This is a genomic window from Streptomyces sp. NPDC048484, from assembly GCF_040651415.1.
Taxonomy (GTDB): domain Bacteria; phylum Actinomycetota; class Actinomycetes; order Streptomycetales; family Streptomycetaceae; genus Streptomyces.
Window position 1 is genome coordinate 56305 of record NZ_JBEZJY010000005.1, and the last position, 57671, is coordinate 113975.

Here is a 57671-nt window from a genome sequence, read left to right on the forward strand (position 1 = left end):
GTCCGATGCGCATGGGACAAAGTTGAGGGCGAATCCTACACCCTGTCAACTCTTTGTCCGGACAATCGAACCTCACAACTTCCCGTCATCATGCGCCGGAGCTACGCTCGGGCGCGTGCCCAAACCAGATGTGGACCCGACCGCGCCGCTCCAGCTCAGCGTCGACCGGACCAGCCCGGTGCCGCTGTACTTCCAGCTGGCTCAGCAGCTCGAAGCGGCGATCGAGCGGGGTGCTCTGACGCCGGGCAGCCTGCTGGGCAACGAGATCGAGCTCGCCGGACGCCTCGGTCTGTCCCGGCCCACGGTCCGCCAGGCCATCCAGTCCCTGGTGGACAAGGGTCTCCTCGTGCGCCGTCGGGGTGTCGGCACCCAGGTCGTGCACAGCCAGGTCAAACGCCCGCTGGAGCTGAGCAGCCTCTACGACGATCTGGAGGCGGCCGGTCAGCGTCCCGCGACCCGCGTCCTCGTCAACACCGTCGTTCCGGCGTCGGCCGAGGTGGCGGCCTCCCTGGCGGTGGCGGAGGGCAGCGAAGTACACCGGGTGGAGCGGCTGCGGCTGGCCCACGGCGAGCCGATGGCGTACCTCTGCAATCACCTTCCCCCCGGCCTGCTCGACCTCGACAGCTCACAGCTGGAAGCCACCGGTCTGTACCGGCTGATGCGTGTCGCGGGCATCACACTGCACAGCGCCCGCCAGTCCGTCGGCGCCTGCGCCGCCACGGCCGTGGAGGCCGAGCGCCTCGACGAGTCCGCGGGTGCCCCCCTCCTCACCATGCAGCGCACCACCTTCGACGACACGGGCCGCACCGTCGAGTTCGGCTCCCACACCTACCGCGCGTCGCGCTACTCCTTCGAGTTCCAACTGCTCGTGCGCCCCTGAGCTGGTACGACTCCGCAGGCCCCAGTGCCGCTTTCGGGTACCCCCGCACGTGATCACGCGGCGGCGCCGACGGCCCCGCTGTACGGAATCCTTCGCTCCGTATTCGATACTTGGTCGTTCCATGTATCAGATACCAAGAAGGGCACAGCCTCGTGGCACGGTTTCGGACCTGGGTGAGCATCGCGGTGGCGGGGGCGCTGAGCGCGTCCCTGGCCGGGTGCAGCAGCACCGGCGGCAAGCGCGCCGAGGACGCCCGCAAAGCGGCGTCGGCCCAGGGCGGGGCCGCGGTGGACACGCCCCGCTGGACCGTCGCCATGATCACCCATTCGGGTGACGGCGACACCTTCTGGGACATCGTCCAGAGTGGCGCCGAGCAGGCCGCGGCCAAGGACAACATCAAGTTCCTGTACTCGCACGACGACGAGGGCCAGCAGCAGGCGCAGCTCGTGGACGCCGCCGTGGACAAGGGCGTCGACGGCATCGTCGTCACACTGGCCAAGCCCGCAGCCATGCGGAGCGCGGTCGCACGCGCCGCGAAGGCCGGCATCCCCGTGATCACCGTGAACTCCGGCTCCGAGGAGTCCAAGGCATTCGGCGCGCTCACCCATGTCGGCCAGGACGAGACGATCGCCGGTGAGGCCGTCGGGGACGAGCTGAACAGGCGTGGCCGGAAAAAGACCCTCTGCGTCCTCCACGAACAGGGCAACGTCGGCCACGAGCAGCGCTGCGCGGGTGTGAAGAAGACCTTCGACGGCACCGTGCGGAACCTGTACGTCGAGGGCACCGACATGTCGGCCGTCCAGTCCTCCGTCGGTGCCAAGCTCCAGGCCGACCCGTCCGTCGACGCCGTCGTGACGCTCGGCGCGCCCTACGCGGACACCGCGGTGAAGGCCCGGGAGGACGCGGGCAGCGAGGCCGAGGTCGTCACCTTCGACCTGAACGCCAAGGTGGCTGCCTCACTGGCGGACGGCACCCTCGGATTCGCCGTCGACCAGCAGCCGTACCTCCAGGGGTACGAGGCCGTGGACCTGCTCTGGCTGCACAAGTACAACGCCGACACGCTCGGCGGTGGCCGGCCCGTCCTCACCGGACCGCAGATCATCACCAAGGACCAGGCCGCCGAGCTGAAGCAGTACACGGAGCGGGGGACCCGGTGATGGCGACGGCACCCACGGCGGACGAACGGCTGCTGAGGACCTCGCCGCTGCGCAGGCTGCTCGGGCGCCCCGAGCTGGGCTCGGTGGTCGGCGCGCTCGCCGTCTTCCTCTTCTTCGCACTGGTCGCGGACAGCTTCGTACGAGCCGCCGGTCTGAGCACCGTGCTGTACGCGGCCTCCACGATCGGCATCATGGCGGTGCCCGTCGCGCTGCTGATGATCGGCGGCGAGTTCGACCTGTCCGCGGGCGTCATGGTGACCTCGTCCGCGCTGATCTCGTCGATGTTCAGCTACCAGATGACCGCGAACATCTGGGTGGGCGTCGGGGTGTCGCTCCTGGTCACCCTCGCGATCGGGTTCTTCAACGGTTTCATGCTGACGCGCACCGAGCTGCCCAGCTTCATCATCACCCTCGGCACCTTCCTCATGCTGACCGGCCTGAACCTCGGCTTCACCAAGCTGATCAGCGGCACCGTCTCCACGAAGACGATCGCCGACATGGAGGGCTTCTCGTCCGCCAAGGCCGTCTTCGCGTCCGTCCTCACCGTCGGCGGCGTCGACTTCAAGGTCACCATCCTGTGGTGGCTCGGCCTGGTGGCCATCGCCTCCTGGATCCTGCTGCGCACCCGCGTCGGTAACTGGATCTTCGCGGTCGGTGGCGGAAAAGAGGCGGCCCGCGCGGTCGGCGTCCCGGTCGTGAGGACCAAAATCGGCCTCTACATGGGAGTGTCCCTCGCCGCCTGGATCGCCGGACAGCACCTGCTCTTCTCCTTCGACGCCGTGCAGTCCGGCGAGGGCGTCGGCAAGGAGCTGACGTACATCATCGCGGCCGTCATCGGCGGCTGTCTGATCACCGGCGGCTACGGCTCCGCCATCGGCTCGGCGGTCGGCGCGCTGATCTTCGGCATGACCGACAAGGGCATCGTGTTCGCCGAGTGGAATCCCGACTGGTTCAAGTTCTTCCTGGGAGCGATGCTGCTCCTCGCGACCCTGCTGAACGCCTGGGTCCGCAAGCGCGCGGAGGCCACGACATGACGCAGCCCCCCGAGATCACGGCGACCCCCGGGATCAAAGTGACCACGGCGGCCCCGGCGGCCACGGGGTCCGCTGAGCGCACGCCCCTGGTCGAGCTCGACGACGTCAGTAAGTACTACGGCAACATCCGCGCCCTGGAGGGCGTCTCGCTGGAGGTCCACGCGGGTGAGATCACCTGTGTCCTCGGCGACAACGGCGCCGGCAAGTCGACCCTGATCAAGATCATCGCCGGGCTGCACCAGCACGACACGGGAACCTTCCGCATCGAGGGCGAGGACACCCGGCCGGCGTCCCCCAGGGAGGCCCTGGACCGCGGTATCGCCACGGTCTACCAGGACCTCGCCGTCGTCCCCCTGATGCCGGTCTGGCGGAACTTCTTCCTCGGCTCCGAACCACGGAAGGGCTCCGGCCCCTTCAAGCGCCTGGACGTCGACCTCATGCGCCGCACCACCCACACGGAACTCCTGCGCATGGGAATCGACCTGCGCGACGTAGACCAGCCCATCGGCACCCTCTCGGGCGGTGAGCGCCAGTGCGTGGCGATCGCCCGCGCCGTCCACTTCGGCGCCAAGGTCCTCGTCCTGGACGAGCCCACCGCGGCTCTGGGCGTGAAGCAGTCCGGAGTGGTCCTCAAATATGTGGCCGCGGCACGGGACGCTGGCCTGGGTGTTGTTCTGATCACCCACAACCCCCACCACGCGTACCTCGTGGGCAACCGCTTCGTCCTCCTCAAACGCGGCGCGATGGTCGGCAACCACACCCGCGACGAGATCACCCTGGACGAACTGACCCGCCAAATGGCGGGCGGCAACGAGCTGGACGACCTGCGCCATGAGCTGGAGGGCAGAGGGGCCTAGGGGTGCCCCGTCAGGGGCGCGCGGCTGTGCCAAGGTGCGGCTCCGCCGCGTGGGCGCGACCAGCCACGACGCTCCCGCAGGCAGCGAACGACCGGTACCACTTCAGGGCGGCCCGAGCGCAGCGGAGGGCGCCGCCGTGCAGCCAAGCGGCAGCGTGCGGCAGAATCGGCGCGATGAGCACCTACCGCGATTTCGCACTGCCCAGGGCGCTCGGCTCCGCCAGAGCCGCGGGCGCCCCCATCGGCTCCCGCCGCGCCACCGCCCTGCGCACCGTGGGCACGCGGGAGCGCCGTTCCCATCTGACGGCGCCGCGCGTACCCACCGTCGGCATCGACATCGGCGGTACGAAGGTGATGGCGGGTGTCGTCGACGCGGACGGCAACATTCTGGAGAAGGTCCGCACCGAGACCCCCGACAAGTCCAAGAGCCCCAGGGTCGTCGAGGACACCATCGTCGAACTGGTCCTGGACCTCTCCGACCGGCACGACGTCCACGCGGTCGGCATCGGCGCGGCGGGCTGGGTCGACGCGGACCGCAACCGCGTCCTGTTCGCGCCCCACCTGTCGTGGCGCAACGAGCCCCTCCGCGACCGTATCGCCGGACGCCTCGCCGTCCCCGTCCTGGTCGACAACGACGCCAACACGGCCGCCTGGGCGGAATGGCGCTTCGGAGCGGGTCGTGGCGAGGACCACCTCGTCATGATCACGCTCGGTACCGGCATCGGCGGCGCCATCCTGGAGGACGGGCAGGTCAAGCGCGGCAAGTTCGGTGTCGCGGGCGAGTTCGGCCATATGCAGGTGGTGCCCGGCGGCCACCGCTGCCCGTGCGGCAACCGCGGCTGCTGGGAGCAGTACAGCTCCGGCAACGCCCTGGTCCGCGAGGCCCGCGAGCTAGCCGCCGCCGACTCCCCGGTGGCGTACGGGATCATCGAGCACGTCAAGGGCAACATCGACGAGATCACCGGCCCGATGATCACCGAGCTGGCCCGTGAGGGCGACGCGATGTGCATCGAGTTGCTCCAGGACATCGGCCAGTGGCTCGGCGTCGGCATCGCGAACCTCGCGGCGGCCCTCGACCCCTCCTGCTTCGTCATCGGCGGCGGCGTCAGTGCGGCCGACGACCTGCTGATCGGCCCTGCGCGGGACGCCTTCCGCCGTCAGCTGACCGGCCGCGGCTACCGTCCCGAGGCCCGGATCGCCCGCGCCCAGCTCGGCCCCGAGGCCGGCATGGTCGGCGCCGCGGACCTCGCCCGGCTGGTGGCCCGCCGCTTCCGGCGCGCCAACCGGCGCCGGGTCGAGCGGTACGAACGCTACGAGCGGTACGCCGAGTCGCGCCGCGAGGCGCAGGAGACGCTGTGACGGCCTCGCTGCCGCGCCAGGCGCCCCCTCCGGACGAGCCGCCGCGGCCGCCCGAGGAGCGGGGCCACATGATCCGCCGTCGCGCCCTGACCCTGCTGATCATCGTGCTGCTCATCGGCGTCCCGGCCGGCTACCTGATGATCTCCGCCAACCAGAGCCGCGACAGCGGCAAGGACAAGGAGGCGAAGTACTCGGCGACCGGACTCACCCCGGGCTGGCCCTCCCGCGTCCAGCGCCGCCTGTACCAGGTGCCCATCCCGGGCTACTCGGCCGAGGTCGCGTACTACGAGACGAACAACTGGAGGACCAGCCGGCTCTACGTCCAGTTCCTCACCAGCGACGAGGGCCTGGAGAAGTTCCTCAGGACCATCGGCACCAGCCTCGACGCCCTGAAGAAGGACGACATCGCCATCGGCACCCGCGACCGGCGCGTCGTCGGCTGGGAGTTCACCGGACCCGGCCCCTGGTCGGGCCTCAACCGCGAGCGGGAGAACCCGACGCCCACGCATCACATCGTCGTGGACTGGTCGAAGCCCGGCCACCCCATGGTCTACGTGGTCTCCAGAACGACGCCCTGACCCGCCCCGCCCTGCTCCGCCCCGCCCTGCCGTCGAACCGCGTTGTCAGACCCGGCCCGTAGAGTCGAAGACGAGTGATGCGGCGAGTGATCCGTTCGGGGCGAGGGAGGTGGCCGGGAGTATGAGTGCGGGGGAGACGCGTGCCGATTCCGGTACCGGCCCCGAGGTGTCCGCCCGGCTGGCCGCCGTGTTCCTGCCCGCCGCGCTGCCCCGCGGCGGCCGGATCGCCTTCTGGGACCCGGAGGGCGGGACACCGGTCCCCGCGCCGGACACCGAGCTGACGGTCGTACGGCGGCACGGGACGGGGACCCGACGACTGTCGGTCCCCGCGCTGACGCTGCCGGTCACCGCCGCTCTGCCGCTGCTGGTGCGGGCCAGGCGGGACCCCGCAGCGCATCCCGCCACGGCCTGCTGGGGCGCCGCCGCACTGCACGCGCTGCGGCTCGTCGCGCGCGGCCGGCTCCTGCCCGGCCTGACGCCCGACGGATTCGACGCGTGGCGCGCCGGCCCCCTGGACCCGGACGACATCGCCCACCTGAGGGCGATCGCCGCGGCCCTCCCGTACGAGGGACACGCCGTACCCCTGCCGGGCCGCGGCCCGCTCCGGCTGCCCGAGCCCGAAGCGCTGACACGTGCCTTCCTGGACGCGGTCGCCGACGCCCTGCCCCGCACCCCGGCCGCGCCGTACGCCGCCGGGAAACCCTTCGCGGCGAGCGCGCCCCAGCGACTGCCGGGCGCCCAGGACTGGGCCGCGGAGGTCGCCGCGGGCATGGACGCGGGGGTCCGGATCTCCCTGCGTCTGGACCTGTCCGCGTACGAGCTCTTCGACGACAGCGAGGACGCGCGACGGGCGGGCGCGGCCGTCGTCCAGGTGCACAGCCTGGCCGACCCCACCCTCGTCGTCGACGCGGCGGCCCTGTGGGCGGGCACCGCGGACGCCACCTTCGGCCCGCGCGCCCGGGTCGACGCAGCCCTGGCCGTGCGCCGCGCCGCCCGCGTCTGGCCGCCCCTGGACCGGCTGTCCGCACAGGACGTGCCGGACGTACTGGCACTCTCCGAGGACGAGCTGTCGGACCTGCTCGGTGTCGCGGCGACCCGCCTCGGCGCGGCCGGCGTCGCCGTGCACTGGCCCCGGGATCTCGCCCAGGACCTGAGCGCGTCCGCCGTCGTGCGCCCCGCTCCGGGCTCGGCCACGGACGGCACGGGCTTCTTCGAGAGCGAGGAACTGCTCCAGTTCCGCTGGCAGCTGGCACTCGGCGGCGATCCGCTCAGCGAGGCGGAGATGGACGCCCTCGCCGAGGCACACCGTCCCGTCGTCCGGCTGCGGGACCAGTGGGTGCTCGTCGACCCGGCCCTCGTCCGCAAGGCCCGCAAGCGCGAGCTGGGTCTGCTCGACCCGGTCGACGCCCTCTCCGCGGCGCTCACCGGCAGCGTGGACGTCGACGGAGAGACCGTCGAGGCGGTGCCGGTCGGAGCGCTCGCCGCGCTGCGCGACCGCCTGACGGCCGGACTGCGGCCCGCCGAACCGCCCCCCGGCCTGGTGGCGACCCTCCGCGACTACCAACTGCGCGGACTGGCCTGGCTCGACCTCATGACCTCGCTAGGCCTCGGCGGCTGCCTCGCCGACGACATGGGGCTCGGCAAGACCGTCACCCTCATCGCCCTCCATCTGAAGCGGGCGCGCACCGAGCCGACCCTGGTGATCTGCCCCGCCTCGCTGCTCGGCAACTGGCAGCGGGAGATCGAGCGGTTCGCCCCCGGCGTGCCCGTGCGCCGCTTCCACGGCGCGGACCGCTCCCTGGCCGACCTGGACGGCGGCTTCGTCCTGACCACCTACGGGACGATGCGGTCGACCGCGGTGCGTCTGGCCCAGCAGACCTGGGGCATGGTCGTCGCGGACGAGGCACAGCACGTCAAGAACCCGTACTCGGCGACGGCCAAGGCGCTGCGGACGATCTCCGCACCGGCCAGGGTCGCCCTGAGCGGTACGCCGGTGGAGAACAACCTCTCCGAACTGTGGGCGCTGCTCGACTGGACGACTCCGGGACTCCTCGGCCCCCTGAAGTCCTTCCGCGCCCGGCACGCGCGCGCCGTGGAGAACGGCGAGGACGAGGAGGCCGTGGCCCGCCTCGCCCGCCTGATCCGCCCCTTCCTCCTCCGGCGCAAGAAGTCCGACCCGGGCATCGTCCCCGAACTGCCTCCCAAGACGGAGACGGACCACCCCGTCCCCCTCAGCCGCGAACAGGCCTCCCTGTACGAGGCCGTGGTCCGCGAGTCGATGCTCGCCATCGAGATCACGAACGGCATCGCCAGGCGGGGCCTCGTGCTCAAGCTCCTCACCGCGCTCAAGCAGATCTGCGACCATCCGGCGCTGTACCTGAAGGAGGAACCGGACGGGCGCCCCGGCGGCTCGGGGACGGCTCGCGAGGCCGCCCGTTCCGGCAAGCTGGCCCTGCTCGACGAGTTGCTGGACACGCTGCTCGCCGAGGACGGCTCGGCGCTCGTCTTCACCCAGTACGTGGGGATGGCCCGGTTGATCACGAACCACCTCACGGCACGCGCGGTCCCCGTCGAACTGCTCCACGGCGGCACCCCGGTGCCGGAGCGCGAACGCATGGTGGACCGGTTCCAGAGCGGAGCGACGCCCATCCTGATCCTCTCGCTGAAGGCGGCCGGCACGGGCCTCAACCTCACGCGCGCAGGCCATGTCATCCACTTCGACCGCTGGTGGAACCCCGCCGTCGAGGAGCAGGCCACCGACCGCGCCTACCGCATCGGCCAGACCCAGCCCGTCCAGGTGCACCGCCTCATCACCGAGGGCACCGTCGAGGACCGCATCGCCGACATGCTCGCCTCCAAGCGCGCCCTGGCGGACGCCGTCCTCGGGTCCGGCGAGGCGTCCCTGACGGAGCTGACCGACCGCGACCTGTCCGACCTGGTGTCACTGCGGAGGCCCACGTGATGTCTCCGACGGATCAGCCGGGTACGGGCGACGGGGCGGACGAGCAGGCCGACGAGGTGCCCTCGGCGAACCGACCTCGCCCGGCCGGCGGGATGCGGCCCGCCGACGCCGCCCGCCGGGCCCTGCGGGAGGCCCGGCGCGGTGATGCGGGCGCCGCAGGTTCCGGTGCCCCGGGCGCGGGCGCAAGCTCGGTGGAGCCCGACTCCACCGCGCCGGGCACGCGCCCGGCCCCGGAAGAGCATCCGGCCCCGGAAGCGCGCCCGGCGGCTGCTGAGCAGAGGCGTGGAGCCACTGAGGGCGCCGCGGCGCACGGGGCCCGGCCGGGCGACGTCGCGCGCGAGGCACTGCGGCGTGCTGCGGTCCGTACCGGCGGCGGGGCCGCCGAGGAGACTGAGGAGATCGAGGACGAGCTGGGCGCACCGGGCTCCGGGGGCACGGAGGAGCCCGATGCGGAGAGCCGGGGCCCAGCCCCCGACCGGCCGGCGGCAAGCCGTCCCGACGTGGACTCCGAGTCGCCCGTGGGCGGCCCGCCCGACGTCTCTTCGGGAAGCTCGCGCCCCGGCGACGTGGCCCGCGAGGCCCTGCGTGCCGCGCGCACCCAGGCGGAGCGGGAGCGAACCGCCGCCCAGACCAAGGGAGTCGGGTCCCGCAGACGGCACGGCGGCGTTGAACCCACCCCCCTCGGACCTCGCCCGAGCACGTCGCACCGCGAGGCGGCGGCCCAGGTCCGGGAGATGGCCGAGAGGCTGGGCAACACCTTCGAGCTGTCGTCCCGGATGGAGAGGGAAGCCCGGACGGATGAGCCCGACGCCGAGCCGGGCCCCACACATCCGGCGGTGACCCCCGACGCCGACGCCCATGTCCATGCCGATGCCGACGACCCGGGTCCCGCGCGGCGCGCTGTCACCGTGCCAGGTCGGTCCATGGCCGCCCCGGCCCGCGACGGCGAGCTGCGGCGTACCTTCCCCGCGCTACGGGTACGGCCGCAGGGCGCCGGCGCGTTCGCCGAGACGTGGTGGGGCAACGCGTGGGTCGCCGCGTTGGAGGAGATGGCGCTCGACGCGGCGCGACTCGGGCGCGGGAAGGCGTACGCGGGGGAGGGGCACGTCGATGCCATCACCGTCACACCGGGGCTGGTGCTCGCCTACGTGCACGGGAGCCGCCCGCGGCCGTACCGGGTACAGATCCGGATGCGTACGCTCTCGGACGACGACTGGGAGCGCTTCCTCGCCGCCGCCGCCGAACGCCCGAGCCACATCGCGGCGTTGCTCGACAAGGACCTGCCCCAGGTGCTCGCCGACAGCGGGGTGGAGCTGCTCCCCGGACCCGGCGACCTCGCACCGCACTGCAGCTGCCCCGACTCCGGCCACCCCTGCAAACACGCGGCCGCCCTCTGTTACCAGACCGCGCGCCTGCTGGACGAAGACCCGTTCGTGCTCCTCCTGTTGCGCGGCAGGGGCGAGCGCGAGCTGCTGGACGAGCTGTCCCGGCGCAACGCCACCCTGGCCGCCCGTTCGGCCCGGTCCGCCGAGGAACCGGAACTTCCGGGCGTACCGGCCGCCGAGGCCGTCGAGTCCCGCGTGCGGCCGCCGCTGCCACCCCCGTTGCCGCCGCCCGCGCATCCGGAGCAGCCCCCGGCCTACCCGGCGTCACCGGGCGGCCCCGACCCGTTCGCGCTGGACCAGCTGGCCACCGACGCTGCCGCCCGCGCGCACGCCCTGCTCACCGCGGGCCGTGATCCCCTCGCCGAGCTGACGCTCTGGCAGGACGCCGTCCGGCTCGCCGCCAACCGCCCGGGCTCCGGCCTCACGGCAACCACCCGCACCCTCTACGCGTCCCTGGCCACCGCCGCGCGCCGCACCCCGGGGGACCTGGCCCGCGCGGTCGCCGCGTGGCGCCAGGGCGGGCTCGAAGGTCTCGCCGTACTCGAAGAAGTCTGGGACCCTCCGGCGGGTCGTTTCGACCGCGCCCGCCCACTCCTTCTCGCGGCCGACTTCCCCGCCTTCCGGCCCTGGCACAACCACCTCACACACCCCCACGGCCACATACAGCTCCGCCTGGGACACGACGGCCTCTGGTACGCCTACGAGTCGGAACCGGGCCACGACGACTGGTGGCCCCGCGGCACCCCCGACCTGGACCCGGTCGGCGCCCTCACCGGCCTGGGCTCGCCGACCGACTTCTGAGCGCGAGCCCCGAGCGGCCTGACCACACCGATGCCCACGCGACGGGGGAACGCCAGGGGGCCGTGCCGAGGCCGTCGCGCGTGCGGACGTCAGCGTTTCGTCATGTGTCGAAGGCTCTTCTCCGCAGGTGCAGCGGCCTACGGTCGTCGCATGTCACGGTTGCCCGCCCCATCCTCCTCTCCCACATCTCCCGGTTTCTGGCGCAGTCCCGTGCGCGGTCCGTGGTTCACCTCGGTGCTCGGTGTCGTGCTGCTCGGCGGGATCACCGTGCTGTTCGTGACGGGGCTGCTGTCGTACGCCGCGTACAACCCGGACCTGTCGCCGGTGAACGACAAGACCCCTGGCAAGGGCCTTCTCGGCTTCTATCTCTTTGCCTGGCCGACGCATCCGTACTGGCTGTACCGGCTCACCCAGGGCGTTCATGTCACGCTCGGCATCACGCTCGTCCCCGTCCTGCTGGCCAAGCTGTGGTCGGTGGTGCCGAAGCTGTTCGCGCTGCCGCCGGCCCGGTCGCTCGCGCACGCCCTGGAGCGGGTCTCCCTGCTGCTTCTGGTCGGCGGCGCGCTGTTCGAGTTCGTGACGGGTGTGCTCAATGTCCAGCTGGACTACCTCTTCCCCGGCTCCTTCTATCCGCTGCACTTCTACGGCGCCTGGGTGTTCTTCGCCGCGTTCCTGGTGCACGCGGTGCTCCGGGCCCCCGCCGCCGTACGCAATGTGCGTCGCATGCGGGCGGGGAAGGGCCCTCAGGAGGAGGCGGGTGGGGAGGCGGACTTCCCGCTGGTCTCCCCGCGGCCGGCCGAGCCCACCGTGTCCCGGCGTGGCGCGCTGTGGTTGGTCGGTGGCGGTTCGCTGCTTCTGTTCGGCACCACGGCCGGACAGAGCTTCGACGGTCCGCTGCGGCGCACCGCCCTCCTGGCGCCGCACGGTGGCGCCGATCCGGGCAGCGGCCCCGGCGGCTTCCAGATCAACAAGACCGCCGCGTCCCGGGGGATCAGCGCCGCCGAGACGCGCGAGGACGTCTGGCAGCTGGTCCTCACCGGGCCCTCCGGGACCGTCCGGTTGAGCCGCGCCCAACTGCTCGAACTGCCGCTGCACAGTTCGGCGTTGCCCATCGCCTGTGTGGAGGGCTGGTCGACCGGCGACCAGTGGTGGCGGGGCGTACGGCTGCGGGAACTCGCCGCCCTCGTCGGGTACGACGCGGACGCGGCACCCGAGGTCATGGTGGAGTCCCTCCAGCGACACGGCGCTTTCCGCAAGGCCGCCCTGCGGTCCAACCAGGTGCGTGACCCGCGTTCCCTGCTCGCTCTGGACGTCAACGGCGAGCCGCTCACCCCCGACCACGGTTACCCCGCCCGGATCATCGTGCCCGCGGCGCCCGGAGTGCTCAACACCAAGTGGGTGGCCCGGATGACGTTCGGAGACGTGTGATGCGCAGAATGTTCCCTTCGCTGGGAAGTCCCCTGCAGTTTCTGCTCCTGGCCTGCTCGTTCGCGCTCGCCGGATATGCGGGTGTGCGTCTGCTGTCCGGGGACCTGCTCGGGGTGACGCTGTGGTTCGTGGGCGCGGCGGTGCTGCACGACCTGGTGTTTCTGCCGCTGTACGCGACCGTGGACCGGGCCGTCACCGGCGTGCTCGGTGCCGTCGGCCGCCGGGAGTGGACTCTGTACGTCCGGGTGCCGGCGGCCTTTTCCGGGCTTCTGCTGCTGGTGTGGTTCCCGTTGATCAGCGGCCGGGTCGCGGACGGCTACGAGTCGGCCACCGGCCAGTCCGCGGACGGCTTCCTCGCCCGCTGGCTGCTGATCACCGCCGTGCTGTTCGGCGGTTCCGCCCTGCTGCTGGTGCTGCGGCTGCGCAGGGAGACGAAGCAGCGGCCACCGGCCGACCACTGATCCACGGTGCGCCGGCCCAGCGGGCGGGCGTACCGCAGCAGCGCCCGGGGTCCAGTGGCAGCAGCCAGCCGTCGCCGCGGCGCAGGAAGAGCGGTCCGTGGCCGGCCCGGAGGGCGTCGGCGTAGGGATCGGCGGACCAGCTCTGCTCGGCGGGATCCCGCGCCATCACTTCAAGCGCTGTGCTCATCGGCGGCCGGCCGTCCGCAGCCGGGCCAGTTCCGCGGCGAAGCAGCCGTGCGGCGCCAAGGCGGCGACCGCTTCGGCGTCGGCGGACGTGTCCACGTCCCGCAGCCGCGGCAGATCGCGCACCCGCAGGCCCGCGGCGACGAGCCGGGCGCGCTGGACGGCGCCGGTGATGGGCGTCGACATCGGAACCCCGCGCAGCAGCTCGGGGTCCGGCTCCGCCAGCCCGAGCGCCCAGAAGCCGCCGTCCTCGGCCGCGCCGAAGCAGGCGTCGTACCCGTCGAAGTCCACAGCGAGCAGGCCAGGGGTGATCTGCGGTGTGTCCATCCCGATCAGCAGGGCCGGGCCGTCGCAGCCGGCGAAGGCCGCCGCCAGCCGCTCGTCGAGGCCGCCCGCGCACTGCGGTACGACATCGAAGCCGGGCGGCAGCCAGGGCCCGGCGGTCCCGTCCAGGACCAGGACCCGACGCCGAGCGGGTGCCGCGGCCACCGCGCGCAGGGTGTCCGTGAGGGCCGCCTCGGCGAGCGCCGCCGCCTCCTCGGGCGTGAACGACGGCGTGAGCCGGGTCTTCACCCGTCCCGGCCGCGGTTCCTTGGCGATGACGAGCAGGGTGGTCACCGGCGGGGTCCTCCTTGTGCCTGCGCTGTTTGTGCCTGCGCTGTGGCCGCCGCGGGTACGGCGGGTCGCTCGGCCAGGACGCGGCTCATGTCCCGTACCGCCTGCCAGGTGCCGCGCCAGGTCCCGGTCACCTTCGAGGCACCGGAGCGCGGCAGGTACGGGACGTCGTGCTCGGTGACGTGCCAGCCCGCGTCGGCGGCGCGCACGACCATCTGCAAGGGGTAGCCGCTGCGCCGGTCGGTCAGGTCCAGGCCGAGCAGTGCCTCGCGGCGGGCGGCGCGCAGGGGACCAAGGTCGTGCAGGCGCAGACCGGTGCGGCGGCGCAGCATCAGGGAGAGCGCGAGATTGCCTGCCCGGGCATGCGCGGGCCAGGCACCCCGGCCCTGCGGCCGACGCCGCCCGAGCACCAAATCGGCCTCCCCGTCCAGCACTTCGCGTACGAACGGCACGAGCAGGGCCGGATCCAGCGAGGCGTCGCAGTCGCAGAAACACACGAATTCGGCTGTCGCGGCGGTCAGCCCCGCATGGCAGGCGGCGCCGAAGCCGCGCCGGGCTTCGTGGACGACGGTCGCGCCGTGCTCGCGGGCGAGGTCGGCCGAGCCGTCGGTGGAGCCGTTGTCCACGACGAGGGCACGCCAGCCGGGCGGAATGCGGGAGAGCACCCAGGGCAGTGCCTCGGCCTCGTTGAGACAGGGGAGGACGACATCGACGAGACAGGGGAGGACGACATCGACGTCCTCGGATGCGGAAGGGGTCATCACGGCTCTCACCCTACGAACGCGAACGGTGCATACCGGACTTCGACTCCTTACGAAACACGGACGTCAGGGACTGCGGGCGGCTGACGGGCGACGTGGTAGGGCGCGCGGTGCGAGGCTGGCCGTATGGATCAGCAACCGTACGCATCGCCGACGGGCTCCTCCGTCGGCCGGGGGGCCGGGGGCGCCCGCGTCCTCGTGGTCGACGACGACCCCACCGTCGCGGAGGTCGTCTCGGGCTACCTCGATCGCGCCGGGTACCTGGTGGACCGGGCCGGGGACGGGCCCAGCGCCCTGGCCGGCGCCGCCGCCCACTGGCCCGACCTGGTCGTCCTTGATCTGATGCTGCCCGGCATGGACGGCCTGGAGGTGTGTCGGCGGCTGCGCGGACGCGGCCCCGTCCCGGTCATCATGCTCACCGCCCGCGGCGACGAGGAGGACCGCGTCCTAGGGCTGGAGGTGGGTGCGGACGACTACGTCACCAAGCCGTTCAGCCCTCGCGAACTGGTGCTGCGAGTGGAGTCCGTACTGCGCCGCACGACGCCCCGCGCGGGCACGCGGTCTTTCGGCGCGGCAGGCCTCGTCGTCGACCCGGCCGCGCGCCGCGCCACCAAGAATGGCGCCGAACTCGCCCTCACACTCAGGGAGTTCGACCTCCTGGCGTTCTTCCTCCGTCATCCGGGACGGGCATACAGCCGCGAGGACCTGATGCGGGAGGTGTGGGGCTGGGACTTCGGCGACCTGTCGACCGTCACCGTCCACGTCCGACGGCTGCGCAACAAGGTCGAGGACGACCCCGCCCGGCCCTGTCTGATCCAGACGGTGTGGGGCGTCGGCTACCGATTCGATCCCGCAAATCCTTCCGGCTCTTCCAGCTCTTCCGGCCAGGGCGAGGAGTGATCATGCGCGACACCCTCCTCATCGCCCTGTACGCCCTGCTCGGCGCCGGCGCCGCCGGGCTGCTCGGCGCGGGAACCCTGTGGCTGCTGCGCCGCCGGTCGCTGACCAGCTCGCTCACCGTGGTGGTGGCCGTCGCCGTGACCGCGATGCTCGCGGGCACCCTGGCCGTGGCGCAGGCGATGTTCCTGTCCGCGCACGACCTGTCCGTGGTGACGACGGTGGTCGCGATGGCGGCCGTCGTCTCCCTGGCCACCGCGGTGGTGCTTGGCCGCTGGGTGGTCGCCCGCAGCCGCGAACTCACGCTCGCCGCCCGCTCCTTCGGCGACGGCGGCGACTTCACCGCGCCCCACGGTGCGGCCACCGCCGAACTCGCCGCGCTCAGCCGCGAACTACAGGCCACCAGCGCGAAGCTGGCCGAGTCCCGGGAGCGCGAACGCGCCCTGGAGGCCTCCCGCCGGGAACTCGTCGCCTGGATCTCGCACGACCTGCGCACCCCGCTCGCGGGGCTGCGCGCGATGTCCGAGGCACTGGAGGACGGCGTCGCCACCGACCCCGGCCGGTACCTGCGCCAGATCCGCACCGAGGTCGAACGCCTCAACGACATGGTCGGCGACCTCTTCGAACTCTCCCGTATCCACGCCGGCGCGCTGGCTCTGTCGCCCTCCCGGATGTCCGTCTACGACCTGGTCGGAGATGCCCTCGCCGGGGTGTATTCACTGGCCCACGAACACGGAGTGCATCTCGTCGGAGGCCGCGTCGAGCCCCTGCCGGTGGAGGTGGACGGCAAGGAGATGAGCCGCGTCCTGGGAAACCTCCTGGTCAACGCGATCCGGCGGACCCCTGCCGACGGCACGGTCATGGTGGCCGCCGAACGCTCGCCGGACGGCGTGGTGCTGTCCGTCTCGGACAGCTGCGGCGGCATCCCCGAGGAGGACCTGCCCCGCGTGTTCGACACGGGCTGGCGCGGCACCCACGCCCGCACGCCTCCGGCGGGCGCCGGGCTCGGTCTCGCCATCGTCCGCGGCATCGTGGAGGCCCACCAGGGCCGCGCCACCGTACGCAACATCCCCGGCGGCTGCCGCTTCGAGGTGGTGCTGCCCGCTGCCGCTTCCTGAAACGGGCAGCACCACCGGTCCAAGGGGAGCTACGCGCCACGCATCCCGGCCGGCACCAGCCGCCGTACGCCCCTCTCGGCCATGGCGGTGAGCAGTACGGCGATGCCGAGGTCATTGCGGGAGACGTACTCCGCCGCGCCGCCGGCCGCACGGCCGCTCCTGGCAGGGGTGCCCGGGTCACCGGGAGGCCGGCTGCGACATCTGCGGCCACCCGGGCGGCAGACTCGCCGCACAGCACGGCTGCCCCACCGATCTCTCGGTCGGGCAGCCGTCGGGTTGTCGGCGTCGTTCCGTGCAGGCGCTCTCGTCCACCTGCGCGGGATCACATCGCGGCGATGCCTTCCATACCGGACTCGGCGAACGCGGGCAGGCCCTCGGCGGTCGTCACCTTGGTGAGGGAGCCGTTCTTCTCGACGCGGAAGCCGTCGACCGTGCCGGAGACGGCGTTCTGGACGTAGACGAACTTCTCGTCCCCGGTCACGGCCAGGTCGATCACACCCTGTGATTTCGCGGAGGGCGGCGTGGCGACGCCGACGTCGTTGGTGAGGGCGAGCCTTCCCTGCTTGTCCATGCGGTAGCCGGTGACAGTGGAGTTGCCGGTGTTGCCGCCGTAGAAGTAGTTGCCCGCGCGCACCAGCCAGCACAGGACCTCCTGGCCGTTGGCGAGCGGCCTTTGAAGGACCTTCAGCTTGCCGTTGTGCTTGACCTGGTAGGTCGTGACCGTGGACTTCTCGGCCTCGGCGACCAGCATCCGGCTGCCGGACCTGTCGAAGCTGATCGCGAACGGCACGTTGCCGACGGACTTGTTGACGACCGGTTCGGTGACGGCCGGCAGGCCGTTCTTCTTCAGCGGGAAGACCTCGACGGTGTTGTTTCCCTTGGTGGTGACCACCAGGTTGCGGCCGTCCGGGGTGATCTCCACCTCGCCGGGCGAGGTGTCGAAGCGCGGTACGTCCTCGTTCGCCAAGCCGAGGGAGCGGTGAGAGCCCTGCATCGGCACGAGCCCCTTCGCGGTGATCCGGAAGCCCTGGACGCTGCCTTCACCGCCCGCGTTCATGACGTACGCGATCTTGCCCCGCACCGCGATGCTGGCGGGGAACTCGCCGCCGCTGTCCACGACCTGGCGGCTCTTCAGCGCCCGGCCTTCGACGCTGAAGGAGGTCAGTGTGCCGCTCCCCGCGTTGACCGCCAGCAGCATTCCGGAGGCGTCGTCGTAGACGAGGGAACCCTGGGAGGCGAGCGAGTCGGTCGGGGCATCGACCTGGTCGCCGCCCTTACCGCCGGTCGCGTAGCTGCCTGCGGGTTTCAGTTTGCCCTGGCCGTCCCGTGCCAAGACGTGGACGGTGTTCCCGTCCAGCTCGTTGCCCTGAACGAAGACGGCACGATCGGCACCCGCCTCGGACGACCCGTACTGGCTCGCCGAGGCCAGGGACACCGCCACGGTGGCCGCCGCGACGGTGGCCAGGGCGCTGCCGCCGATCATGATCCGCCGCGTCCTGGACTTCGCTCGGTGAGCGCGGCGCGACCCGTCCCGCAGGCTCCCACGGTTCTCACCCTGCTCGTTGTACATGTTCATGTCCCGCTCCTTCGCCCCTCATGGCCCATGGGAGTCCGCATTCGTGTCTGTGGACGGGGCAAGCGTGGCCGGTGGGGGTGGGGAGGTGAGGAAAAACGGGTCCCGCGTCAGACTCTCGTAAGCAGTGACGACGGGGCAGGGCCTTCTCGTCCCAGCTCAGGTGGAGACGCTTCGCAGGGTCCGTCTGTACGATGCACGCGCATCGTGCGTCACGTACCTGGCCGACAACGGGGTGCCGGACCACATCTTTCCCGGGGCCGGGCACACCAACGTGGCAACCACCGAGCGGTGGTATGTGAAGCCCGATGCGGAAGATCTTCGCGAGGCTGCCACAACATGGGATGGCTTGTATGGGGATCCGACCCAAGCGTGTGAGTAATCGTGAGATGTGGGAGCGTGAGTCGGGTGAGCGACGCACAGACCAACACCCTGCAGTACCGCTTTGACGGGCCAGAAGACGCACCTGTCCTGATCTTGGGTCCCTCACTCGGTACCACATGGCACATGTGGGACCGGCAGGTCCCGGAGCTGGTCAAGCAGTGGCGGGTCTTCCGTTTCGACCTGCCGGGCCACGGCGGCGCGCCCGCACACCCGGCCGGTTCGGTCACCGAGCTCGCCGAGCGGCTGCTCGCCACCCTCGACGGCCTCGGCGTCCAGCGGTTCGGCTACGCGGGCTGCGCGCTCGGCGGCGCGGTGGGCGCCGAGCTGGCGCTGCGCCGACCCGAGCGCCTCGCCTCACTCACGCTGATCGCGGCCTCCCCGCGCTTCGGTACGGCCGACGAGTTCCGTCAGCGCGGTGTGATCGTACGGTCGAACGGTCTGGATCCCATCGCGCGGACATCCCCCGAGCGCTGGTTCACGGGCGGGTTCGCCGCGGCGCAGCCCGCGATCACCGAGTGGGCCGTGCAGATGGTGCGCACCACGGATCCGGGCTGCTACATCGCCGCGTGCGAGGCGCTCGCCGCGTTCGACATCCGATCCGACCTCGGCAGGATCGGCGTGCCGACGCTCGTCCTGGTCGGTTCGGACGACCAGGTGACCGGCCCGGCCGAGGCCCGCACGCTGGTCGCCGGGATACCGGACGCCCGCCTCGCGGTCGTGCCCGGCGCCTCCCACCTGGTCCCCGTGGAGCAGCCGGCCGCGGTCACGGACCTCCTCGTACGGCACTTCTCCACCGCCTGGCAGCAGCCGACCTACGACTCGTCGACCGGACAGATGGCGGTCGTGGTCCCCCAAGCGAGCCCGGTGCTCGCCGTACCGCAGCAGATGTCACCCGTCGCCGAGATCGCCCCCGCCCCCCAGCCGGAGGCGCTGATGGGCCGGTCCGACCCCTATGACGCGGGCCTCAAGGTCCGCCGTGAGGTGCTCGGGGACGCTCATGTGGACCGGGCGCTGGCCCAGGCCGACGAGTTCTCCGGGGACTTCCAGGAGTTCATCACCCGCTACGCGTGGGGCGAGATCTGGGACCGGCCGGGCCTCGACCGGCGCTCGCGCAGCTGTGTCACGCTCACCGCCCTGGTCGCGGGCGGCCACCTCGACGAGCTGGCCTTCCACACCCGGGCCGCCCTCCGTAACGGCCTCACCCCGGTCGAGATCAAGGAAGTGCTCCTCCAGGCGGCCGTCTACTGCGGCGTACCGGCCGCGAACAGCGCCTTCAAGGTGGCGCAGCAGGTCATCCGCGAGGAGACCACACCGGAGGAGTGAGCGCCGAAAGGCCGGACGGGAAGCCGGGCCGGAAGACCGGGCCGGAAGACCGGAACGGAGACCGGACCGGAAAGCCGCGAGGGCTCCTCGGGTGCGCCCGCCCCGGCGCCCGGATGCAGGATGGGAACCATGAAGCTCACGAAGAAGTCGCACGCCTGCGTCCGCCTGGAGAAGGACGGCCGCACACTCGTCATCGACCCCGGTGCCTTCAGCGAGGCGGACGCAGCGGTCGGCACGGACGCGATCCTCATCACGCACGAGCACCCCGACCACTTCAGCGAGGAACATCTGCGGGCCGGTCTGGAGGCCAACCCCGGGGCAGAGATCTGGACCCTGAAGTCCGTGGCCGACCAGCTCTCGGCCGCCTTCCCGGGCCGCGTGCACACCGTCGGCCACGGCGACACGTTCACCGCTGCGGGCTTCGACGTACAGGTCCACGGCGAACTGCACGCCGTGATCCACCCCGACATCCCGCGCATCACGAACGTCGGCTTCCTCGTCGACGGCGGGCGCGTCTTCCACCCGGGCGACGCCCTCACGGTCCCCGACCACCCGGTCGAGACGCTGATGCTGCCCGTCATGGCTCCCTGGAGCAAGATCTCCGAGGTCATCGACTACGTCCGCGAGGTCGGGCCGCAGCGCGCGTACGACATCCACGACGCGCTGCTCACCGATCTCGCCCGCCCCGTCTACGACCGCCAGATCGGCGCCCTCGGCGGCTCCGAGCACCTGCGGCTGGCGCCGGGCGAGAGCGCCGACCTCTGAGAGCCTGTGTCAGAGGCGCCCGGTAGGTTGTGAAGCATGCGTATCGCCACCTGGAACGTGAACTCGATCACCGCCCGTCTCCCGAGGCTGCTGTCCTGGCTGGAGAGCAGTGGCACGGACGTGCTGTGCATCCAGGAGACGAAGACCACCGCCGAGCAGTTCCCGTCCGAGCAGCTCCGTGAGCTGGGCTACGAGTCGGCGGTGAACGCGACAGGGCGGTGGAACGGCGTGGCGGTGGTGTCCCGGGTGGGCCTCGAAGACGTCGTCAGGGGCCTGCCCGGCGATCCCGGTTACGAAGGCGTCGAGGAGCCCCGAGCGGTCTCCGCGACCTGCGGCCCGCTCCGCGTCTGGTCGGTCTACGTGCCGAACGGCCGTGAGGTGGACCACCCGCACTACGCGTACAAGCTCCAGTGGTTCGAGGCCCTCAAGGCGGCCGTCGCGGGCGACGCGGCCGGCAGCCGCCCGTTCGCCGTGATGGGCGACTACAACGTGGCACCGACGGACGACGACGTCTTCGACCGGGCCGTCTTCGAGGGCTCCACCCACGTCACCGCGCCCGAGCGCGCCGCCCTCACCGCGCTGCGTGAGACCGGTCTCTCGGACGTGGTCCCGCGCCCCCTCAAGTACGACCACCCGTTCACGTACTGGGACTACCGCCAGCTCGGCTTCCCCAAGAACCGCGGCATGCGCATCGACCTCGTCTACGGCAACGCCCCCTTCGCCAAGGCGGTCACCGACGCCTACGTGGACCGGGAGGAACGAAAGGGCAAGGGCGCCTCGGACCACGCCCCCGTGGTGGTGGACCTCGAGGTGTAGCGCCATGACCATGAGGGGCCCGGGGAACCCCGGGGAACCGAGCCCCCTAGAGCAAGCCCAGATCCACCGACTCCGCCAGCGCGGCCAAGCCCGCGTCCCCCGGATGCAGATGATCCCCGCTGTCATAGGCGGGAAGAATCCGCGCGGGATGCCCTGGATCCCGCAACACGGCGTCGAAGTCGAGTACACCATCGAGCCCGGTTCCGGAGCCGGACCGAATCCACCGGTTCACGGCGGCGCGCTGCGCGTCGACGGACGCCGTACACCGGGCCTCCCCCTCACAGGGCGCGATCGTCGCGACCAGCACCCGCAGCCCGCGGTCCCGCGCCCGGTCGGAGACCTCCCGCAGCCCGTCCACGACCTGTTCCGCACTCGCACCCCAGCGGACGTCGTTGACCCCCTGGAAAACGACGACGGTACGCGCCGACGTCTGGGCCAGGACATCCCGGTCGAGGCGGTGCAGCGCGCTCACCCCACCCGTGTCGGTGGAGACACCGTCACCGGGGTAGCGGTCCGTGACCACACGGTTCGCCGAGATGCCGTGGTTGAGGACCCCATAGCGCGGGACCACATCCTGCTTCCGGAGCCGGGCGGCCAGCAGATCGGGCCAGCGCCGGTTCGCGTCCCGCGTCGACTTCTCGCCGTCCGTGATCGAGTCGCCGAGCACCACGACGGATCCCGGCCCCTCACCCACGTCGACACCGGTCAGCAGCGGCCAGTTGAGGATCGTCGAGGTGTACGCGTCCGGGGCGGCGTCCGCCGCGTGGTCGCCGGGCTCGCTGACGTACGACTGCTGGACGGCCAGGCTGTGCACGGGCGCCGCCGTGACTGTTCCCGGTAGGTGGAAGCTCACCAGGAGGTTGCTGTCCGCGGGCACGTCGAAGCCCAGCGGATCGCTGAACGCCTGTGCTCCCGCCGGGATCTCGGTGTCCTCGGAGCCCCGGAAGGACAGCGGCACGGGAGCGCCGCGCGGGCTCGCCCCGGATGCCTGCACCGCCACCGTCGCGCTCCCGATCCGTACGGGCGTGGCGGCGAAGGTGTTGTCGAGCCGGATCCGCACGCGTGGCCCGCCGGCCGAGGTGTGCACCACCAGGCGCAGCGTCCGGTCCATCCACGGCCCGACCGCCGCGTAGCCGGAGGCCGACGCGGCCCAACTCCCCGTCCAGCCAGGGTTTTCGGAGCGTACCGACAGTGCGAACACATGCAGGTCGCCGTTGCGCGGCAGTTCCACGGAGTCCACCGCGCGCCCTCGGGCGAGCGGCACGGTCACGACGTACAGCCGGGCCTTCTCGGTGAGTTGACCGCCGGGCGTGTTGACGTGCGGGAGGGCCACGGCCTTGGTGGCGAGCGGGCCGCCTCGCCAGTCCGACGCGGTCAGCCGGTAGGAGGAGCGGGAACCGTCGCGGTACCGCACCCCGCCCGTGCCGCTCTCCTCGCCGCCTCCCGTGCCCGCGACCAGGAAGGCGAGCGCGTCCCCGTGGCCGCTCACCCGGACGGACTGGCCGTCGGCGCGTACGTTGTCGGGCTTGCCCGGCGCCCGGCGGGGCCAGGCCAGCCGCGCGCCCTGGACCGTGGGCGAGCGCCCCGGCGTCCATCCGGCGGCGCTCAGGTCCTGCGCCGACAGGGAGCCGCCCGAGCCGTCGAAGTCCGCACCGGCGGGCCGTGCGTCGTCGCTCACGGCCGTGTTGTCGAAAAGCCGTTCCAGGGGCTGGGGCAGGGGCCGGGGTCGTTCCCCGCTATGGGACGCGGCCGCCGCCGGAACCGTCGCCGACAGCAGAGCCAGAGCAACGGCGGTACCCCACATACGTCGGCGCACACCGACTCCTCCCACTCACGAACGGCTTGCTGGCGGCTCACGAACGGCGCACGAACGACTTACTGACGAGGCGACAGACGCATCGTGAAGCTAAGGAGGCGACAGGGACCCGTCAATGAGGCAGGCGCAAACTGGGAGCGAACTCCCTGGGAACAGGCGATCCGCGCGCCCTGTGGTGCACCAGGTGATATGGATGAAAGGCTGCGTGTATGAACATCCCTTTCCTGGGCCACTGGCGTAAGAAGCGGGGCCCCGACGGAGGAGCCGCGGTCTTCTCGGACAGCGAGAGTGACCGCGAGGGGGTGGCCGAACTGCTCTCCGAATGTGAACTGCTGCGCTCTCAGGCCCATCAGGCGGGGATCGCACTCGACGACACCGCGGCCTCGTTGGAGGCACTCGACCAGCTGCTGCCACGCTGGCGCGACGACGAGGAGAGCCTGCCCTGGCTCGGCAACGACGCCGGCCTCTATCTCGGCACGGTCATCGTCCGCACGGTCCCCGGCGCCGTCTGGGAGGTCTGGCCCAACGGCCGGCCGGTCGTACGGCTGGAGTCGGGGCGGGAGATCGACGTGGTCGTCTCGGGCCACGAGTGGGCGTCCAGCGGAGTTCCCGAACTCTCGCAGCTGTATGCCGAGGTAGCGGAAACGTGAGGCCCTGGTCTGCATGAGCGGTGTAAATACGGCTAATGCCTGAAAGGTGCGTGTCGTGCATTAACGCCACCCTTGTGTGGATAGTTTGCGGCAATCCCGACACGGCTGAGAGTGGGTAGGGCTGAGCATGGCCGTCGATCCGTTGATCGAGCTGCGTGACGTCAACAAGTACTTCGGAGAGCTGCATGTCCTGCGGGACATCAACCTCACTGTCGGCAAGGGGGAGGTGGTCGTGGTCATCGGCCCTTCGGGGTCGGGCAAGTCGACCCTCTGCAGGGCCATCAACCGTTTGGAGCCCATCCAGTCGGGTGAGATCGAGCTGGACGGCCGGCCACTGGCGGAGGAGGGCAGGGAACTCGCGAGGCTCCGCGCCGAGGTCGGGATGGTGTTCCAGTCCTTCAACCTCTTCGCGCACAAGACGGCCCTGCAGAACGTCTCGCTGGCGCAGGTGAAGGTGCGCGGCCACAAGAAGGCCCAGGCCGACACGCGCTCGCTCGAACTGCTCGACCGGGTGGGCCTGGCCTCGCAGGCGCAGAAGTACCCGGCGCAGCTCTCAGGCGGCCAGCAGCAGCGCGTGGCCATCGCGCGCGCCCTTGCCATGGCCCCCAAGGCGCTTCTCTTCGACGAGCCGACCTCGGCGCTCGACCCGGAGATGATCAACGAGGTTCTGGAGGTGATGCAGCAGCTCGCGCGCGACGGCATGACGATGGTCGTCGTCACCCACGAGATGGGCTTCGCACGCTCGGCGGCCAACCGTGTCGTCTTCATGGCCGACGGCGCCATCGTCGAGGACCGCACCCCGGAGGAGTTCTTCACCGACCCGCGCAGCGACCGTGCGAAGGACTTCCTCTCCAAAATCCTCACACACTGAGCGGGGGAGCGTGATCATGACCCGTACGGCACGTACAGGCCCTGTCCGGGCGGCGCCCGGCGTTTTCCTCGCGACCGGCCGCCGGGGCTCCCAGAGCTCCCACTACTCCCGTGGCGGGGCCCAACTCGCCGTCCGTGCGCCCGCGTCGGGTCGGTGCCCCGGCTCCGGTGCCGGGTTCCGCCAGGCCGGGGGGCCGGCCGCGTCGGGCCTCGACTACGCTTTGTCGTTCATCCCCGCGGTGACAGAGGCTGTCGAAGACGCCTCGGCCGACCCAGGGACGCTGCTGTCGGGCACGCGGTAGCGAAGGGCAATGGCCCGTCCGGCGGCAGCCGGGGATCACTGCTCACGCAGCGGGACCGACACGCATGACGGGTCGGCCGCGGGTGAGGAGAAGGTCAGCTGCGCGCCGGTCGGGTTGTGCTCCGTCCCCGGGGCTAGGGGGTTGCCCGATGGGTGTTCCGTGCGGACCCTGCGGGTGCATCCGGCAGTGGGGTCTGTGCGGCGCGGGTGACGTCGGCGACCAGCTCGACGACATCCGGCCCGTACGCCTGGGAGTTCACGACCTTCAGGAGGAGCACGAAGGAGCTGTCGCCGTGCTTGCGGTACAGCCGCTCGTGGTTGCGGGCCAGATAGCGCGTCGCCGCCTGGTTGGTGATGGCGCGCTGGCCGCAGAAGAGGAACACGGGCCTGCCCGGGCCGGGCTGCCCGGCGGTGAGCCGCGCGAGCAGCACGTACTCGGCCAGTCCCTGCTCCATACGGTGGCGTTCGGTGCCTATCTGGAACGCGAGGCGGTCCGGACCCGGTTCCGGGTCGGTGTTCACCCGCACACCCGGCAGCATGGCCTGCATATGGGCGGCCGTACGGCGGTTCGACCCCGGGCCGCCGACGCAGAACTCCGTGCGTTCCCCGAAGCCCTGCCGGGCCGCGTCCTGTGTGATCAGGTCGGCGTGCGCGTTGCAGCCCTTGATCAGCGCGGCGAGTTCCAGGAGCGCGAACACGTCGTAGCGGTGTACGGCCAGATCGGGGCTGCCTGCGTCGCGGTTGACCACGAGCAGCGACTCGGAGTGGTCGGGCAGCCCGAAGAAGGCCTGCTTGCGGCGGAGTTTCCGCTTCCACAGATAGGTCCGGGCGAGCCAGCCCAGCGAGGCGCTGAGGGCCGCCGCGATCACCCCCAGGACGATGTTGCGCACGTCGTCGTTCATGGGCGCGCATGCTAGCGGGCGTACGCATCGGTGTTCGAGAGGGGCCTGACGCGGCCATGCCGAGGAAGTTACGCTGCGCGGACGGTCGTTCACTGGAGGTACTGATGGAGCGCTCGCTCGCGCGGAGACTTGCGGTGCTGGCGGTTTCGGCCGCTGTGGTGTCGGTGGGGGCGGCGGCGCCGCCGTCCTCGGGGAGCGCCGGGGGCGGATCGGGCCCGGCGGAGAAGGTGCCGGTCGCCGTCGGATACGGCGGGGCCGTCGCGAGTGTCGACGCGGACGCCTCGGCCGCCGGTGTGGAGATCCTCCGCAAGGGCGGCAACGCGGTGGACGCGGCCGTCGCCACGGCAGCCGCCCTGGGCGTCACCGAGCCGTATTCGTCGGGCATCGGCGGAGGTGGCTACTTCGTCTACTACGACGCCAAGGCCCGTACGGTGCACACGATCGACGGGCGCGAGACAGCGCCCCTGACGGCCGACTCGGGGCTCTTCCTGGAGAACGGCCGGCCGATCCCGTTCGAGGACGCCGTGACCAGCGGCCTGGGCGTGGGCACGCCCGGTACGCCCGCCACCTGGCAGACGGCGCTGGACAACTGGGGCAGCAAAGGGCTCGGGTCGCTGCTGAGGCCCGCGGAGCGGCTCGCGCGGGACGGGTTCACCGTCGACGCCACGTTCCGCTCGCAGACCCAGTCCAACGAGGCACGGTTCAGGAACTTCCCGGACACGGCCGAGCTGTTCCTGCCGGGCGGCTCGCTGCCGGTGGTCGGCTCGACGTTCAAGAACCCCGATCTGGCGCGTACGTACGGGGAGTTGGGCCGCAAGGGGGTGGGCGCGCTGTACCGCGGCGAACTGGCCGAGGACATCGTCGACACGGTGAACGAGCCTCCGGTGGACCCCGCTTCGGGGTACAACGCCCGTCCGGGCGAGCTGTCGCTGAAGGACCTGGCGAAGTACCGGGCGAAGCTGCAGGCGCCCACGAAGACCTCGTACCGCGGTCTGGGTGTCTACTCCATCGCACCCTCCTCCTCCGGTGGCACCACGGTCGGCGAGGCCCTCAACATCCTTGAGAACACCGACCTTTCGAAGGCCTCCGACGTCCAGTACCTGCACCGCTACATCGAGGCGAGCCGGATCGCCTTCGCGGACCGGGGGCGCTGGGTGGGCGACCCCGCCTTCGAGGACGTACCGACGAAGGAACTGCTCTCGCAGAAGTTCGCCGACTCGCGCGAGTGCCTGATCAAGGACGACGCGGTGCTCACGAGTCCGCTCGCGCCGGGCGACCCGCGCGATCCGGCCTCCTGCTCGGCCGGCGGTACGGCCGCGCCGACGACGTACGAGGGTGAGAACACGACCCATCTGACGGCGGCCGACAAGTGGGGCAACGTCGTCGCGTACACCCTCACCATCGAGCAGACCGGCGGCAGCGGGATCACCGTCCCGGACCGCGGGTTCATCCTCAACAACGAGCTGACCGACTTCTCCTTCGCCCCGGCGAGCCCGGCCGTGCACGACCCGAACCTGCCCGGGCCCGGCAAGCGTCCGCGCTCGTCGATCTCGCCGACGATCGTCCTCGACCGTCACGCGAAGCCGGTGGTGGCGCTGGGCTCGCCCGGTGGCGCGACCATCGTCACGACGGTCCTCCAGACCCTGACGGGCTTCCTCGACCGGGGTCTGCCGCTCGTCGACGCGATCGCCGCCCCGCGTGCCAGCCAGCGCAACCAGACGACCACCGAACTCGAACCGGGCCTGTGGAACAGCCCGTTGAGGGCACAGCTGGAAGCCATCGGTCACGGGTTCCGGCAGAACCCGGAGATCGGTGCGGCGACGGGAGTCCAGCGCCTGCCGAACGGCAAGTGGCTGGCGGCCGCGGAGACCGTGCGCAGGGGCGGCGGCTCGGCGATGGTGGTGCGACCGGCGCCGTAGTCAGTCGTGGTCACCCGGATCCTGACGGCCCGCGGCCCGGAGTCAGCGGGCCGTCAGGATGCGGGGGCCCGCGGTGGTGATGGCCACCGTGTGTTCCGCGTGGGCCGCGCGGCTGCCGTCGTCCGTGCGGAGGGTCCAGCCGTCGCGATCGGCGTGGAAGACATCGGTGCCGCCGCCGATGAGCATGGGCTCGATGGCCAGGACCATGCCGTGGCGCAGGGGCAGGCCGCGGCCGGGCAGGCCCTCGTTCGGCACGGGCGGGTCCTCGTGCATACGGCGGCCCACGCCGTGGCCGCCGAAGCCGTCCGGGATGCCGTAACCCGCCGCACGGCACACCGTGCCGACCGCGTGCGCGATGTCGCCGATGCGGTTGCCGACGACGGCCGCCTCGATGCCCGCAGCGAGGGCGCGCTCGGCGGTCTCGACGAGCCGCAGGTCCGCCGGGCGGGGCTCGCCCACGATGAAGCTGATGGCCGAGTCGCCGGCCCAGCCGCCCAGCTCGGCGCCGAAGTCGATGGAGACCAGGTCGCTGTCGCGCAGCCGGTAGCCGTCCGGGATGCCGTGCACGATCGCGTCGTTCACGGAGGCGCAGATGACGGCCGGGAAGGGGACGGGAGCGAAGGACGGGTGATAGTTGAGGAAGGGTGATGTCGCTCCCGCGTCGCGCAGGACCTGGTGCGCGATCTCGTCCAGTTCCAGGAGTGAAACGCCCACGCGGGCCGCCTCCCGTACCGCCGTGAGGGCACGGCCCACGACCTGGCCCGTTTCGTACATCGCATCGACAGACGAGTCCGTCTTCAGTTCCACCATGCCAATTACTATACCGATCTCGAGGGCCCTGGATGCCTGTTCAAGCGACGATCGGCGGTACTAGAGTGGCCGCATGGTGCGAACCCCGCTGACCCCCGAAGAGCACGAACGCGGAGAGCGGCTCGGGCGGCTGCTGCGCGAGGCCCGAAGCGGCCGCAGCATGGCGGAGATCGCCGCGAGCGCCGGTCTCTCCGCCGAGACCCTCCGCAAGATCGAGACCGGGCGCGCCCCGACCCCGGCCTTCTTCACGGTCGCGGCGCTGGCTCGGGTGCTGGGCCTCTCCATGGACGAGATCGCGGGCAGTTGTGCGCTCACCCCGGTGTGACGTCACGTTCCGGTGCGGTGACCGCACTCTGCGTCCAGGTCGAAAACTCGTCGTAGCGCTTCCGTAACACGAATGGTGTTTTCTACCTCGGAGTAGTGTGGTCCGGCGTGGGGTGAAGGCAATGGCAGTGGAACAACTCCCGGGCCAAGTGCGGGAGTTCGCGCAGTACCTCAATGGCATGCTGTCCCGGCTCGACCAGGGCGGCGGCTGGTGCGGTGTGTTCTGGCAGCGCGACCCGGAAGGGATGCGGGCCTGTCTGGACGGCTCGGAGGTGCCGCCCTGGGACGTCGTGCAGGCCGTTCTCCAGGACCTGGCCGTCGAGTACGGCGACCGGGCCGCGGCTCAGGAGGCCGAGCGGGCCCGGGTCCTGCACGGCGCCTCTCTCGCCGCGTACGACGCACGGCCCGGCGCCCGTGACGCCCTCGGTGACCGCCTCGACGTCATGCTGCGTGAACAGCGTTACGCCGCCGAACGGCTCTCGGAGCTGGGCAGGTCGCTGCCCGCGGCCACCACCCGGACGGAGGCCGACTCCCTCCGTCTCGACCTGGCCTGGGCCCGCGACGACCACGACCGTGCGACGGCCCGCTGCGCCGAACTCCGTTTCCGCATGGACGAGTTGGACCGGCGAACGACGGGCGGACACACGCAGGAGGCCCTGACGATCCAGCCCGTCGCCGACGGCGGGGGAGTCTTCTGGGTCGATGAGTCGCGCGATGGCCGTGGCGACGGCGAGGCCGACGGGGTCGACAGGGCTGACGCGGCTGACGAGGCCGGCGCAGGGGAGCCCGGGCGGGATGCCGCCCCGCGTGTGGGCGTACAGCGGCGTGTGGGCGTACAGCGGTCGGCGGCCGACGAGGACGACTGGCCGGACCTGTGGCGCGACGCCTCGGCCGACCGGGCCGCACGACAGGGAGCCGCCCCGGCCACCGACGCAGGCCCGGTCACCCATACGGGCCCGGACACCGGCACCGCCCCACTCACCGGCCCCGGCCCCGGCTTCAACACCGACCCCGCCCCGCATGCCCCGCACGCCGCGACCGCCCCCGTGTCCGCCGCCCCTCGATCCGAAGCGGCACCCCCCGAAGCCGCAGGGCCCACTGCCCCTCCCGAGCCCGCCGCCCCCCAACAGCGCTCCAAGCGCCGCTTCCGCGGTGGCGCCCGAGGCGGCGCCCGCGGTGGAGCCCGCTTCGCCGGTATGGCGGACGCGGTGGCGGAAACGGAAGAGGGCGCGGGTACCACCGTGCCTCCCGCTCCCGTTCCGGTGCCGCTGCCGGGGCCGGTGTCGCAGCCCGCGAAGCGCACCCCGCGGGGTGCCCGTTTCGCGGGCGCCGCGGAGGAGGGCGAGCGGTCGAAGCCGCGGCGCGAGCCACTGGACGACGAAGCGCGGCGGACGACGGTCGAGACCGTCGCGAAGCTCGTCCGGCTGCGCGGCGAGGGCCGCAGCGGTGAGGCGCACGCCGTGCTGGTCGAGGCCGCGTACTGGCCCGCGGCCCACCTCCCGCTCCTCGCCGCCGAACTGCATCGTGCCGGTCTCGGCGCCGACTGGGCCAACCTCCTCTGGGAGGCGGTCTCACTGCCCGCCGGCCAGCTGGTCGCCGCCGCCGACGCCCTGGTGGCGGCCGGACGCACGGCGGACGGTCAGCAGATGCTGCGCCAGGGCGTCGTACGCCCGGCCCCGGAAATAGGCGAGGCCGTCCTGGGTCTCGTCGAAGGGGGCCGCCACCGCGAGGTCCGCGCGCTCCTCGACGCGTACGTCCGCATCCGCGCCCCCGAAGAAGCCGTCCGCAGCATCGACGCCGACCCGCAGCTCCTCGCCCCGCTCCTCCTGGACGCGGCCCGCGACGTCTCGGAGCAGCGCTACTGGGACCTGATCCACGCCCTGAGGGTGGCCGGCTACACGGCTTGAGGGCGCCGGGCGGCCCCCCCCTGCACCGCCGCCAGGCTCACCCACAGGGGTGCGAAACATGATCGACTCCGCCGGTTAACGACGATGGTCTTGCCCAGTGCGGCGGCGAGGCTTACTTTCAGGGCTCTACGCCCATTGTCTACGGGCGTAGAGGCTCTCTGACGTCACGTCGAAGGAGCAGCAGCTCATGGCCAACGTCGTACGCGCCGCTCTGGTCCAGGCCACCTGGACCGGCGACACCGCATCCATGGTCGCCAAGCACGAGGAGCACGCCCGCGAGGCGGCCCGTCAGGGCGCGAAGATCATCGGATTCCAGGAAGTCTTCAACGCCCCCTACTTCTGCCAGGTCCAGGAGCCGGAGCACTACCGCTGGGCGGAACCCGTACCGGACGGCCCGACCGTCACCCGTATGAGGGAACTCGCCCGTGAGACCGGCATGGTCGTCGTGGTCCCGGTGTTCGAGGTCGAACAGTCCGGCTTCTACTTCAACACCGCCGCGGTCATCGACGCCGACGGCACGTACCTCGGCAAGTACCGCAAGCATCACATCCCCCAGGTCAAGGGCTTCTGGGAGAAGTACTACTTCAAGCCGGGCAATCTCGGCTGGCCCGTCTTCGACACCGCGGTCGGCAAGGTCGGCGTCTACATCTGCTACGACCGCCACTTCCCGGAGGGCTGGCGTCAGCTCGGCCTGAACGGCGCCCAGCTCGTCTACAACCCGTCGGCGACCTCCCGGGGCCTCTCCGCCCACCTGTGGCAGCTGGAACAGCCGGCCGCCGCCGTCGCCAACGAGTACTTCATCGCCGCGATCAACCGGGTCGGCTCGGAGGAGTACGGGGACAACGACTTCTACGGGACGTCGTACTTCGTCGACCCGCGAGGTCAGTTCGTCGGCGAGCGGGCGAGCGACAAGAGCGAGGAACTCGTCGTCCGCGACCTCGACCTCGACCTGATCGAGGAGGTCCGCCAACAGTGGGCCTTCTACCGGGACCGCCGCCCCGACGCGTACGAAGGACTGGTGCAGCCGTGACGACAGACGCTTCCCAGGGCTCGACCCAAGGTCCGGCCCAGGGTCCGACCCAGACCTCTGCCCAGAGGGCCCAGGATCCGGCCCAGGGCTCGGTCCGCGGCCCGGCCAAGGACCTGCGCCGGCGCCACCGGGCCGTCCTGCCCGACTGGCTCGCCCTCTACTACGCCGACCCCCTCGAACTCACCCACGGCGAGGGCCGCCACGTATGGGATGCCGAGGGCAACAAGTACCTCGACTTCTTCGGCGGCATTCTCACCACGATGACCGCGCACGCCCTGCCCGAGGTGACGAAGGCCGTCAGCGAGCAGGCCGGCCGGATCAACCACTCCTCCACGCTCTACCTCAACCGGCCGATGGTCGACCTGGCCGAGCGGATCGCCACGCTGTCGGGCATCCCGGACGCGCGCGTGTTCTTCACGACCTCGGGCACCGAGGCCAACGACACCGCGCTGCTGCTGGCCACCGCGTACCGCCGCAGCAACCAGATCCTGGCGATGCGCAACAGCTATCACGGCCGCTCGTTCAGCGCGGTCGGCATCACCGGCAACAAGGGCTGGTCGCCGACCAGCCTGTCCCCCCTCCAGACGCTGTACGTGCACGGTGGCGTCCGCACCCGCGGCCCGTACGCCGAACTCGACGACGCCGGCTTCATCGCGGCCTGCGTCGCCGACCTGGAGGACCTGCTCGGTCATGTGCGCCCGCCCGCGGCCCTGATCGCCGAACCCGTTCAGGGCGTCGGTGGCTTCACCTCACCGCCGGACGGCCTGTATGCGGCGTTCCGCGAGGTTCTCCAGGAGCACGGCATCCTGTGGATCGCCGACGAGGTGCAGACCGGCTGGGGCAGGACCGGCGACAACTTCTGGGGCTGGCAGGCACACGGGCAGAGCGGCCCGCCCGACATCCTGACCTTCGCCAAGGGCATCGGCAACGGCATGTCCATCGGCGGAGTCGTCGCCCGCGCGGAGATCATGAACTGCCTGGACTCCAACTCCATCTCGACCTTCGGCGGCACCCAGGTCACCATGGCCGCGGGCCTCGCCAACCTCACGTACCTCCTGGAACACGACCTCCAGGGCAATGCCCGCAGGGTCGGCGGACTGCTCATCGAGCGGCTGCGAGCTGTCGCCGCGCAGTTCCCGGGTGTACGAGAGGTCCGGGGCCGCGGGCTCATGATCGGCGTCGAGCTGGTGCGGCCCGGCACCGACCGGGCCGACCCGGACGCGGCCGCCGCCGTACTCGAAGCGGCCCGCGAGGAAGGGCTGTTGATCGGCAAGGGAGGCGGTCACAGCACCAGCGTCCTGCGCGTCGCCCCGCCCCTGTCGCTCACCGTCGCGGAGGCCGAGGAGGGCGCCGCGATGCTGGAGCGGGCTCTGCGGAGCAGTCAGCTCTGAGCGCCACGCAATGCCGTGCAGCAGGCAATCCCGTGCGGCACGCAATCCCGTGCAGCAGGCAACCCCGTGCCTGGGCAACTCCGTGCAGGAGTCGGCTCCGAGGAGCGTTCGGCACCGCAAGATTGAAGGTTCGCTGTCATGACCACCGCCTTGGAACCCGCCCTGTCGGTCCGGCAGGTCCTCGCCCTGGAGCGGGTGCTCGCCGGGGAGCCCGAGGTGGTGGCCGGTGCGGGCCAGCTCGACCGGCCCGTGCGCTGGGTGCATGTCGCCGAGGCCGCCGACGTCGGCGTGATGCTCAGCGGCGGCGAGATGGTCCTTACCACCGGCGTGCTGCTCGCCGGCGACCGGGGGGCCCAGGCCGAGTACATCCGCTCGCTGCACCGCGCGGAAGCCGCAGCCGTCGTGCTCGGACTCGGTCGCGCCTTCCCCACGCCTCCCGAGGTGATGCGCCGGGCCGCCGAGCGGTGCGGGCTGCCGATGGTGGTCCTGCACCGCCCGTTCCCCTTCGCCGAACTCACCGAAGAGGTCCAGTCCAGGCTCGTACGACGGAAGTTCGCGGCCGTCAGCCTCTCGGAGGCGGTACGGACGGCGCTGACCGGGCTCATCACGACGGGTGCCCCGCTGCAACGGATACTCGACGAGATCGCGGGCCACAGTGCCTGCCCGGTGGTCGTCACCAACCTCGCCCACCGGGTCCTCGCCACGGCGGGGGAGCGGTCCGCGGTCGACGATGTGCTGCGCGACTGGGAGCGCATCGCGCGGCAGGCCGGCGGCACCGAGGGCGACGGCTGGGTCCGCGCCGAGCTGGGCGGGCGCGGCGAGCGCTGGGGCCGCATCGTGCTCTGCGGCTACCGCGGTGACACCGCCACCGGGCGGTTGCTCGCCGACCGGGCCGCCGAGGCCCTCGTCCTGCACCGCATGCTCGGCGGCTCCGCGCACTCCTGGGAGGCACAGTCCGTGCAGAGCCTGCTCACGGACCTCGTCTCCGGAGCCGTACCGGCCAGGCAACTGCTGCCCCGGGCCCGCGCGGCCGGGCTGCCGGTCAACCGCCGGATGTTCGTGCCGCTGGTCGTACGAGGCGTGGAGGCGGCCCGACTCAACCGCGTACTGCGCCTGCTGGGGCTGCCCGGGCTCGTCGCCGAACTGGCGGACGGGGTCACCGCCGTACTGCTGAGCCTCGCCAGGGACCAGGACGCCGAAGCCCTCGCCACGCATTTCGCCCACCGCCTGCGAACGGAACCGGGAGCCGGCAGGGCGGAACCGGGAGGCGGCAGGTCCGAGGCGGGCGCGGCCGTCGTCGCCGCCGCGGACGCGCGGACCGGGTGGGACGACGTGCCCGCCGGGCTGCGCGAGGCCCGGCACGTGGCCGACGCCGTCACCGAGAGTCCGACCGGCCTCGACCTGCCGCCCGTGGTGCGACTGAGGGACGTACACCTGCGCGGGCTGGTCCGGCTGCTGCGGGACGACCCGCACGTCCAGTCCTTCGCGGAGCGGGAGCTGGACGGGCTGCTGTGCGGCGCCGACGCGGAGGCGGAGCTGCTGCCGGTGCTGCGGACGTATCTCGCCACGGGCCGCAACAAGTCGCGTACCGCGCAGCTCCACCATGTCTCCCGGCCCGCGCTGTACCGGCGCCTTGAGGCCATAGAGGCGCGACTCGGGGCCGACCTCGACGACTTCGAGCAGGCCGCCTCCGTGCACATCGCCCTCCTCGCGCACGACGCGCAGCACATGCGGCACCCGCAGCAGACACGACGCGCAGCAGAGGTGACACCGTGGAACGCCACACACCCACAGACGTGACACGCTGCACCTCAAAGCCCCCTCTGTGGCTTCCTAGGATCGCCGCACACCGAGCGACCGGAGGTCCCGATGAGCAGAGTGATCCGCGCCGCCGTCTTCCAGACCGCATGGACGGGCGACAAGGAGTCGATGATCCAGGTCCACGAGCAGGCGGCCCGCGACGCGGCCGCGCAGGGTGCTCAGGTCCTGTGCTTCCAGGAGCTGTTCTACGGGCCGTACTTCTGCCAGGTGCAGGACAAGGCCTTCTACGAGTACGCCGAGCAGATCCCCGAGGGCCCGATCGTCCGGCGTTTCCAGGCGCTGGCGAAGGAGCTGGGTATTGTCCTCGTCCTGCCGATGTACGAGGAGGAGCAGCCCGGCGTCCTCTTCAACACCTCGGCGGTGATCGACGCCGACGGCTCGTACCTCGGCAAGTACCGCAAGCATCACATCCCGCAGGTCGAGGGCTTCTGGGAGAAGTTCTACTTCCGTCCCGGCAACGGCGGTTGGCCCGTCTTCGACACCGCCGTGGGCAGGGTCGGCGTCTACATCTGCTACGACCGGCACTTCCCGGAGGGCTGGCGTGCCCTCGGGCTCGCCGGGGCCGAGATCGTCTTCAACCCGTCGGCCACCTCCCGCGGACTGTCCGCCTACCTGTGGCAGTTGGAGCAGCCGGCGGCGGCCGTCGCCAACGAGTACTTCGTGGGCGCCATCAATCGTGTGGGCGTGGAGGAACTGGGCTCCAACGACTTCTACGGGACCTCGTACTTCGTGGACCCGGAAGCCCAGTTCGTCGGGGAGGTGGCGAGCGACAAGGAGACCGAACTCGTCGTCCGCGACCTGGACATGGCGCAGCTTCGCGCGGTACGCGACCGCTGGCAGTTCTACCGCGACCGCCGCCCGGACGCGTACGAGCCGCTGACGACCCCCTGAGCGGAGATCACGTCGGAGGCACCCCGCGCCCGGTCTCACAGGGGCGCGGGGAACTGCGCGACCAGCCACAACGCACCCGCACGTAACCACCCGCCCTCGACTCGGGTGCCCACGACAGGAGAGGAAGAGAGGAACCATGAGCAGTCGAACCGTCATCCGCGGTGGCCTGGTGATCACCGCGTCGGACGAACTCCACGCGGACGTCCTCATCGAGGACGGCCGCATCGCCGCCCTGGCCGCGAGCGGCACCTCCGCCGCCGAGGCCTGGACGGCCGAGCGGACCATCGACGCCACGGGAAGGTATGTGATCCCCGGCGGCGTCGACGCCCACACCCACATGGAGTTGCCCTTCGGCGGTACCTTCGCCTCCGACTCCTTCGAGACCGGCACCCGCGCCGCGGCCTGGGGCGGCACGACCACGATCATCGACTTCGCGGTCCAGAGCGTCGGCCGCTCACTGCGCGAGGGCCTGGACGCGTGGAACGCCAAGGCCGACGGCAAGTGCGCCATCGACTACGGCTTCCACATGATCGTCTCCGACGTCAACCAGGAGACGCTCAAGGAGATGGACCTGCTGGTGGGGGAGGGCGTCACCTCCTTCAAGCAGTTCATGGCCTACCCCGGCGTCTTCTACAGCGACGACGGCCAGATCCTGCGCGCCATGCAGCGCTCCGCCGAGAACGGCGGCCTGATCATGATGCACGCCGAGAACGGCATCGCGATCGACGTGCTGGTGGAGCAGGCGCTCGCGCGGGGAGAGACCGACCCGCGCTATCACGGCGAGGTGCGCAAGGCGCTGCTGGAGGCCGAGGCCACCCACCGTGCCATCAAGCTCGCCCAGGTGGCCGGCGCGCCGCTGTACGTCGTGCACGTCTCGGCGACGGAGGCGGTCGCCGAGCTGGCCCGGGCGCGTGACGAGGGCCTGAACGTCTTCGGCGAGACCTGCCCGCAGTACCTGTTCCTGTCGACGGACAACCTCGCGGAACCCGACTTCGAGGGCGCGAAGTACGTGTGCTCGACACCGCTGCGGCCGAAGGAGCACCAGGCCGCCCTGTGGCGGGGCCTGCGCACGAACGACCTCCAGGTCGTCTCCACCGACCACTGCCCCTTCTGCTTCGTGGGCCAGAAGGAGCTGGGCCGGGGTGACTTCTCGAAGATCCCCAACGGGCTGCCGGGCGTCGAGAACCGGATGGACCTGCTGCACCAGGCCGTCGTCGACGGACACCTCTCACGCCGCCGCTGGATCGAGATCGCCTGCGCCACTCCGGCCCGGATGTTCGGCCTCTACCCGAAGAAGGGGACGATCGCGCCGGGCGCCGACGCGGACGTCGTCATCTACGACCCGCACGCCGAGCAGATCATGTCCGCCGAGACCCACCACATGAACGTCGACTACTCGGCGTACGAGGGCAGGCGCACCACCGGCCGCGTCGAGACGGTCCTGTCGCGCGGCCACGTCGTGATCGACCAGCGGAAGTTTGCGGGGCGCGCCGGCCACGGCCGGTACACGCCCCGCTCAACTTGCCAGTACCTCCAATGAGGTTTCGCCACTGCAACCAGGAGTGGCGCACGTGACTCCGCCCCGAGGGGGGCTTCCAACCCGAAGATTGCGGTCCAGCCCGAACCGGCCCATCACTGGGCGAAAGAAACGCTACTAGTTCCTTGCAAGGAGACCGATGGACTTCGGACTAGTCCTACAAACCGACCCGCCTGCCTCCCGCGTCATCAGCCTGATGAAGCGGGCCGAGCGCAACGGCTTCACGTACGGCTGGACCTTCGACTCCGCCGTGCTCTGGCAGGAGCCGTTCGTGATCTACAGCCAGATCCTCTCCAACACGACGAAGCTGAAGGTCGGCCCGATGGTGACGAACCCGGGCACCCGCACCTGGGAGGTCACCGCCTCCACCTTCGCCACGCTCAACGACATGTTCGGCAACCGCACGGTCTGCGGCATCGGCCGCGGCGACTCGGCCATGCGCGTGGCCGGACGCAAGCCCAACACCCTCGCGCGGATCAGCGAGGCCATGAAGGTGATCCGCGCGCTCGGCCGGGGCGAGGAGGCCGACCTCGGCGGTACGGTCGTCAGGTTCCCGTGGATCAGGCCGGGCGCCGAACTCCCGGTCTGGATGGCCGCGTACGGCCCCAAGGCCCTGAAGATGACCGGTGAGGAGGCCGACGGCTTCATCCTGCAGCTCGCCGACCTGTATCTCACCGAGTCCATGGTCAAGGCGGTGAAGACCGCGGCCGCCGAGGCCGGACGCGACCCGGCCGACGTCAAGATCTGTGTGGCCGCGCCCGCCTACGTCACCGAGGACGACTCGCCCGAGGCGCTCGCCCACGCACGTGAGCAGTGCCGCTGGTTCGGCGGCATGGTCGGCAACCACGTCGCCGACCTCGTTTCCAAGTACGGCGAGCACTCCGCCGCCGTCCCCGACGAACTCACCGACTACATCAAGTCCCGCGAGGGCTACGACTACTCCCACCACGGACGCAGCGGAAACCCCGACACGCAGTTCGTACCCGACGAGATCGTCGACCGGTTCTGCCTGATCGGCACGGCCGAGCAGCACATCGCGAAGCTGAACGCCCTGCGCGCGCTGGGCGTCGACCAGTTCGCCCTGTACGACATGCATGACGCGCAGGAAGCGGTCATCGACGCGTACGGGTCGACGGTCATCCCCGCCGTCAACTCAGCGATCACTCCCACTGGCGACGCAACGACCAATCCCGCCGTCGACGACTGACAGCGGACCTACCGGTCCCGGTCGCCCGCTCCCCGCTCCGGTTGCTTCCTCCGCGCCGCCCGCACGGCCTTTCCCGTCCCACCTCATCGATTGGCCTGCCCATGACCGAAACCGTCCCCACGGGGCCGCCGATATCCCAGTCCGCCGACGCCGAGGGCCGCATCGAACTCGTCCCCGGAGCCTTCCCCGCGAGCAGCCCTTTCGCCAACGAGGACCTGCGTCCCGTCCCGGTCTCCGAGCGCAAGTGGACGACGTACAACTTCGCGGCGCTGTGGATCTCCATGGCCCACTGCATTCCCAGCTGGACCCTGGCCTCCGGCCTGGTCGCCCTCGGCATGGACTGGAAGCAGGCCGTCTTCACGATCGCGCTGGCCAACGTCATCGTGCTGCTGCCGATGCTGGCCACCGGACACGCCGGACCCAAGTACGGCATCCCCTTCCCCGTACTGGCCCGTGCCTCCTTCGGGCTGCGCGGGGCCAACATCCCGGCGCTGATCCGGGCGGCCGTGGCCTGTGGCTGGTTCGGCATCCAGACCTGGATCGGCGGCAGCGGCATCTTCGCCCTCGGCTCCAAGCTGACCGGCGGCGAGTGGGAGGACGCGGGGAGGATCGCGGGCAACCCGTGGCCGCTGTGGCTGTGCTTCATCCTCTTCTGGGCGGTGCAGATCGCCATCATCTACCGCGGTATGGACTTCCTGCGGCGCTTCGAGAACTGGGCCGCGCCCGTCGTGATCGTCGGCGCGTTCGCGTTGCTGATCTGGATCGCCGTCAAGGCCGACGGCTTCGGCGCGCTGCTCGACCAGCCCTCGAAGCTCGGCTGGGGCCCGGACTTCTGGCCGGTCTTCTTCCCGTCCCTGATGGGCATGATCGGCTTCTGGGCGACCCTGTCGCTCAACATCCCCGACTTCACCCGCTTCGGCGCCAGCCAGAAGGCGCAGACCTGGGGTCAGTCCCTGGGGCTGCCGACGACGATGACGCTCTTCGCGATCCTCGCCGTGCTGGTGACCTCCGGCTCCGAGGCCGTCTACGGAGAGGCGATCTGGGACCCGGTGGCCCTCGCGGCCAAGACGGACAGCGCCTTCGGCCTGCTCTTCGCGCTCTTCATCGTGCTGATCGCCACGATCTCCGTGAACATCGCGGCGAACGTGGTCTCACCGGCCTACGACCTGTCCAACCTGGCGCCGAAGTTCATCAACTTCCGTACGGGCGCGCTGATCACGGGCGTCATCGGCATCCTGATCTTCCCGTGGAAGCTGATCTCCACCCCGGAGTTCTACATCTTCACCTGGCTCGGCGTGGTCGGCGGGCTGCTCGGCACGGTCGCGGGCATCCTGATCGCCGACTACTGGATCATCCGCCGTACGGTCCTGCACCTCGCGGACCTCTACACGCCCGGCGGGCGCTACTGGTACACGAACGGCTGGAACTGGCGGGCGGTACTGGCCTTCGCGGTCGGCGGTGTCCTGGCCGTCGGCGGCTCGTACTCGAACGTCGACGTGAAGGGGGCGAAGCTCGGCCCGTTCCCGGTCGACGGACTCATCCCGTTCCTCAAGCCGCTCGCGGACTACGGATGGGCGGTCGGCCTCGCCTCGGCGCTCGTCCTGTACGTCGTGTTGATGGCGCCCCTGGCACGGGCCGAACGCGCCGAACAGGCCGAACAGGCCAAACAGACCGAAAGGGCCAGCCGAACGGGCTGAAAGGGCCGGCCGAAACGGCTGAAGGGAGAAGCGAGCGGACAGGCCGCCCGACAGTGCAGTGGTCGGCCGCGCCGGAACCGGCTCTACTGAGCGGCTTCCAGCGCGGCCATCCCCTCCTTGGCGGCCTTGATGGCACCCTTGTTGATCTCGTCCGTACCAGGCGCCTTCTTGCTCTCGAAGTCGCTGCCGTTGTACGTGACGACCACCAGGGCGTTGGACGCGTGGACGATCACCATGCCCTCGCGCGTCTGCTGCTTGTCGTCGGTGGTCAGGTTCACCACCGAGTAGGCCTCGTCCCCGAGACCGGGGACCTTGCCGCCGCCGCTCTTCTCCCCCGTGCGCTGCTTGTAGGCGGCCAGGGCGGTCTCGTCGGATTTCTTGATTTCGTACGAGATGTCCAGCCAGCGGTAGTCGAACTCCTTGAGCGCGTTCCAGGAACACGTGCGGCGCAGCGACTCGTCGGTCGAGGGGATCTCCTTGCCGGCCGTCTTGGCGCCGGGCACCAGCGAGGTCACCGTCTTCTTCGTCACGCCCTCGCAGGGCGCGGGAGAAGCGCGGTACGTACGGCTCGCCGCGGCGGTCGCGGGCGCCGACGGCGAGGCCCCGCCGTCGGGGGAGGCCTTCTTCTCCGCGGTCGGAGTCGCGGCGAGCGGCCCGGACGACAGCGCCCAGCCCGCCGTGGCGAGCACGACGACCGGCGCCAGACGTGCGGTGAGAGCGAGAGGAAAAGAACGCACGGCGCACATTTCGTGGGGGACGGTGCGGAGAGGGTCCGCACGGCGGACGGGACGCCAGTGTCACATGCGTGGCTGTGGGGCGGAAGTGCGAACTCGCTCTGTGCCCGCCCGTGCCCGCGCGGTGAGCGGTCACAGGACGACCTCACGGCTCCACATGGCTCAGGGCCGGCCCAGCGGCAGTGCCCGCTCGATGCGGTCCACGGCGGCGAACGCGCCGTACGCGATCAGCTGGACCAGGCAGTGATCCGTGTACGGCGGCTTCTTCCAGGCGGCCACGTCCTCGTCGGTGATCCGGTACGGAGCAAGCGCCGCCAGCATCGCCAGCCGCGCCCCGGGCCGGTCCCCGCGGTCGGGCAGGGCGTCCCACACCAACGGCTGGTGCGAACCGTCCCAGGCCGCGACGGTGTCCTGTACGAGGTCCTGGTCGGCCTCGGTCAGCAGCCCGGCGCCCGCCGTGGCCGCCGTGCGCAGTGCCGCGTAGGCCGGGCCGACCGTCGTCCCGGCGGCCCAGGACGGGCCGGGCCCCGCGTCGCCGTCGAGGAGGGCGAGGCTCGTGCCGGGGACGAGGCGCCGGCGCACGGCCTTCGCCACGGAACGGCCGACGAGACTGCGGACCGCCCTGAACCGCTGGACGTTGCCCGGCAGCAGGTTCTCGGTCAGCAGCGCCGAGACGATCCGGTTGATGAAGTGGAAGGACAGGGCGGTGCCCACGTACGCGGCGGTGTGCTTGACGAAGAAGGGAGGCGGGGTGAGATCCGGGCTGCCCGGGACACGGGTCGCCTCGCCCCAGGCGACCATGCGCGCCTGCACCTCCTTCTCCGGGGTCTGACCGCGGGCCAGGCGCTCCGCGAGGGCGTGGTCGCCGGTCGCGTGCAGCAGGACGGTGTGCGCGTCCACGCAGAACGGGCACTTGTTGGCACGGGACACCCCGAGGGCGGCCAGCTCCTTGCCGGTGCGGCTGCCGTCGCCCGCCAGCAGCGACTCCCGCATCAGCGCCCAGGCGGCGGCGAGCAGTCCGGGCGAGGAGGACAGGACGACGAAGGTGGAGGCACCGTCGATACCGAAGTCCTCCGCGAGCTGTCGGTAGACCTCGGCGGTGCGGCCGGTGGCGGACTTGGGCGGCAGGGGCTCGGTGTAGCGGAACGGCGCGGTCGTGAACGGCATGGTCATGAACGGTGCGGTTCGGCCCTGCGCGGTCCCGCCCTGCGTGGCCCCGCCCCGTGTGGTCCTGCTGCCCTGTGTGGTCATGGGGAGAAGCCTGGCCCGCGGGGGTGCCGGCACGCGTCGTACGGCCGGAGGCAGTTGGCGGTGCGCCGACGCGACCGGCCCGCACATACCACTACTGCGGCGGGAGTAGTCCTGGGGTTGTCCACAGGGCTGACGCGCCTGTCCGTACGGCGGTCTACGGTACGGACATGAACGCGGACCGGGGCACCCTCGAACGGCTCGGCGACGTGGCGCTCGCCGTCGTGATCGGCGCGATCGCGGTGTCCGTGGCCGCCTTCGACCAGGACACCACACCGGTCGACCAGGCGCTGATCGTGGCCGGTTCGCTCGCGCTGGCCGCGTACCGGAAGGCGCCCCGTGCGGTGCTCGCCGTCACCACGGCCGCCCTGAGCGTCCATGTGCTGCACGCCCAGCCCGGGCCGCTCGCCGCCCTCCCCGTGGTGGTCGCCGTACACACCGCCGCACAGGCGGGGCACCGGGCGGTGGGCGCGGCAGCGGGCGCCGTGTTCCTCGGTGCGTATCTCGCGGCGGGCCCGGTGTCACAGGGCGGCGTCGAGCGAACCGCCCTGCTCGCGGGCTGGTTCCTGTGCGCCGTGGTAAGCGGCCTCGCCGGCCGCAATTGGCAGGCGTATCTGCGCCAGACGGAACAGCGCGCCCTGGAGGCCGAGCGCACCCGCGAGGAGGCGGCGCTGCGCCGGGCAGGTGAGGAACGCCTGCGGATCGCACGCGAGCTGCACGACTCGCTGACCCACAGCATCTCGATCGTCAAGCTCCAGGCAGGCGTCGCCGTCCATCTGGCCCGCAAGCGTGGCGAGGAGATACCCCCGGCCCTCCTCGCCATCCAGGAGGCCGGCGGGGAGGCCATGCGCGAACTGCGCGCCACCCTCGACGTGTTGCGCACCGACGAGCCGACCGGCACACCCGCGCTGCTCGTGGAGCGCGCCCGCGCGGCGGGCCTCGCCGTCGATCTGACCGTGACGGGCCGCGAGCGCCCGCTCGACGCGACCGTGGACCGTGCCGCGTACCGCATCGTCCAGGAGGCCCTCACGAACGCCGCCCGGCACGCCGGTTCCGCCAAGGTCGCCGTACAACTCGAATACGGGGAAGGCGAGTTGACGATATGCGTCGATGACGACGGCACCGCCGAACCGTCCCGGCCGCCCGCCGCGGGCATCGGACTCACCGGGATGCGCGAACGGGTGACGGCGCTCGGCGGCAGCCTGCAAGCGGCCCCGCGCGCGGAAGGCGGCTTCTCGGTGCGGGTCGGCCTGCCGTTGGAGCACGCGTGATCCGGGTCGCGCTCATCGACGACCAGGCCCTCATGCGGGCCGGGTTCCGGGCCCTCCTGGACGCAGAGGAGGGCATCGAGGTGGTCGGCGAGGCGGCCGACGGCGAGCAGGGGGTGGCGCTGGTGCGGGCGAAGGTGCCGGACATCGCCCTCGTCGACGTCCAGATGCCGGTGATGACGGGTATCGAAGCGACCCGCCGTATCGCCGCCGACCCGAGGCTGTCCGGCGTACGCGTGGTGATGCTGACCAACTACGGCCTCGACGAGTACGTCTTCGAGGCGCTGCGGGCCGGTGCCAGCGGGTTCCTGCTCAAGGACACCGAGCCCGCGGACCTGCTCCAGGCCATCGAGGTCGTCACGCGCGGCGAGGCACTGCTGTCGCCGTCCGTCACCCGCACGCTGATCGGCGAGTTCGTGGCCCGGCCGCCGGACCGGGCCGAGGCGCCCGGCCTGGAGTGCCTCACCCGCCGCGAGCGCGAGGTCACCGCGCTCGCCGCCCGCGGCCTCACCAACGAGGAGATCGCCGCCCACATGGTCATCAGCCCCTTCACCGCCAAGACCCACGTCAGCCGGGCGATGACCAAGCTGGGCGCCCGGGACCGCGCCCAACTGGTGGTGTTCGCCTACGAGTCGGGACTGGTCACGGCGCGTGGACAGGCGGAGTGAGTGACGGGTTCCGGCGAAGACCCGTGTGATGATCGGACGGTGATCGCGATACGCCCGAGGCCGTTCCGCAGTACCGCCCTCGCATGTCTGCTGGTGTCGGTTTCGGTGCTGGGGGTGAGCGGCTGCGGGCTCTCCGCCGAACTGGACCGTGAGAAGAACCCCGAACGCAGCCCCACACCGACGCCGAGCCCGGCGGTGGTGGCGCCCTCGTCGCCGACCCCGCTGTCGCCCCCCGAGCCGTCCGTGTCCGGCCCCGGCCTGCAGGCGGAGGAGGGCTGCCCGGCGTCCGGTCTGCGCTTCGCGGCCGACCAGGGCGACGCGGCGATGGGGCTGCGCGCCATGGGCCTCGACGTCACCAATTGCGGCGACAAGCCGTACAAGTTGAACGGCTACCCGGCCATCACCGTCCTGGACGGTTCGGGCGACCCCTTCCCCGGCGTACGGACCGCCGAGGGCACGGACGAGGTGTCCATGGCGCCGGAGGACCCCGGACCCCGCCCGCTGACGCTCGGCCCCGGCGAGAGCGCACACGCGGCCCTGTACTGGCGGATGCACAACACGGACGGCGTGTACCTCCGCGTCGCCCCGAAGAAGGGGGACGACACCGTGACCGTACGGCCTCCGTACCCGCTCGACATCGGTCCGGAGAACGTTCTGGGGACGACGGCCTGGCAACCGACGACATAGACGGACGACACAGACCGACGGTCTAGGGGGAACTGCCGGGGCGGGGTGTGTGCGTACGATCGCCCGACGCCCGTCCCGCAGTGAGGAGTTTCCCGTGTTCACGACCCGACCCACGCTCCAGGGCACCTTCGGAATGGTGTCCTCCACGCACTGGCTCGCCTCGCAGTCGGCGATGGCCGTACTGGAGGACGGCGGCAACGCGTACGACGCCGCCGTCGCCGCGGGTTTCGTGCTGCACGTCGTCGAGCCGCACCTCAACGGGCCCGCCGGCGAGGTGCCGATCATCCTGGCCCCGGCCGGCGGTGAGGTGCGGGTGCTGTGCGGGCAGGGCGTGGCACCGGCCGGGGCCACGGTCGCCCACTACAGGGGACTCGGCCTGGATCTCGTACCCGGCACCGGGCCCCTTGCGGCCGCCGTGCCCGGCGCCTTCGACGCATGGATGCTGCTCCTGCGCGACCACGGCACGAAGTCCCTGGCGGACGTCCTGCGGTACGCCATCGGGTACGCGGAGGACGGGCACGCGCCCGTGGAGCGCGTCGGCGAGACCGTGGAGACCGTACGGGAACTCTTCGAGAGCGAGTGGACCTCGTCGGCCGAGGTGTACCTGCCGGGCGGGCAGCCCCCGCGGCCGGGTGAGCTGTTCCGGAACCCCGCGCTGGCGGCGACCTGGCGGCGGCTCATCGCGGAGGCTGCCCAGGAGTCCCGAGCCGCCGAGGAGCCCCGGGCCGCCCAGGAACCCGGAACCGCGGCGGGCGGCACCCGGGTCGCGGAGATCGAGGCCGCGCGGCGGATCTGGCGTGCGGGCTTCATCGCCGAGGCGCTGGTGCGGCAGGCGGGTCGGCCCACGACGGACACCAGTGGCGAGCGTCACTCCGGCACGCTGACGGCAGCCGACCTGGCCGCGTGGTCGGCTGCCTACGAAGCCCCGGCCACGTACGACTGGCGGGGCTGGACGCTGTGCAAGGCGGGCCCCTGGAGCCAGGGCCCGGTGCTCCTTCAGCAGCTGGCCCTGCTGCCGCCCGAGCTGCCGCGGTACGGCTCCGCAGAGTACGTGCACCTGCTGATCGAGGGCTGCAAGCTCGCGATGGCCGACCGGGAGGCCTGGTACGGGGACGCGGGCGAGGTACCCCCGGCGCAGCTGCTGTCGGAGCTGCTGTCGCAGGAGTACAACGCCGGGCGACGGGCGCTGGTGGCGGAGAAGGAGGCCTCCCACGAGCTGCGGCCGGGGAGCCCCGGCGGGCGGCCCCCGCTGCTCAGCGGGCACGCGTGCGCGGTGGCCGCGGGAGAGGGCGCGTCCGGCCGGCCTCAGGCGCCGGGAGCGGGCGAGCCGACCGTGGCGAAGCGGCCGACGTCTCCCGTGCCCGGCGAGCCGGACGTCTCGGCGGACGGCGGCACCCGGGGCGACACCTGCCACCTCGACATCGTCGACCGCTGGGGCAACATGGTCGCGGCCACGCCCAGCGGCGGCTGGCTGCAGTCCAACCCGGTCGTGCCCGAGCTGGGCTTCCCGCTCGGCACCCGGCTCCAGATGGCCTGGCTGGAGGAGGGGCTGCCCAACTCCCTGACCCCGGGCCGCCGCCCGCGTACGACGCTCACTCCGTCGCTCGCGCTGCGGGACGGAGTCCCCGTCATGGCGTTCGGCACGCCCGGCGGCGACCAGCAGGACCAGTGGCAGCTGCACTTCTTCCTGGCCGTCGCCCTGCGCGCGGAGGTACGCGGCGGCCTGGACCTGCAGGGCGCGATCGACGCCCCGAACTGGCACAACGACAGCTTTCCCGGCTCCTTCTTCCCACGCGGAATGCGACCCGGCAGCGTGATCGTCGAGTCCCGCACGGACCCCGAGATCGTCGAGGAGCTGCGGCGCCGCGGCCACGACGTCCACGTCGGCGACGCCTGGTCCGAGGGGCGCCTGTGCGCGGTGGCACGGGATCCGCGGACCGGGGTGCTGTCGGCTGCGGCGAATCCGCGCGGGATGCAGGGGTACGCGGTCGGGCGCTGATCGAACGCTGACGCGGGCGGTCCGGAGGCGGCCTGGCGCGACTTGCGGCTTGCGGAGGGCAGAGGGCAGAGGGCAGAGGGCAGAGGATGGAGGCCGCGCCCGAACACCTGTTGTTCATGCCGATTCAACCCGTGATGCACCCACCGGGTGGGGATTGTCAGTGGGGCGTGCTCTCATGGAGGCATGATCGAGCACATGGAAACCATCGACGAGTTTCTCGCACGCCGCACCACCGACGTCGAGGCAGCCGTCCGCAAGGCGGCCGCCGACGAGATCATGCCGCGCTTCCGGCAGCTCGCGGCACACGAGGTGGACGAGAAGAGCGGCCCGCACGACCTGGTCACGGACGCCGACCGCAAGGCCGAAAAATACCTCACCGAGGTGCTCGGCAAGCTGCTGCCCGGCTCGGTCGTGGTCGGCGAGGAGGCGGTCCACGCCAACCCGGTGACATACGAGGCGATCCAGGGCGAGGCGCCCGTCTGGATCGTCGACCCGGTCGACGGCACGCGCCAGTTCGTCCACGGCGACCCCGGCTTCTGCACACTGGTCGCGCTCGCCCAGCGCGGAGTCGTGCTGGCGTCCTGGACGTACGCCCCGGTTCGTGACCAACTCGCCGTCGCCGTACGCGGCCGAGGCGCCCTGCTGAACGGCGAACCCCTCCGGGCCGGCGCGCCCGCTCCAGGCCGGGCCCTCGAAGTCGCCACGTCCCACCCGGACTACACGACGGACGACCAGAAGCGCGCGCTCCTCGGCCTGCGCGCGGAGGGTGTCGCCCCGCGCTCCTGCGGGTCGGCCGGTCTGGAGTACCTCGCCATCGCCCGCGGCGAGTTGGACGCGACGGCGTTCTCCTGGGAGGCCGCCTGGGATCACGCGGCAGGGCTCCTGCTCGTCGAGGAGGCGGGCGGCGCTCACCTGACGCTCGCGGGAGAGCCGTTCCGGATAACCGGCGGCAACACGCTTCCGTTCACGGCGGCGCGGGACGCGGCCACGGCCCGCCGGGTCGTGGAACTGCTGTCGGGCGGCGCCTGAGCCCTCGCGGGGCGGCGCTCGACCCCTGGCGGGCGGGGCTGAGGCAGGACTGCCGGAGACCCGGCATATCCTGACCCCCAGTGGCCATCGGCTGACAAAGGAGTCCGAAGGTGCCGTCGATGCTCGATGCCGTCGTGGTGGGTGCGGGGCCCAACGGGCTGACGGCTGCCGTGGAACTGGCCCGCCGAGGCTTCTCCGTGGCCGTCTTCGAAGCGCGCGACACCGTCGGGGGAGGTGCCCGCACCGAGGAGCTGACCCTGCCCGGCTTCCGCCACGACCCGTGTTCGGCCGCGCATCCCCTGGGCGTCAACTCGCCCGCCTTCCGGGCGATGCCCCTCGGGCGGTACGGCCTGGCGTGGCTCCAGCCCGAACTGCCCATGGCGCACCCCTTCCTGGACGGCACGGCGGCCGTGCTGTCGCGGTCCGTGGCGGAGACGGCGGCCTCGTTCGGACCGCGCGACGCGGGGACGTACCGCAGGCTCGTGGAGCCCTTCACTCATCAATGGGACGCCCTCGTACGGGACTTCATGTCCCTGCCGCTCAGCGCGCTGCCCCGCGACCCGGTCACCCTCGCCCGGTTCGGCCTGGCCGGTCTGCCGCCCGCGACCTGGCTGATGCGCAGGTTCCGCGACGAGCGGGCCAGGACGCTGTTCGCGGGGCTCGTCGCGCACGTCATGTCCCCGCTGGGCGGTTTCGCCACCGGTGCCGTCGGCCTGGTCTTCGCGCTGGCCGCGCACGCCCGTGGCTGGCCCGTCGCCCGCGGTGGCTCCCAGGCGATCTCGGACGCGCTCACCGCGTATCTCAAGGACCTGGGCGGCGCCGTCCACACCGACTACGAGGTCAAGCGCCTCGATGACCTGCCGCCCGCGCGCGCGTACGTCTTCGACACCTCGCCCACCGCGCTGAGCCGGATCGCGGGCTTCGGGCGGTACTACGAGCACTACCGGTACGGGTCGGGAGTCTTCAAGGTCGACTACGCCCTCGACGGACCGGTGCCGTGGACCGCGGAGGAGGCCCGCACGGCCGGCACGGTGCAGGTCGGCGCGGACAGCAAGGAGATCGGGGCCGCCCTGCGCGCGGTCTCCCGGGAGGGACGGGCCCCGGACGCGCCGTTCCTGATCACCGTGCAGCCCAGCGTCGTCGACCCCTCCCGGGCACCGGCCGGAAAACACGTGTTCTGGGCGTACGGCCACGTACCGAACGGCTGGACCGGGGACCTCACGGACACCATCGAGCGCCAGCTGGAGCGGTTCGCGCCCGGTTTCCGCGACCGTGTCCTCGCCCGTGCCACGGCGGGCCCGCCCGAACTCGCCGCCCGCAACGCCAACTACGTGGGCGGCGACATCGGCTGCGGCGCGGCCTCCGGTCTGCAGCTGTTGTTGCGCCCCAGGCTGTCGCTGTTCCCGTACAACACCCCGCACCCGGCGGTGTTCATCTGCTCCTCTGCCACGCCGCCCGGCCCCGGTGTACACGGCATGTCGGGGCACAACGCCGCCAAGGCCGTTTGGAAGAAGCTGCGCCGGTCATGACCACCATCGAACTCGTCAGGGGCGACATCACGCGGCAGAGCGTGGACGCGATCGTCAACGCCGCGAACTCCTCCCTGCTGGGCGGCGGAGGCGTGGACGGCGCGATCCACCGGCGCGGCGGCCCCGAGATCCTCGCCGATTGCCGCAAGCTGCGCGCCTCCCTCCCCCACTCTCGGCTTCGCTCGAGCGGGGGGACCCCCATCGGCAGAGGCCTGCGGACCGGCCAGGCCGTCGCCACCACCGCCGGCCGGCTGGACGCGCGCTGGGTGATCCATACCGTCGGCCCCGTTCACAGCCGGAGCGAGGACCGGTCCGAACTGCTGATCTCCTGCTACGGGGAATCACTGCGGGTCGCCGATGAGCTGGGCGCACGGACCGTCGCGTTCCCTGCCGTGTCCGCCGGAATCTACGGATGGCCGATGGAGGACGCCGCCCGCATCGCGGTCGGGACGGTGCGGGACACGGAGACGGCGGTGGCCGAGGTCACCTTCGTCCTCTTCGACGAGCAGGCGTACGAGGCGTTCGCCGCGCAGGTCCGCTGACCGGACCGAGTCAGGCGAGGCACGTAAGGCAGGCAAGTCGGGCGAGGCACGCAGGGCACGTAAGGCAGGCACGTCAGGCGAGATAGGTGCCCGCGCCTGGCCGCCCTCAGGATCACACAAAGTCCGACAGGATCATTGCTCCTATTGTGTTCGGGTCTTAGGGTTTTCCATGGCTCACTAGGCGCCTTTGTCCTCAGCAGTCGCATTCTGACCCGACATCAACGTTCCTTTGCCTACTGCATCGATCAGCTTCGATCAGACCTGACGCGCCCTCAGTTCGTACACCCCGCTGTCGTACCGAGGAAGGCCACAGCCATGCCGCACCCGCACCCGCACCTGTCTCCTGTCAGTCGCCGTCGACTCCTTGAGGGAGGGGCCGCCGTTCTCGGCGCGCTCGCCCTGCCCGCGTCGTCCCCCATGGCCTACGCGGCCGACCGGGCCACCGCGGCGGACGGCCCGGAGTGGAACGGCGCCATCGACGTCTTCCAGGTGGGCAGCGAACCGCCGCACACCACGCTCACGCCGTACGCGGATGTCGCACAGGCGCTGGACGGCGACCGCACCCGCTCGCCGTACCGGATGAGTCTCGACGGCAAATGGAAGTTCGCCTACGTCGACCGCCCCGACGACCGGGACACCGACTTCTACCGCACCGACCTCGACGACAAGGCCTGGGACACCATCCCCGTCCCCTCCGTCTGGCAGCTGCACGGCTACGACTTCCCGATCTACATCAACATCACCTATCCCTACTGGGGCCCCAACGGCCTGGGGGAGGAGCCGCAGCCGCCGGCCGCCCCGACCCGCTACAACCCCGTGGGCCAGTACAGACGCACCTTCACCGTGCCCGAAGGATGGTCGGGCCGGCGGACGTTCCTGCACTTCGAAGGCGTCAAGTCCGCCCACTACGTGTGGATCAACGGAGAGCTGGTGGGCTACCGCGAGGACTCCTGCACGCCCGCCGAGTACGACATCACCCCGCACCTCAAGCCCGGTACCAACCAGATCGCGGTGGAGGTGTACCGCTACTCCGACGGTGACTGGCTGGAGGACCAGGACATGATCCGGCTGAGCGGTATCTTCCGCTCGGTCCACCTCTACTCCACCCCGGCCGTGCACCTGCGCGACTTCAAGCTGGACACCCCGCTGGGCGACGACTACGAGGCCGCCGAACTGTCGGTCACCGCGAGCGTGCGCGACTACGGCGGCCGCAGGGACGGCGGGGCCGGTGCAGGCGGCGATACGTACTCCGCCGGAAACCACTCCGTCGAGACCCAGCTCTACGACGCGCGCGGACACGCCGTCTGGCCCCGCCCACTGCACCAGGCAGTCGACCTCGGCTCGGCCCCGGCCGGCGAGGACGTGACCGTACAGGCAGCCAGGGCCGTGCCCGCGCCGAAGCTGTGGTCGGCCGAAAACCCGTACCTCTACACGGCCGTGCTGCGGCTGCGCGACCCGGCGGGCAAGGTCGTCGAGACGCTCTCGCACCGGGTCGGCCTGCGCGAGTTCGCGCTGAAGGACGGGCTGATGCGCATCAACGGCCGGCCCATCTCCCTGCGGGGCACCAACCGGCACGAGATGCACCCCGACCGCGGCACCGCGCTCACCCGCGCGGACATGATCCGGGACATCGAGATCATCAAGCGGATGAACATCAACACCGTCCGCACCTCGCACTACCCCAACAACACCCTCTGGTACGAACTCGCCGACGAGTACGGCCTGTACCTCGTCGACGAGACCAACCTCGAAACCCACGGCATCCGCGACGAGTACCCGGGCAACCACGCCGACTGGAGCAGGGCGTGCGTGGCCCGCGCCCGGAACATGGTCCACCGCGACAAGAACCACGCCTCCGTCGTCATCTGGTCACTGGGCAACGAGGCCGGCGGCGGCAGCACCTTCGTCGCCATGCACGACTGGATCCGCTCCTACGACACCACCCGCGTCATCCAGTACGAGGGCGACGACCGGCCGGGGATCAGCGACATCCGCTCGGAGATGTACGACAGCCCCGCGCGCGTCGAGGCCCGTGCCGAGGACACCTCGGACACCCGTCCGTACGTCATGATCGAGTACTCCCACTCGATGGGGAACTCGACCGGCAACTTCAAGAAGTACTGGGACGTCATCCGCCGCCACGACGTGCTGCAGGGCGGCTGGATCTGGGACTTCGTCGACCAGTCCCTGACCACCCCCACCCCGACGCGCGCACTGTTCACCGAGGCCGGGCCCGGCGCGCTGCGCGGTGAGATCCAGGCCGGCAGCGCGACCTTCGACCGTGAGAAGGGCGTGTCCGGAAGCACCGTCTTCGCCCGCGACCCCGGCCTCGACCTCACCGGCTCCCTGACGCTGGAGGCCTGGTTCACCCCGCACGTGACCGGCTACCACCAGCCGCTCATCGCCAAGGGCGACACCCAGTACGCCCTGAAGCAGACGAACAGAACGCTGGAGTTCTTCATCCACGGGGACGGCCAGTGGGTTGCCGCGAGCTGGCCGCTCCCGGACGACTGGACCGGTGAGGAGCACCACGTCGCGGGCGTCTTCGACGCGGAGGCGGGCACACTGACCCTCCACGTCGACGGCGCGGTCAGGGCCACCCGGACCACCACCCGGCGCCCCGCCGTCAACACCACACCGCTCTCACTCGCCACGGACGTCGACAACCCCACCCGTGAGTTCAGCGGCACGATCCGGCGGGCCCGCGTCTACGCCCGGGCCCTGTCCGCGGCCGAACTCGACGCGAACGGACGCGGCCCGGGCGACGAAGGGGTGCGGTTCTGGTTCGACGCGGCCACCGTCAAGGTCACCGAGAAGCGGCCGAAGGAGCGCACCTTCTTCGCGTACGGCGGCGACTGGGGCGACCACCCGAACGACGGGGCTTTCGTCGCGGACGGCATCGTCACCGCCGACCGCGGACACACCGGCAAGGCCGCGGAGGTCAAGCAGGTCTACCAGACGATCAACGCCGCACCGGCGTCCGGCGACTCCCTCGCCGCCGGGGCCGCGGTCACCCTCACCAACGAGTACCTGTTCACCAACCTCCGCGAGTTCGACGGTAGTTGGGCGCTCGTCGCCGACGGGGAGATCGTGCGGCGCGGAAAGCTGAGCCGCGCACAGCTGGACGTTCCGCCGCTCAGCGGCAAGGACGTCACCGTGCCGTTCAGGCTGCCGGCCGACCCGGCGCCCGGCGCCGAGTACTTCCTGCACCTGTCCTTCACCACCAGGGAACGAACGAAGTGGGCGAAGGCCGGCTTCGAGGTGGCCAGGCAGCAACTCCCGGTCGACGCCGGCAGCCCGGCCGTACGGCCCGTGCCACTCAGACGCGTGCCCGCGCTGCGCCACCAGGACGGCAGCCGGTCCGTCACGGTGAAGGGCGACGACTTCCGCGTCACCGTCGACAAGAGCACCGGCGTCATCACGTCGTACGAGGCCGGCGGCGCCCGGCTGATCACCTCCGGGCCCGTGCCGAACTTCTGGCGGGCACCGACCGACAACGACCGGGGCAACGGCCAGCACCTCCGCAACCAGACCTGGCGCGACGCCGGAACCCGGCGGAAGGTGACGGACGTGAGCGTGCGCGCCCTGCGCGACCGGGCCGTCCGGATCAAGGTCGGCGGGACCCTGCCCACCACCACCGAATCGACGTACACCACCACGTACACGATCTTCGGCAACGGTGAGATCAAGGTCGACAACACCCTGCACCCGGGGGCGGCGAACCTGCCCTACCTCCCGGAGGTCGGCACCCTGCTGTTCCTGCCCAGCCGTCTGGAACACCTGCACTACTACGGGCGCGGCCCCGAGGAGAACCACTGGGACCGCAACACCGGCACCGACGTGGGGCTGTACTCCGGAACCGTCTCCGGGCAGTGGTCGGGCTACATCCGCCCGCAGGAGAACGGCAACAAGACGGACGTCCGCTGGGTTGCCCTGACCGACCGGGGCGGCGCCGGTCTGCTCGTCTCCGGCGAACCGCTCATCGAGGTCAACGCCTCGCACTTCACCCCCGAGGACCTGTCGGTCGGTACGCGCCACGACTACCAGCTGACCCCCCGGGCCGAGGTCGTCCTGCGGGTGAACCACCGGCAGATGGGCGTGGGCGGCGACAACAGCTGGGGCGCGCACACGCACGACGAGTACAAACTCTTCGCCGACCGGGACTACTCCTACGCCTACCGGTTGCGCCCCCTGACCGACGTCGACCGGGCGACGGCGGCATCCCGGCGGCCCACGGCAGAGGAGTGACCCGGGCTCGCGGGCTTGGCTAGTGCCGCGACAGGCAACGTTCGCCCCGTCGCGACGCCCGGCACGCTCCCCCACTGCCTTAAGGGCGTGGGAGGTGCCCCCACTCGCCGCACCGGCCGAAATCCCAAGTACGTCCAGTACGAGGGCTTCCGGCCGGCACACCGAGAGCACGCACCGCGGTGACACAGCCACTCCGCGGCGGGCGCTCCTCAACGGGCAAACGTTGCCTGCCGCGGCACTAGATGTCGGATTCCCGCCAGCCATCGCCATGACCAAGGGCGATGCTGGGAAACATGCAGAACGGGATGCACACCGAGACCGAGCGCTGCGTGCGCGCCGTCCAGTCGAAGGACGCCCGCTTCGACGGATGGTTCTTCACCGCGGTCGTGACCACGCGGATCTACTGCCGGCCCAGCTGCCCCGTCGTGCCGCCGAAGCCGCAGAACATGACGTTCTACCCGAGCGCCGCCGCCTGTCAGCAGGCCGGTTTCCGGGCGTGCAAGCGTTGCCGGCCCGACACCAGCCCCGGCTCGCCCGAATGGAACCAGCGGGCCGACCTGGTGGCGCGCGCGATGCGGCTGATCAGCGACGGGATCGTGGACCGCGAGGGCGTGCCGGGGCTCGCGGCCCGCCTCGGATACAGCACCCGGCAGATCGAGCGCCAGCTCCTCGCCGAACTGGGCGCGGGACCACTGGCCCTGGCCCGCGCCCAGCGCGCCCAGACGGCACGCCTGCTCATCGAGACGACACCGCTCCCGATGGCCGAGATCGCCTTCGCGGCGGGCTTCTCCTCGATCCGCACCTTCAACGACACGGTCCGCGAGGTCTTCGCCCTCGCGCCGGGCGAACTGCGGACCAGGGCGCTTGGGCGAGGCGTCGGCTCCACCGACCACCACACCACCAACTCCACCGGCACACCGGGGGTGTTGGCCCTCCGGCTCCCCTTCCGGGCGCCGCTCAACCCCGACAACCTCTTCGGCCACCTCGTCGCCACCGCCGTACCCGGTGTGGAGGAGTGGCGCGACGGTGCGTACCGGCGGACCCTGCGTCTGCCGTACGGCCGCGGGGTCGTCGCGCTCACCCCGGGGCCCGATCACATCGGCTGCCGGCTCACCCTCAGCGACCTGCGTGACCTGACCGTCGCCATCAGCCGCTGCCGTCGCCTGCTCGACCTGGACGCCGACCCGGTCGCGGTCGACGACCAGCTGCGTACGGACCCGGCGCTGGCGCCGCTCGTCGACAAGGCACCGGGCCGCCGAGTGCCCCGCACGGTCGACGAGGCCGAGTTCGCCGTACGGGCGGTACTGGGTCAGCAGGTTTCCACGGCCGCCGCCCGTACGCACGCGGCACGCCTGGTCAAGGCCCACGGCGAAGCGGTCGACGACCCCGAAGGCGGCCTGACCCATCTCTTTCCTTCGGCCGAGTCCCTGGCGGCGCTGGACCCCGGGTCCCTCGCCATGCCGGATTCCCGCCGGACCACCCTGACCACACTCGTGAGCCAACTGGCCGACGGCACCCTCAACCTGGGCGTCGAGGGCGACTGGACCGGGACCAGGGCCCGGCTGCTCGCCCTGCCCGGGTTCGGCCCCTGGACCGTGGAGGTCATCGCCATGCGTGCCCTCGGCGACCCCGACGCCTTCCCGGCCACCGACCTCGGAGTCCGGTACGCAGCCCGGGAGTTGGACCTGCCGTCCACTCCCGCCGCGCTGACGGCGCGGGCCGCGGACTGGCGGCCCTGGCGCGCGTACGCCGTCCAGTACCTGTGGGCGACGAGCAGCCACCCGATCAACTTCCTCCCCGAGCAGACCCCGCAACTACCCTAGGGAGTACCTCCAGTGAAACAACACACAGTCATCGACAGCCCGTACGGCCCCCTCACGCTCGTCGCCACCGACGGCGTCCTCTCCGGTCTCTACATGACCGATCAACGTCACCGCCCCCCGGAGGAGACCTTCGGCCGACCGGACGACACGCCCTTCGCGGAGGCGACCGAAGCGCTGAGGGCGTACTTCGCAGGCGAGTTGAAGGACTTCTCGCTCCAACTCCACCTGCACGGCACCCCGTTCCAGTGCGCGGTCTGGGAACAGCTCCGGCAGATCCCGTACGGCGAGACCCGTTCGTACGGTGACCTCGCGGACACCCTGGGCAACCCGAAGGCGTCCCGAGCGGTGGGCCTCGCCAACGGCAGGAACCCGCTGGGCATCATCGTGCCCTGCCACCGGGTGGTGGGCGCGAACGGCAGCCTGACGGGCTACGGCGGCGGCCTGGAACGCAAGCAGCGGCTGCTGGACTTCGAGCGGGGAGAGGGGGGCGCGGCGCTGTTCTGACAGCTGGCCGCCCCGTAACTGTACCTTTCGTAAGGTACAGTTATGGGGCATGGCAAGGCTGGTGGAGAGGTGCGGGATGGTTCTGGGTGCGCGGCGGCGTTGGCTGCTGCTGGCGGTGGTGAGTACCGGGCTCCTGCTGATCACGCTGGACAACTCGATCCTGTACGCGGCGCTGCCGACGCTGGTGGAGGAGCTCGGAGCGAGCAGTTCCGAGGGCTTGTGGATCATCAACGCGTATCCGGTGGTGATGGCCGGCCTGCTGCTGGGCAGCGGCACTCTTGGGGACCGGGTGGGGCACCGAAGGATGTTCCTGATCGGCCTGGTGCTCTTCGGCGCTGCCTCGCTCGCCGCCGCGTTCTCCCCGACTCCGGAGACCTTGATCGCGGCGAGGGCGTTCCTGGCCGTCGGTGCGGCGGCGATGATGCCCGCGACGCTCGCCCTGATCCGCGTCACGTTCGACGACGAGCGCGAGCGCAATGTCGCCATCGCGATCTGGGGAAGCCTGGCGATCGTGGGCAGCGCCCTGGGCCCGATCATCAGCGGGCTCCTGCTCCACAGCTTCTGGTGGGGGTCGGTCTTCCTCGTCAACGTCCCCGTCGTCATCGTGGCACTCGTCGCCACCCTGGTCCTCGCGCCGCCCAACGACGCGGACCCCACCAAGCGGTGGGACCTGGCCTCCTCGCTCCTCGCGCTCGTCGCCCTGGTCGGCCTCGTGATCGCGATCAAGGAAACCGCGAAGACCGAATCCGCGCCCCTGCTCATCGCCGCCGCCGTCCTCGCGGCCGTGGTCGGCGGATGGGCGTTCGCCCGGCGGCAGCGCCGCCTGCCCTACCCCCTGCTGGACTTTGCGATCTTCCGTAACCGGGCCTTCCTCGCCGGAGTCCTGGCCGCCGGATTCTCCATGTTCGCCATCGCCGGCCTCCAGCTGATCACCACCCAGCGGTTCCAGCTCGTGGAAGGCTTCACCCCGCTGCGCGCCGGGC

General features: G+C 71.4%; 47 protein-coding genes and 1 pseudogene (2 of these 48 only partly in view). 38 read left to right on the plus strand and 10 right to left on the minus strand.

Features of this window, described 5'->3' with window-relative positions; translation table 11 throughout:
* Window positions 1-13 carry the start of a Gfo/Idh/MocA family oxidoreductase gene (locus AB0D14_RS06515; protein WP_362775480.1) on the minus strand. 1001 nt of this gene lie to the left of the window's left edge, so only the first 13 of its 1014 coding nucleotides appear in the window; it begins with the start codon at window positions 11-13; the stop codon falls past the left edge of the window.
* A 117-nt stretch (window positions 14-130) separates the two neighbouring features.
* On the opposite strand from AB0D14_RS06515, the gene AB0D14_RS06520 reads away from it, so the two are divergent.
* The 10 genes from AB0D14_RS06520 (at window position 131) to AB0D14_RS06565 (ending at window position 12901) form a co-directional block, all read left to right on the plus strand.
* Window positions 131-880 (plus strand): GntR family transcriptional regulator, encoded by a 750-nt coding sequence (locus tag AB0D14_RS06520; RefSeq protein ID WP_362775797.1) that lies wholly within the window; start codon window positions 131-133, stop codon window positions 878-880.
* Window positions 881-1032: 152 nt separating this feature from the next.
* Window positions 1033-2037, plus strand: a complete 1005-nt coding sequence (locus AB0D14_RS06525) for a sugar ABC transporter substrate-binding protein (RefSeq protein WP_362775481.1) — start codon at window positions 1033-1035, stop codon at window positions 2035-2037.
* A complete protein-coding gene (locus tag AB0D14_RS06530; RefSeq protein ID WP_362775483.1) occupies window positions 2037-3071 on the plus strand; it encodes an ABC transporter permease in 1035 nt (344 codons plus the stop codon). Before AB0D14_RS06525 ends, AB0D14_RS06530 begins: the two co-directional genes overlap by 1 nt.
* Window positions 3068-3928, plus strand: coding sequence for an ATP-binding cassette domain-containing protein (locus AB0D14_RS06535; protein WP_362775485.1), 861 nt, complete (start codon window positions 3068-3070; stop codon window positions 3926-3928). The genes AB0D14_RS06530 and AB0D14_RS06535 overlap by 4 nt, the downstream gene beginning before the upstream one ends.
* Before the next feature lie 173 nt (window positions 3929-4101).
* Window positions 4102-5286 (plus strand): ROK family glucokinase, encoded by a 1185-nt coding sequence (locus tag AB0D14_RS06540; protein ID WP_362775486.1) that lies wholly within the window; start codon window positions 4102-4104, stop codon window positions 5284-5286.
* Window positions 5283-5864 (plus strand): sugar kinase, encoded by a 582-nt coding sequence (locus tag AB0D14_RS06545; RefSeq protein ID WP_362775488.1) that lies wholly within the window; start codon window positions 5283-5285, stop codon window positions 5862-5864. Before AB0D14_RS06540 ends, AB0D14_RS06545 begins: the two co-directional genes overlap by 4 nt.
* Before the next feature lie 121 nt (window positions 5865-5985).
* Window positions 5986-8826 carry a DEAD/DEAH box helicase gene (locus AB0D14_RS06550; protein ID WP_362775490.1) on the plus strand — a complete coding sequence of 947 codons (2841 nt, stop codon included), beginning with the start codon at window positions 5986-5988 and terminating at the stop codon, window positions 8824-8826.
* A 92-nt stretch (window positions 8827-8918) separates the two neighbouring features.
* Window positions 8919-11012 (plus strand): SWIM zinc finger family protein, encoded by a 2094-nt coding sequence (locus AB0D14_RS06555; RefSeq protein ID WP_362775799.1) that lies wholly within the window; start codon window positions 8919-8921, stop codon window positions 11010-11012.
* 150 nt (window positions 11013-11162) lie between these two features.
* Window positions 11163-12440 (plus strand): molybdopterin-dependent oxidoreductase, encoded by a 1278-nt coding sequence (locus tag AB0D14_RS06560; protein WP_362775492.1) that lies wholly within the window; start codon window positions 11163-11165, stop codon window positions 12438-12440.
* The gene (locus AB0D14_RS06565) at window positions 12440-12901 is read left to right on the plus strand and encodes a hypothetical protein (protein WP_362775493.1); all 462 of its coding nucleotides are present in this window, start codon (window positions 12440-12442) and stop codon (window positions 12899-12901) included. Before AB0D14_RS06560 ends, AB0D14_RS06565 begins: the two co-directional genes overlap by 1 nt.
* 49 nt (window positions 12902-12950) lie before the next feature.
* Here AB0D14_RS06565 and AB0D14_RS06570 read toward each other — a convergent pair.
* The 3 genes and pseudogenes from AB0D14_RS06570 to AB0D14_RS06580 form a co-directional block, all read right to left on the minus strand.
* Window positions 12951-13088 (minus strand): annotated as a pseudogene (locus AB0D14_RS06570) (SAM-dependent methyltransferase); the annotation flags it as partial.
* Window positions 13085-13702 (minus strand): DUF2064 domain-containing protein, encoded by a 618-nt coding sequence (locus AB0D14_RS06575; RefSeq protein ID WP_362775495.1) that lies wholly within the window; start codon window positions 13700-13702, stop codon window positions 13085-13087. The gene AB0D14_RS06575 and the pseudogene AB0D14_RS06570, both read right to left, overlap by 4 nt.
* The gene (locus AB0D14_RS06580; protein WP_362775497.1) at window positions 13699-14460 is read right to left on the minus strand and encodes a glycosyltransferase family 2 protein; all 762 of its coding nucleotides are present in this window, start codon (window positions 14458-14460) and stop codon (window positions 13699-13701) included. The genes AB0D14_RS06575 and AB0D14_RS06580 overlap by 4 nt, the downstream gene beginning before the upstream one ends.
* Before the next feature lie 126 nt (window positions 14461-14586).
* On the opposite strand from AB0D14_RS06580, the gene AB0D14_RS06585 reads away from it, so the two are divergent.
* Complete coding sequence (locus AB0D14_RS06585) at window positions 14587-15360, plus strand: response regulator transcription factor (protein WP_362775499.1); 774 nt, start codon at window positions 14587-14589, stop codon at window positions 15358-15360.
* Between the two features lie 2 nt (window positions 15361-15362).
* A complete protein-coding gene (locus AB0D14_RS06590; RefSeq protein ID WP_362775501.1) occupies window positions 15363-16475 on the plus strand; it encodes a HAMP domain-containing sensor histidine kinase in 1113 nt (370 codons plus the stop codon).
* 322 nt (window positions 16476-16797) lie between these two features.
* Here AB0D14_RS06590 and AB0D14_RS06595 read toward each other — a convergent pair whose 3' ends face one another.
* Window positions 16798-18051 carry a beta-propeller fold lactonase family protein gene (locus tag AB0D14_RS06595; RefSeq protein WP_362775503.1) on the minus strand — a complete coding sequence of 418 codons (1254 nt, stop codon included), beginning with the start codon at window positions 18049-18051 and terminating at the stop codon, window positions 16798-16800.
* Between the two features lie 405 nt (window positions 18052-18456).
* Between AB0D14_RS06595 and pcaC the strand changes: the two genes are divergently transcribed.
* The 3 genes from pcaC to AB0D14_RS06610 all read left to right on the plus strand — a co-directional run bounded on the left by pcaC (window position 18457) and on the right by AB0D14_RS06610 (window position 21336).
* A complete protein-coding gene (gene pcaC / locus AB0D14_RS06600; RefSeq protein WP_362775505.1) occupies window positions 18457-19755 on the plus strand; it encodes a 4-carboxymuconolactone decarboxylase in 1299 nt (432 codons plus the stop codon).
* Between the two features lie 129 nt (window positions 19756-19884).
* Window positions 19885-20520, plus strand: a complete 636-nt coding sequence (locus AB0D14_RS06605; RefSeq protein ID WP_362775507.1) for an MBL fold metallo-hydrolase — start codon at window positions 19885-19887, stop codon at window positions 20518-20520.
* Window positions 20521-20556: 36 nt separating this feature from the next.
* Window positions 20557-21336: an exodeoxyribonuclease III gene (locus AB0D14_RS06610; RefSeq protein ID WP_362775509.1), complete on the plus strand. Its 780-nt coding sequence runs from the start codon at window positions 20557-20559 to the stop codon at window positions 21334-21336.
* Window positions 21337-21382: 46 nt separating this feature from the next.
* On the opposite strand, the gene AB0D14_RS06615 is transcribed toward AB0D14_RS06610, so the two are convergent.
* A complete protein-coding gene (locus AB0D14_RS06615) occupies window positions 21383-23140 on the minus strand; it encodes an SGNH/GDSL hydrolase family protein (RefSeq protein WP_362775801.1) in 1758 nt (585 codons plus the stop codon).
* A gap of 221 nt (window positions 23141-23361) precedes the next feature.
* Here AB0D14_RS06615 and AB0D14_RS06620 point away from each other — a divergent pair, with 221 nt between their 5' ends.
* Window positions 23362-23802: a DUF6278 family protein gene (locus AB0D14_RS06620; RefSeq protein WP_362775510.1), complete on the plus strand. Its 441-nt coding sequence runs from the start codon at window positions 23362-23364 to the stop codon at window positions 23800-23802.
* Window positions 23803-23929: 127 nt separating this feature from the next.
* Window positions 23930-24673, plus strand: coding sequence for an amino acid ABC transporter ATP-binding protein (locus tag AB0D14_RS06625; protein ID WP_362775512.1), 744 nt, complete (start codon window positions 23930-23932; stop codon window positions 24671-24673).
* 434 nt (window positions 24674-25107) lie between these two features.
* Here the strand turns inward: AB0D14_RS06625 and AB0D14_RS06630 are convergent, their stop codons facing one another.
* Window positions 25108-25875 carry a hypothetical protein gene (locus tag AB0D14_RS06630; protein ID WP_362775514.1) on the minus strand — a complete coding sequence of 256 codons (768 nt, stop codon included), beginning with the start codon at window positions 25873-25875 and terminating at the stop codon, window positions 25108-25110.
* A 104-nt stretch (window positions 25876-25979) separates the two neighbouring features.
* Here AB0D14_RS06630 and ggt point away from each other — a divergent pair, with 104 nt between their 5' ends.
* The gene (gene ggt / locus AB0D14_RS06635; protein ID WP_362775516.1) at window positions 25980-27794 is read left to right on the plus strand and encodes a gamma-glutamyltransferase; all 1815 of its coding nucleotides are present in this window, start codon (window positions 25980-25982) and stop codon (window positions 27792-27794) included.
* 42 nt (window positions 27795-27836) lie between these two features.
* On the opposite strand, the gene map is transcribed toward ggt, so the two are convergent.
* Complete coding sequence (gene map, locus AB0D14_RS06640; RefSeq protein ID WP_362775518.1) at window positions 27837-28604, minus strand: type I methionyl aminopeptidase; 768 nt, start codon at window positions 28602-28604, stop codon at window positions 27837-27839.
* Between the two features lie 73 nt (window positions 28605-28677).
* Between map and AB0D14_RS06645 the strand changes: the two genes are divergently transcribed.
* From AB0D14_RS06645 to AB0D14_RS06685, 9 genes are all read left to right on the plus strand, one after another.
* Entirely contained in the window at window positions 28678-28929 is a 252-nt protein-coding gene (locus AB0D14_RS06645) for a helix-turn-helix transcriptional regulator (RefSeq protein ID WP_362775520.1), read from the plus strand.
* A 121-nt stretch (window positions 28930-29050) separates the two neighbouring features.
* The gene (locus tag AB0D14_RS06650; protein WP_362775522.1) at window positions 29051-30835 is read left to right on the plus strand and encodes a hypothetical protein; all 1785 of its coding nucleotides are present in this window, start codon (window positions 29051-29053) and stop codon (window positions 30833-30835) included.
* 187 nt (window positions 30836-31022) lie between these two features.
* A complete protein-coding gene (locus AB0D14_RS06655) occupies window positions 31023-31865 on the plus strand; it encodes a nitrilase-related carbon-nitrogen hydrolase (protein WP_362775523.1) in 843 nt (280 codons plus the stop codon).
* 113 nt (window positions 31866-31978) lie between these two features.
* On the plus strand, window positions 31979-33256 hold the full coding sequence (locus AB0D14_RS06660) for an aspartate aminotransferase family protein (protein WP_362775802.1): 1278 nt from the start codon (window positions 31979-31981) through the stop codon (window positions 33254-33256).
* Window positions 33257-33394: 138 nt separating this feature from the next.
* On the plus strand, window positions 33395-35056 hold the full coding sequence (locus tag AB0D14_RS06665) for a PucR family transcriptional regulator (RefSeq protein WP_362775525.1): 1662 nt from the start codon (window positions 33395-33397) through the stop codon (window positions 35054-35056).
* Between the two features lie 69 nt (window positions 35057-35125).
* Window positions 35126-35968, plus strand: coding sequence for a nitrilase-related carbon-nitrogen hydrolase (locus AB0D14_RS06670; protein ID WP_362775527.1), 843 nt, complete (start codon window positions 35126-35128; stop codon window positions 35966-35968).
* Between the two features lie 136 nt (window positions 35969-36104).
* Window positions 36105-37508: a dihydropyrimidinase gene (gene hydA / locus AB0D14_RS06675; RefSeq protein WP_362775529.1), complete on the plus strand. Its 1404-nt coding sequence runs from the start codon at window positions 36105-36107 to the stop codon at window positions 37506-37508.
* A 136-nt stretch (window positions 37509-37644) separates the two neighbouring features.
* A complete protein-coding gene (locus tag AB0D14_RS06680) occupies window positions 37645-38712 on the plus strand; it encodes a TIGR03842 family LLM class F420-dependent oxidoreductase (protein WP_362775530.1) in 1068 nt (355 codons plus the stop codon).
* Between the two features lie 101 nt (window positions 38713-38813).
* Window positions 38814-40409: an NCS1 family nucleobase:cation symporter-1 gene (locus AB0D14_RS06685; protein ID WP_362775531.1), complete on the plus strand. Its 1596-nt coding sequence runs from the start codon at window positions 38814-38816 to the stop codon at window positions 40407-40409.
* An 83-nt stretch (window positions 40410-40492) separates the two neighbouring features.
* Here the strand turns inward: AB0D14_RS06685 and AB0D14_RS06690 are convergent, their stop codons facing one another.
* Both AB0D14_RS06690 and AB0D14_RS06695 read right to left on the minus strand, forming a co-directional pair.
* Window positions 40493-41155, minus strand: a complete 663-nt coding sequence (locus AB0D14_RS06690) for a hypothetical protein (RefSeq protein WP_362775533.1) — start codon at window positions 41153-41155, stop codon at window positions 40493-40495.
* Window positions 41156-41305: 150 nt separating this feature from the next.
* A complete protein-coding gene (locus AB0D14_RS06695) occupies window positions 41306-42310 on the minus strand; it encodes a carboxymuconolactone decarboxylase family protein (RefSeq protein ID WP_362775804.1) in 1005 nt (334 codons plus the stop codon).
* Window positions 42311-42561: 251 nt separating this feature from the next.
* Between AB0D14_RS06695 and AB0D14_RS06700 the strand changes: the two genes are divergently transcribed.
* The 11 genes from AB0D14_RS06700 to AB0D14_RS06750 form a co-directional block, all read left to right on the plus strand.
* Entirely contained in the window at window positions 42562-43662 is a 1101-nt protein-coding gene (locus tag AB0D14_RS06700; RefSeq protein ID WP_362775534.1) for a sensor histidine kinase, read from the plus strand.
* Complete coding sequence (locus AB0D14_RS06705; RefSeq protein WP_362775536.1) at window positions 43659-44327, plus strand: response regulator transcription factor; 669 nt, start codon at window positions 43659-43661, stop codon at window positions 44325-44327. The genes AB0D14_RS06700 and AB0D14_RS06705 overlap by 4 nt, the downstream gene beginning before the upstream one ends.
* A 39-nt stretch (window positions 44328-44366) precedes the next feature.
* Window positions 44367-45014: a DUF4232 domain-containing protein gene (locus AB0D14_RS06710; RefSeq protein ID WP_362775538.1), complete on the plus strand. Its 648-nt coding sequence runs from the start codon at window positions 44367-44369 to the stop codon at window positions 45012-45014.
* Window positions 45015-45108: 94 nt separating this feature from the next.
* Window positions 45109-47013 (plus strand): gamma-glutamyltransferase, encoded by a 1905-nt coding sequence (locus AB0D14_RS06715; RefSeq protein ID WP_362775540.1) that lies wholly within the window; start codon window positions 45109-45111, stop codon window positions 47011-47013.
* A gap of 183 nt (window positions 47014-47196) precedes the next feature.
* On the plus strand, window positions 47197-48042 hold the full coding sequence (locus AB0D14_RS06720; RefSeq protein ID WP_362775542.1) for an inositol monophosphatase family protein: 846 nt from the start codon (window positions 47197-47199) through the stop codon (window positions 48040-48042).
* Between the two features lie 119 nt (window positions 48043-48161).
* Window positions 48162-49571 carry an NAD(P)/FAD-dependent oxidoreductase gene (locus tag AB0D14_RS06725; RefSeq protein ID WP_362775544.1) on the plus strand — a complete coding sequence of 470 codons (1410 nt, stop codon included), beginning with the start codon at window positions 48162-48164 and terminating at the stop codon, window positions 49569-49571.
* Window positions 49568-50113 (plus strand): O-acetyl-ADP-ribose deacetylase, encoded by a 546-nt coding sequence (locus AB0D14_RS06730; RefSeq protein ID WP_362775545.1) that lies wholly within the window; start codon window positions 49568-49570, stop codon window positions 50111-50113. The genes AB0D14_RS06725 and AB0D14_RS06730 overlap by 4 nt, the downstream gene beginning before the upstream one ends.
* A gap of 315 nt (window positions 50114-50428) precedes the next feature.
* Entirely contained in the window at window positions 50429-54361 is a 3933-nt protein-coding gene (locus tag AB0D14_RS06735; RefSeq protein ID WP_362775547.1) for a glycoside hydrolase family 2 TIM barrel-domain containing protein, read from the plus strand.
* Window positions 54362-54654: 293 nt separating this feature from the next.
* Window positions 54655-56184 (plus strand): AlkA N-terminal domain-containing protein, encoded by a 1530-nt coding sequence (locus AB0D14_RS06740; RefSeq protein WP_362775548.1) that lies wholly within the window; start codon window positions 54655-54657, stop codon window positions 56182-56184.
* A gap of 12 nt (window positions 56185-56196) precedes the next feature.
* Complete coding sequence (locus AB0D14_RS06745) at window positions 56197-56688, plus strand: methylated-DNA--[protein]-cysteine S-methyltransferase (protein WP_362775550.1); 492 nt, start codon at window positions 56197-56199, stop codon at window positions 56686-56688.
* 76 nt (window positions 56689-56764) lie between these two features.
* Window positions 56765-57671, plus strand: partial view of an MFS transporter gene (locus AB0D14_RS06750; protein WP_362775806.1) — the 5' portion only. It continues 593 nt past the right edge of the window; only the first 907 of its 1500 coding nucleotides appear in the window; the start codon lies at window positions 56765-56767; the stop codon falls past the right edge of the window.

Excerpts from the sequence above, each read along its gene's own strand:
- AB0D14_RS06565 (WP_362775493.1), top strand. The coding sequence starts at position 12,440 with ATGCGCAGAATGTTCCCTTCGCTGGGAAGTCCCCTGCAGTTTCTGCTC.
- AB0D14_RS06690 (WP_362775533.1), bottom strand. The coding sequence starts at position 41,155 with ATGTGCGCCGTGCGTTCTTTTCCTCTCGCTCTCACCGCACGTCTGGCG.
- AB0D14_RS06630 (WP_362775514.1), bottom strand. The coding sequence starts at position 25,875 with ATGAACGACGACGTGCGCAACATCGTCCTGGGGGTGATCGCGGCGGCC.
- AB0D14_RS06555 (WP_362775799.1), top strand. The coding sequence starts at position 8,919 with ATGCGGCCCGCCGACGCCGCCCGCCGGGCCCTGCGGGAGGCCCGGCGC.
- AB0D14_RS06665 (WP_362775525.1), top strand. The coding sequence starts at position 33,395 with ATGACCACCGCCTTGGAACCCGCCCTGTCGGTCCGGCAGGTCCTCGCC.
- AB0D14_RS06595 (WP_362775503.1), bottom strand. The coding sequence starts at position 18,051 with ATGAACATGTACAACGAGCAGGGTGAGAACCGTGGGAGCCTGCGGGAC.
- AB0D14_RS06610 (WP_362775509.1), top strand. The coding sequence starts at position 20,557 with ATGCGTATCGCCACCTGGAACGTGAACTCGATCACCGCCCGTCTCCCG.
- AB0D14_RS06560 (WP_362775492.1), top strand. The coding sequence starts at position 11,163 with ATGTCACGGTTGCCCGCCCCATCCTCCTCTCCCACATCTCCCGGTTTC.
- AB0D14_RS06645 (WP_362775520.1), top strand. The coding sequence starts at position 28,678 with ATGGTGCGAACCCCGCTGACCCCCGAAGAGCACGAACGCGGAGAGCGG.
- map (WP_362775518.1), bottom strand. The coding sequence starts at position 28,604 with ATGGTGGAACTGAAGACGGACTCGTCTGTCGATGCGATGTACGAAACG.
- AB0D14_RS06700 (WP_362775534.1), top strand. The coding sequence starts at position 42,562 with ATGAACGCGGACCGGGGCACCCTCGAACGGCTCGGCGACGTGGCGCTC.
- AB0D14_RS06580 (WP_362775497.1), bottom strand. The coding sequence starts at position 14,460 with ATGACCCCTTCCGCATCCGAGGACGTCGATGTCGTCCTCCCCTGTCTC.
- AB0D14_RS06550 (WP_362775490.1), top strand. The coding sequence starts at position 5,986 with ATGAGTGCGGGGGAGACGCGTGCCGATTCCGGTACCGGCCCCGAGGTG.
- AB0D14_RS06530 (WP_362775483.1), top strand. The coding sequence starts at position 2,037 with ATGGCGACGGCACCCACGGCGGACGAACGGCTGCTGAGGACCTCGCCG.
- AB0D14_RS06730 (WP_362775545.1), top strand. The coding sequence starts at position 49,568 with ATGACCACCATCGAACTCGTCAGGGGCGACATCACGCGGCAGAGCGTG.
- AB0D14_RS06670 (WP_362775527.1), top strand. The coding sequence starts at position 35,126 with ATGAGCAGAGTGATCCGCGCCGCCGTCTTCCAGACCGCATGGACGGGC.
- AB0D14_RS06720 (WP_362775542.1), top strand. The coding sequence starts at position 47,197 with ATGATCGAGCACATGGAAACCATCGACGAGTTTCTCGCACGCCGCACC.
- AB0D14_RS06620 (WP_362775510.1), top strand. The coding sequence starts at position 23,362 with ATGAACATCCCTTTCCTGGGCCACTGGCGTAAGAAGCGGGGCCCCGAC.
- AB0D14_RS06540 (WP_362775486.1), top strand. The coding sequence starts at position 4,102 with ATGAGCACCTACCGCGATTTCGCACTGCCCAGGGCGCTCGGCTCCGCC.
- AB0D14_RS06685 (WP_362775531.1), top strand. The coding sequence starts at position 38,814 with ATGACCGAAACCGTCCCCACGGGGCCGCCGATATCCCAGTCCGCCGAC.
- AB0D14_RS06605 (WP_362775507.1), top strand. The coding sequence starts at position 19,885 with ATGAAGCTCACGAAGAAGTCGCACGCCTGCGTCCGCCTGGAGAAGGAC.
- AB0D14_RS06680 (WP_362775530.1), top strand. The coding sequence starts at position 37,645 with ATGGACTTCGGACTAGTCCTACAAACCGACCCGCCTGCCTCCCGCGTC.
- AB0D14_RS06650 (WP_362775522.1), top strand. The coding sequence starts at position 29,051 with ATGGCAGTGGAACAACTCCCGGGCCAAGTGCGGGAGTTCGCGCAGTAC.
- AB0D14_RS06590 (WP_362775501.1), top strand. The coding sequence starts at position 15,363 with ATGCGCGACACCCTCCTCATCGCCCTGTACGCCCTGCTCGGCGCCGGC.
- AB0D14_RS06735 (WP_362775547.1), top strand. The coding sequence starts at position 50,429 with ATGCCGCACCCGCACCCGCACCTGTCTCCTGTCAGTCGCCGTCGACTC.
- AB0D14_RS06615 (WP_362775801.1), bottom strand. The coding sequence starts at position 23,140 with ATGTGGGGTACCGCCGTTGCTCTGGCTCTGCTGTCGGCGACGGTTCCG.
- ggt (WP_362775516.1), top strand. The coding sequence starts at position 25,980 with ATGGAGCGCTCGCTCGCGCGGAGACTTGCGGTGCTGGCGGTTTCGGCC.
- AB0D14_RS06695 (WP_362775804.1), bottom strand. The coding sequence starts at position 42,310 with ATGCCGTTCACGACCGCGCCGTTCCGCTACACCGAGCCCCTGCCGCCC.
- AB0D14_RS06655 (WP_362775523.1), top strand. The coding sequence starts at position 31,023 with ATGGCCAACGTCGTACGCGCCGCTCTGGTCCAGGCCACCTGGACCGGC.
- AB0D14_RS06585 (WP_362775499.1), top strand. The coding sequence starts at position 14,587 with ATGGATCAGCAACCGTACGCATCGCCGACGGGCTCCTCCGTCGGCCGG.
- hydA (WP_362775529.1), top strand. The coding sequence starts at position 36,105 with ATGAGCAGTCGAACCGTCATCCGCGGTGGCCTGGTGATCACCGCGTCG.
- AB0D14_RS06725 (WP_362775544.1), top strand. The coding sequence starts at position 48,162 with ATGCTCGATGCCGTCGTGGTGGGTGCGGGGCCCAACGGGCTGACGGCT.
- AB0D14_RS06740 (WP_362775548.1), top strand. The coding sequence starts at position 54,655 with ATGCAGAACGGGATGCACACCGAGACCGAGCGCTGCGTGCGCGCCGTC.
- AB0D14_RS06625 (WP_362775512.1), top strand. The coding sequence starts at position 23,930 with ATGGCCGTCGATCCGTTGATCGAGCTGCGTGACGTCAACAAGTACTTC.
- AB0D14_RS06535 (WP_362775485.1), top strand. The coding sequence starts at position 3,068 with ATGACGCAGCCCCCCGAGATCACGGCGACCCCCGGGATCAAAGTGACC.